We start from the raw sequence: 57,671 nt of genomic DNA on the forward strand, positions 1-57,671 counted from the left end.
TTAAACATATAAATTCGTGATTAAAATTTTGTCGCATTTGATATTGCAATTAGCATAAGTTTATTAAGAAAAAGAAGAATTACCTTTTATCTCTTGCTGAATCATTGCATATTCATTAAAATTCAGTATAAGCCATCATTACTTTCATATGAAATTTGAAAATTTCTGAAAATTTCAAATTTGTTTCACAAAAATGAACAGATAAAAAGGCAGTACAAGAAATATCAGTTCTCATACTGCCTTTACTTTGGTAAGATGCGCCCTAAAAGCGAGAAATCTCTATAGCGCCGCACCTTCCCTGCCATTCTCATTGAGCCTACATAAGAAGTTGTTTAAAAAGGAAGATTCCACCTACTTATGATCTTTCGGTCTTGGCTATACGAACACGTTCGACCGTCGGTTTGCCATCTTTATCTGTATGGACAGCATCCACAGTAAAACATTCCAGTTCCGGAGCGAATTCCGTAAACATCCGATCCGAAAGAACGGCACCCTTTTCCATCGCTCTAAAAAGCATGGTCGCAAATTCGTAACGCGTCATCGGACGCTCCCCTCGTATTTTCCATCTGGATAGCCTGCAATGACGCCATTGGCTTTCAGGATAGAGAGCTGTTCATAAGCCCAGTGATTCTGAGACACATCCGGGAAGAGTTGCAGCTTCGACGTATTCCACTTCCGGCCAGCATGTCCATCCAGAAGTGCAGACTTGAATGCCTCGACTTCCTTGCGAAGCTCCTTGATTTCCTTCGCCATAGCGACTTTGGAAGTAGAAACATGATTTCCCTGCCCAAGCTTCACACTCACGCCCGCATTCACCATATTCTCTCCATTTCCAAAGCTGCCTCCGACAGAGAACGTCGTGTCTTCATTTGGACGATAGTATGCACCAATGGCCGCCGCATTCACGCCATTGTAATTGCCATAACCTGCGGCAAAATCCCACTTATCATCCGGGTCGAAATCGAGCGGATGGAGTGCTGCAAGAGCAGCTGCCCCTGCACCGACCTTATTCACGCGATGAGCGAGCCTGCCAAGCGCATTTCCCAAGCTGGAAATATTATTTACATTATTGATGACCATCTGATTCGTGTTGTATAGCTGACCGCCGTTGACTGCATCCTTGGAGCCTTTTTCGACTTTGCCGTCAGCCACATGAGTTACCTTGTTGCCATTGGCATTCAGGCCATCCTTGGTCACATAGGTCTTATCACCGATGGAAAGACCATCATTCGTGATCTTGGTATCACCTGCGCTCAAGCCATCCTTAGTAAGAGTGACTTTGCCCCCGACCTTGATACCATTCGTATCCATCCTTGTATCACCTGTGACAACGCTAGTAAGATTCTGTTTTTTGTTCAGGCTTAGCGCATAATCCTTGCCACCCGCTGCATTGGTTCCCTCTTGGATCTGGATATTTGCATCTGTAGTAGAAACACTGCTGTGCTGACCTGCTACAGCAGCTACGCCAGACAGTTTCTGGTTTAGCTTGCCTATCGCCGTTGTCGAGCTGTCTCCGTCTTTGATATCACCCTTGGTGACAGCACTGTATTTCAGATCTCCGACCTTATTGTCCAGATTGTTTACTGCATCGACGACTGTCGTCTTACTCCCATCTGTATTCTGAAGGTCTTGGTGAATCTTGCCTATATTGCCCACATCAGAGGCTTTCGCTACATCGGTAATGGTGACCGCACCGATCGTCTTGCCAGTCTTATCGACGACATCCATCGCAACTTTGTTGTCTGTACCTACGCTGTATTCTACCACCTTTACTCGATGTCCCGGTCTTCGGTCATCGTCTTATGGTCATGGCAGCTCTTGCAAAGGGGCTGCCAGCTCTTCTCATCCCAGAACAAATCCGGGTCGCCGCGGTGTGGCTTGATATGATCCACAACGGTTGCCAGGACGAGCCGTCCCTTTTCCTTGCAGCGGACGCACCAGGGATGACGTTTCAGGAAGAACCTCCTGGCTTTCTGCCACACTCTCCCGTAGCCACGCAGCCCCGCGCTCTTCCGTTCCCCCTGGCACTGCCGTTCATGTTCATCACAATACTTCCGTCCATATGGCACCAGTCTCGGGCATCCCGGATACCTGCACGGTGTCTGTGGTCTTCTTGACATTCGTATCAGGCTTATAGGACAAAAAGTGTGTGTGGCTTTTTTAGTTAATCCCAATAAATTGGAAATTCCGTGGACATATGAAACTCATTCCAGACAATGGCATCCCCCCATTGCGGTAAGATATTATCCACACGGTTATTCCGCATTATCCTACGGTAAGTAGCAGCGATTGTTTTATCTGTAGACATACATTTTAATATTTCAGCAACAGGAAGCGGTCTAGGTGAGTGCTCGTAACACCACCAATAGACCGCTTTTAATCGTCTTTCTAAGGATAACCCTCTGTGATCTCGTAACATCCCCCTAAGTTGCGCATTAACGCCTCCTTCCAGTCGATTGTTCGTTGTAGGTACGGTAATATCTACAAACGTCAGGTAGGTAAATAGAGTGTCATCTCTAATTAATCGTAAAAGTCCTGCCTCAGCTTTTAAGAGGCGTTCATGAGTAGCCCTTTTATTCCCATTTTCGTCGACTGTCATTTCACGTAAGAAGTCATCAAACTCTTCTCTCCAAGCTAATAATCCATCAATCCAAGTATAGGCATCATCTATCGATTGAATCTTAAATAAACGCTTTGCCAGTTCATATAAGGCCTTGCCGGCTATTGTTTTTGGTGCAGAAGTTGTATACCTTCTTACTTGTGCAAAAACATGAAATAAGCAGCGTTGATGGTTACTTGTCGGCCACCTCTTTGCCAAGGCCTTAGCAAATCCGGATCCGCCATCTGAGATAACAACACGCGGAGGAGCAATACGGTCCATTAATGCTTGCCAAGCTCTAGAGTTCTCATATCTACATACATACCAGCCTAACACATGGTCCTTACTACAACAAATAAGAACACAGAGCTTACGCGTTAAGTATATGCCGTCAAAGTAAAGCACATCATATACTTCCTCAATCTTTGGTGGAAGGCACCATATGGACCAAAATTTAGCGGTTTTACGTCTAAATGTACGCCCGCCTCCAGGCATATCCTGCTGCATCTGTTTACTAAATAACCATTTCAAAAACAGCTTTAGATCATGACTATCGGTGTTAATTTTGTTAGTGAAAGCGACTTTACAGTGCTTACAAAACCATCGCTGAGAACCGGATTTCAATATACCGTGTTTTATACATTTTCGACCACAATCAGGGCAAACTACTTGTTTAATATTAATCATCCTCCTATTTATGTTTTTATTTAGGAAGATATAATACCATTTTAGTCAGTAGCTATGTGGGTTCCCGCATGTTTCTACACACACTTTTTGTCCACCCTTTATCTTTGTCAAAAAAGATAAAAGTGCTACAAACCCAGTATCTATCTAGGTTTGCAGCACTTTCTACACACACTTTTTGTCCTATAACTCAAAACATGCTAAATATTGGTTAGCAGCATGAAAAAACTGCCACCGGAAACCGGTGGCAGATACAAAACTAATTTTATTTTTTCGAGTGTCTACTTGACGGGTAGCAGTTCAAAGCCTGTAGGGGTTTTGAAAAAGCAAGTATTAACGTTTCGAGAACTGGGATGCTTTACGAGCTTTTTTGAGACCGTATTTTTTACGTTCTTTCATACGTGGGTCACGAGTCAAGAAACCGGCTTTTTTGAGGGACTGACGAAGTTCTTCGTCAACGCCGAGCAACGCACGGGAAATACCGTGACGGATTGCACCTGCTTGACCGGATGGACCGCCACCTTCAACGCTGGCGATTACATCATATTGTTCAACCGTACCGGTAAGGTTAAGCGGTTGTTTTACAATCAATTCCAAAGTCTTACGACCGAAGTATTCGTTTAATTCACGTTTGTTAATCGTGATTTTACCTGTGCCCGGTACCAGACGAACTCTGGCAACGGAAGATTTTCTACGGCCTGTACCGTAGTACTGAGCTACTGCCATGTGTATGTTCCTCCTCCCGGAAATTACCGAATATCAAATTCCAAAACTTCAGGTTTCTGAGCTGCATGTGGATGTTCAGGACCTGCATAAACGTTCAATTTGCGATAAATCTGAGCGCCTAATTTGTTCTTAGGAAGCATCCCGCGAACTGCCATTTCCACAACGCGTTCAGGGTGTTTTGCCAACATGTTACCAAGAGTAACGAATGTGGAACCGCCCGGATAACCGGAATGACGGAAATACATTTTCTGTTCTAATTTTTTACCTGTGAAACGAACTTTCTCAGCGTTGATTACGATAACGTGGTCACCGGTGTCAACATGTGGTGTGAAAGCTGGTTTATTTTTGCCCCGAAGAACTTTAGCTACTTCGGCAGCAAGGCGTCCTAAAGTTTTACCTTCAGCGTCAACAACATACCATTTCCGTTCGATAGTGTTCGGATTGGCCATATATGTGGTTTTCATGCTGCTAATTCCTCCTCATAACGACTAACTTTACCAAAAAGCATCCTGCTCTCTTTCCGGGGCTAATGGAATAAGATTCAAATGCTTACCGAAATATTATACATGGTTAACATCAGTGATGTCAACCACATTTTAATATTTCTAGATATAATAATTTTTGCCCTACTTAGAATACTCTCGATAGAGAGAGTACCCCGTTCGGGCAAAAGCTTATATAAATTTTTTACTCCTCTTCAATGATTCAAGAGGCGTTTCGCGTACAAAATCAAAATATTCTTACTTTTGAGCCTTTTCACCGATAATGCGCACTTCCGTCTCCAGATTAACGCCATGTGCTTCCGCAACCCGGGCCTGGACACTGTGAATTAAATTCAGCACATCCTCAGCCGATGCCTGTCCTTTATTAATAACAAAACCGGCGTGTTTTTGGGACACTTCCGCATCACCCACAGCGAGGCCCTTAAGACCGGTCTGCTCAATGAGCGTCCCTGCAAAATATCCCGGTGGCCGTTTAAACGTAGATCCCGCACTGGCATATTCAAGGGGTTGCTTACTCTCACGGCGTTGCGTAAAATCTTCCATGAGGGCCAAGATTTCATCCTTATCGCCATCTTTTAAGCGAATATCTACTTCGCCAATGATTTCATGACTTTCATGAAAACGACTGTGACGGTAAGCAAACGCCAATTCTTCCGCGCTGTATTCTCTTACCTGACCGGCCATATCAACGGCACGTACCTTGGTTACTACCTGACACATTTCACCACCATAGGCGCCGGCATTCATGAATACAGCACCACCGAGCGTGCCCGGAATGCCGATGGCAAATTCCAAGCCCGTAAGACCGGCCGCATAGGCAAACTCCGACGCGTCTTTTAACATATAACCGGCGCTGATGGTTAACACCCCATCAATCGCTGCCATAGTCTCACGCATATCACTTAACGATAAAACGACACCGCGAATGCCGCCATCCAGCACCAATACGTTGGAACCACTGCCCAACACGGTAAGCGGTACACCCGCTTTATGAATAGCTGCCAATACTTGGCTCAACTGTAACATGGTCTGCGGCGTCACGAAAATATCCGCAGGCCCGCCGATTTTAAACGTCGTATGAGCTGACAAAGGCTCATCGCAGCACAGTGAACCGGGTGCAACCAAATGCTGTAAATCAGTATAAAGATCTTGTAGATTACTGTTTATCTTTTTCAAGAATTTTCATTCCTTCTGTAATAGGTTCACTGATAATACGATAAATATCATTGGAAACTTGAGTCCAGCGTACATGAGCTTGTAAATACGCTTGAGCACCGGAGTTAGCTTGAATCATAGGCATTAATTCTTCCAATTTTTTACCGATTTCTTCCGCTTCAGGTGCTTCTGCCATTTTAGCGTATTCCCATTGCATCTGTTGCATCAAGAATTGTTCAATTAAACCTTTAGCAGTGCTGTCACCTTCAACAGCAGCTTGCGCATCCATCAACGCTTTATATTCTTCACTTTCACGCATTGCTTTTTGTAATTCGTAAGCCTTATCGTAATTCATTTTTTAAATTCCACCTTTCATTGTTAAATGACCAAAGTTTCTTAAATCCGGAAAATTCAACTGGCGCATCGCTTCATAGGCGATAATCGCCACCGAATTGGATAAATTCAAGGATCGGGCTTCCGCAATCATGGGGATGCGAATTGTGTGGTCATAATTCGCCGCCAACAAGTCTTCCGGTAACCCTTTAGTTTCTTTACCGAAAACCAACATGTCGCCGATTTGATACTCTACTTCGGCATAGGTATGTTTCGCTTTAGTCGTTGCATAGAAATAACGACGATCGGGATATTTATCATATACTTCTTGTAAGTTACCATGAACCTGTACATCCACCAGATCCCAATAATCGAGACCGGCTCGTTTTAAGTATTTATCTTCCAACTTAAAACCCAACGGTTTTACCAAATGTAAGGTCATGTGATTGGCCGCGCAAAGGCGGGCAATATTTCCTGTATTACCGGGAATTTCCGGTTCTACCAATACAATTTCCATAATACACTCTTTTCTGTCATTGAATCTATTTAGTCTAATATCTTATTTTACCTAATTATGGAGTATGGTTCAAGTCTTTATTGAGGATAGGGTACTTTATCTTTGAAAACACCACTTAGTATATTTCATTCTAAAATTTACTTAGCCGGTCGATTATTATTAACAAAATGACCGCTCTTGCCACCCGCTTTTTCCACTAAATAAACAGGCCCCATAACCATACTCTTGTCGATGGCTTTGCACATATCGAATACCGCAAGGAGCCCCACTTGTACAGCGGTTAACGCTTCCATTTCGACTCCGGTTTGACCTGATGTTTTAACCGTAGCTTCAATGCGCACGGCCCGGCGTTTTTCATCAAGCTCACAAATAACAGCCACCTTGCTGAGCATCAAAGGATGACACAAAGGGATTAAATCCGATGTTTTCTTGGCGCCCATAATCGCCGCCAGTTGAGCCACCGCCAAAACATCGCCTTTTTTCATAGTCCCCGCCTTAATGCGCTCATAAATTTCCGCATTAACCGAAATATAGCCTTCCGCCACCGCCGTTCGGGCCGTCACCGCCTTTTCACTCACATCTACCATGCGAGCATTACCGGCTTCATCAAAATGTGTCAATTCCATAATCTATCCTCTATTATTTCCAACAGCTTACAATATGTAAAATCCATATAGTATGAAATATGTAAAATTTATGTAATTCAATCTATTTCTATGGTATCATTAATTATAACAGTAGTCTAATATTTAAATCACAAGGAGGCGTCTTTTATGGAAGTCAAATTAACGTATTACGGTCATTCTACCTTTATGTTATCCAACGGCGAAATATCTATCGTATTTGATCCGTTCTTCAACGGCAATACTTGGGAAAAAGCCAAACCGGAAGATATTAAATGCCAATATATTTTTATCAGCCACGGCCACGGCGACCATTACGGCGATGCGGACCTTATTGGCAAAGCCAATGATGCCCTCGTAATATCTACCGCCGAAGTGGCGCACAAAGCCGAAGAGGCCGGTCTTAAAGCTCACGCCATGCATTTGGGCGGCAAACACGACTTTGAATTCGGTTCCATCCGCCTTACCCCTGCCTTCCACGGTGCCGGTATTCCGGGCGGTCATGCAGCAGGCGTTATCGTTACTTTCTACGATAAAACACTCTACTTTGCCGGCGATACGGCTTTCTTCAGCGATATGCAGTACTTAAATCGCTTTGGTCAATTGGATTACGCATTATTACCAATTGGCGATAACTTTACCATGGGACCGGAAGATGCGCTACTCGCAGCGTCCCTCATCAAAGCAGACGTAACCATTCCGATTCACTACAAAACTTGGCCGGTTATCGACGAAGAGCCGGATGCCTTTGTGGCAGAACTAAAAGCTAAGCACAATCAAAAAGGCCTCGTAGTTGAACCCGGTTCGACGATTACACTGTAAAAACAGCCCAGCATAAATCAGTCGCTAATTAAACATCATGGCAGTACCTATTATTTTATCGTAATAGGTACTGCCATTTTTATTTTACAATCACTTTTTTCAATATAATTTAACCACGTGCCAAAACGCCGATTTTTATATCAAACATATCCATAAATCAATAATATCAATCTACAGACCATGGCCTATAGTCTATCAAAAGCCAAAAAGGAGCTGATCTCAACGTAGAACATTGAGACCGAACTCCTTTTTAGTACTTCGTCTATTTTAATGCATACATACCATTACTCACAACTAAAAATCAATTCGATGTATTCATTACTGTATTATGAATAGGCTAAATATAGCTACAACTACTATAGTCATTCATATCAATTCGATTACCTTATGGGGCACCTTATTTCTCGACTTTATCGACTACCGGGTCGTATTTTTCAAAAAAAGCGGCCAACTGCTTGCGCAGTTGTTGACGCTGTGACGGCTTCAAGGCGTATCGTTTGCCATTAAAAGCTATTTCCTTGTTTTTAATAACAGCCCATAAGTCGTAAACCAGAGGTGCACTAGGCTTAACCTCAGCCAATTCATCTAAGGATACACCATAATATACGGCTAATTGCTTCAACGTTTCTAAATCGGGCTCGCGATAACCGGTTTCATAGTTGGAAAGGGCTGCATTGCTAATCCCTACACTATGTGCTACTTCCAACTGGCTTTTGCCGGTCCTCGTCCGAACTCGTTTAAGATTTTTGTATAACGCCATACTATCACGCCCCGCTTCATTAGCCTATCATATACTACTCAAAATAGATAAATTGTGTTATTATTATACACCTATTTTTCAATAGGCGTAAATAAGTTGATTTGAAACTTCACAAATTGATGAATTTTATCTCAAATGAGCAAATGCTTTTTGACCAATGTCTTTGCGATACTGACGCCCTTCAAAGCCTACTTTGGCTACTCTTTCGTACGCTACATCCAAAGCTACCTGCAAATCGGCACCAAGACCTACAATACCGAGCACACGACCACCGGCAGTCACAAAATGGCCATCTTTATAAGCGGTTCCCGAATGGAATATTAAGGTATTATCAGTAAAGCTCAAGTCGCCGTCAATTACATCATCTTTGTGGGATGTTTCCGGATAACCGGCAGAGGCCAAAATAACGCAAGCTGCGCTACCTTTTTTCCATGCCACCATATCTTCGGTTAAAGTCCCTTTAGCACAAGCCATCATAATCTCGCCTAAATCGCCATCCAATAAAGGCAAAACAACCTGTGTTTCCGGATCGCCGAAACGGGCATTAAATTCTACTACTTTAGGGCCTTGCGGGGTAATCATAAGGCCTGCATATAAGCAGCCTACATAGGGCATGCCTTCTTTTTTCATCGCTGCCACCATAGGTACCAACACCTTATCGTACGCTTCTTTAAGCAATGCGTCCGTCATTACCGGAGCCGGTGCATAGGTCCCCATGCCACCCGTATTCGGGCCTTTGTCACCGTCAAAAATACGTTTATGATCTTGCGAAGCAATCATCGGCACTACCGTGGTACCATCTACGAAAGCCAATAAAGACGCTTCTTCGCCGCTCATAAATTCTTCAATAACTACCGTATGACCGGCATCGCCGAAGCGATTAGCGGAAAGCATGTCCACTACGGCAGCTTTCGCTTCCTCTACGGTCATGGCTACAACAACGCCTTTACCGGCAGCGAGGCCGTCCGCTTTAATAACGATAGGCGCACCGGTTTCATCGATGAAAGCTTCTGCTTTTGCCACATCATCAAAAACACCGTAAGCTGCTGTAGGAATGTTGTATTTTTTCATCAAGTCTTTGGCAAATACCTTGGACCCTTCCAATTGAGCCGCTGCTTTTGAAGGACCGAATACGGCAATGCCCGCTTCACGCACCGCATCGGCGAGGCCTGCTACGAGCGGTGCTTCCGGTCCGATTGCCACCAAGTCGATATTTTCTTTTGTCAAAAAATCAGTTACGGCACCAAAGTCCTGCCAATCAATAGCTATGCACTCTGCCACATCTTCCATGGCTTTACTGCCCGGAATGGCATATACTTTTTCAACCGAATCACTTTGAGCCAATTTCCACGCTAAGGTGTGCTCACGACCGCCGCCACCAATTACACAAACTTTCATAAAGCCTCCTCATTAATGTTTAAAATGACGAACATGAGTGAATACCATGGCAATGCCCGCTTCATCGGCTTTAGCAATGGATTCTTCATCACGAATCGATCCACCCGGTTGGATAATGGCTGTAATGCCGTGTTCTGCTGCCGTCGCTACGGTATCGCCGAATGGGAAGAATGCATCCGATGCGAGGACTGCGCCCTTCACTTTATCGCCTGCTTCTTTGAGGGCAATTTTAGCGGCGCCCACACGGTTCATCTGACCGGCGCCAACGCCTAAGGTCTGCTTATCTTTAGCAATTAAAATAGCATTGGATTTTACATGTTTTACCATCTTCCAGGCAAAGCGAAGTTCTTCCCACTGCGCTTCGGTCGGTTGAACTTTCGTTACTACTGTGTAAGATGCTTCATCTTCTTTCAAATCATCTTCTGTCTGTACCAATAAACCGCCGGATACTTTTTTCACTACTACTTGGTCCGCTTTCGGCTGAGCCAATTCAACGAGGCGAATATTTTTCTTCGCCGTCAAAATGCTGAGGGCTTTCGCCGAGAATTTAGGCGCCATAATAACTTCCAAGAAAAGTTTGCTCATTTCCGTAGCCGTTGCTTCATCCACTTCGCGATTTAAGGCTACGATACCGCCGAAAGCCGATACGGAATCCGCTTCGTATGCTTTGACGTAAGCTTCGTGCAAATCCTTACCAATGGCAGCGCCGCAAGGATTAGTATGTTTAATGATACAAGCAGCCGGTTCTTCAAATTCCCAAACCATATTCCAAGCCGCTTCCATATCAACGATATTATTGTAGGATAACTCTTTGCCGTGAAGCTGTTTCATGGCCCCCATACCGGACACTTCGCCGATTTCTTTGTAAAAAGCCGCTTTTTGATGCGGGTTTTCACCGTAGCGAAGGTCGGTAACTTTTTCATAAGCCTGTAAGTATTCCGGTGGGAACGGTGTCTGACCGAGCTGTTCGCTGAAATAGTTGGCAATGGCCGTATCGTAAGCCGCTGTATGAGCAAACGCTTCTTTGGCCAAGGCAAAGCGGAAATCACGACCCAAGTCGCCGTCAGCTTTGAGGCGAGCAATGACTTCGTCATAACGTTCCGGATTTACTACGATGCCTACGAAGGCATTATTTTTAGCAGCGGAACGAACCATGGTAGGACCGCCGATATCAATATTTTCAATGGCTTCTTCAAGGGCCACATTCGGTTTGGCAATGGTTTCACGGAACGGGTACAAGTTAACAACCACCAAATCAATCGGTTGAATACCATGTTCTTCCATAGCTTTTACATGTTCTTCATTGTCGCGTACCGCCAAAATACCGCCATGCACCATAGGATGCAACGTTTTCACACGACCATCCATCATTTCAGGGAATTTAGTCAATTCATCCACTTGATGCACCGTAACGCCTGCATCAGCGATGGCACGGAAAGTACCGCCTGTGGAATAAATGGTGACACCTAATTCCGCCAAGGATTTGGCAAAATCTACAATGCCGGTTTTATCGGATACACTGATGAGTGCATTTTTAATCATACAAGACCTCCTACAACAGACCTAAGCCAACAAAATTGCACAAATGGCCACAAAAGGACCGCCCAAGGGCTAGTCCTCAATGTGTACAATATGATTCTTAATCGATAATTTGTCCTCACAGAAGAGGGCCAGTGCTTTTTTATACGTTTTATGTTCTTCCGGTAAAATGCGGGCCGCCAAAGTATCTTCCGTATCATCGGCATAGACAGGCACCACGGCTTGCATAATAATGGGACCGGAATCCATCCCCGTATCTACAAAATGAACGGTACAGCCGCTCACTTTCACCCCTGCCGCTACGGCCTGTCCCTGCGCATGAAGGCCCGGGAACGACGGCAATAAAGCCGGGTGAATGTTTAAAATTTTGTACTCGTACGGTTTAATGAACGTTGGTCCTAATAGACGCATGTAACCTGCCAACACGATGGCTTCCGGCTCATATGGTGCAATAGCGTCAAGCATGGCTTTTTCAAAAGACGCTTTGGAATCAAAGCCTTTGCGCTCTACTACGACGTTTGGTACCCCCCATTCTTTGGCACGAGCCAACACCGGCGCATCGGCGTGGTCGCTAAGTACGACCACAACCTCTGCGTTGATTTCACCTTGCTTAATCGCTTCATATAAAGCGGCAGCATTGGATCCGCGACCACTGGCAAATACGGCAATTCGCTTAGCCAATGAATTCACGACCTTCCATAATTACACGTTCCGCACCTGCTTCTTCAATGCGACCGATTTCATAAACAGCTTCGTTTTGTTTAGCAAGCTGCGCTTTTACAGCGGCTAAATTTTCAGGGTCAACGACTAAAATCATGCCAATACCCATGTTGAAGGTACGGTACATTTCTTTAATATCTACATTGCCCCATTCCTGCAATTTGGCAAATACAGGTAATTTAGGCCATGCATCGGCATTCACGCGGGCCGTTGTGCCTTCCGGCAAGATGCGCGGAATATTATCGTAGAAACCGCCACCCGTAACGTGAACCATGCCTTTTAAGAGACCTTTGCGAATGGATGGCAATACAGCTTTCGGATATAAACGAGTCGGCGTCAAAAGTTCTTCGCCCAAGGTTTTACCGAATTCAGGAATTTCATCCTGCAAGGACATATTTTTATGATCGAATACAATCTTACGAACTAAGGAGAAACCGTTGGAATGTACACCGCTGGAAGGTAAGCCTAAGAGTACGTCACCGGCTTTAATGTTTTCACCGGTCAAAAGACGCGGTTTATCCACGATGCCCATGGCAAAACCGGCCACATCATAGTCACCGTCGCCATAGAAACCGGCCATTTCAGCCGTTTCACCGCCGAGCAAAGCACAACCGGATTCTTCACAAGCTTCCGCAACGCCACGCACGATAGTTGCCACTTGTTCAGGAATTAATTTGCCCACCGCAATGTAATCCAAGAAAAAGAGCGGTGTAGCCCCTTGTACCAAAATATCATTGACACTCATGGCTACACAGTCCTGGCCGATGGTGTCATGTTTGTCCATCATAATGGCAAGGCGTAATTTAGTCCCTACACCGTCGGTGCCGGATACGAGCATAGGCTCTTTCATATCAAAACCGGCCAACGAGAATAAACCGCCAAAACCGCCGATATCACCGACAACGCCCGGTGTATACGTACGTCTTACCGCCGCTTTCATAAGTTCGACCGCTTTATTGCCGGCATCAATATCAACACCGGCATCGCGGTAGGTAATTCCGCCTTTATTCGAGCACATATTTGCCTCCCTCATCTTCGTCCATAGGAACACTTACTGCATAATCACCGTCGAAGCAGGCAAAGCACAGTTCCGCTTCCGGAACACCGCTGACTGCACGGCACAAGCCTTCACGGCTTAAATAGTGAAGTTTATCCGCTTTAATATAATCTCTGATTTCTTCAATCGTATGTGTCGCTGCAATCAACTCTTTACGGACCGACGTATCAATACCGTAATGGCAAGGATATTCAATAGCCGGCGAGCTGACGCACATGTATACTTCTTTGGCGCCCGCTTCTTTGAGCATGCGCACAATGATGCCGCTGGTAGTACCGCGTACAATGGAGTCGTCGATTAAGACGATACGTTTACCTTTAACCACATCGGCTACCGCATTGAGTTTCATGCGCACCGCCAATTCACGCTGTGCCTGGTCAGGTTTAATGAAGGTACGACCCATATAGCGGTTCTTAATAAGACCTTCGCCGAACGGAATCCCCGATTCACGAGCATAACCTAAAGCGGCCGTCGTACCGGAATCCGGAATGGACATGACAAGATCCGCATCATATTTGGTTTCACGAGCAAGTTCACGGCCCATGTTAAGGCGGGCCTGATACACACTCTGGCCGTCAATTTCACTGTCGGAACGAGCAAAATAAATATATTCAAACACACAAAGTGCTTTATTAATTTCTTTTCCCGATTCTACAAACAAGCGACTGCGCACACCGTTATCATCGATGATAACCATTTCACCCGGCTCGATGTGACGGATAAATTCCGCTTTAATCGCATCCAAGGCACAGGTTTCAGATGAAAGCACATAGCCGTGTTCGGTTTTGCCGAGACAAAGCGGACGGAACCCGTTGGCATCACGGACGCCGATTAATTTGTCGTTCGTGCTGATAACGAGGGAAAAAGCCCCTTCAATACGACGCACCGCTTCAATAATACGGTCTTCCGTATTGGCTGCTTTAGAGCGGGCAATCAAGTTTACGATAACTTCCGAATCCATCGTAGTCTGGAAAATAGATCCGTTATCTTCCAACTCACGGCGAAGAGCCAACGCATTGGTAAGGTTGCCGTTATGCGCTACGGCCATGTCACCGCCCTGATAATGAATCACCAAAGGCTGAATATTTTTAGGGTTATTGGAGCCCGTCGTAGAATAACGAACGTGACCGGAAGAAATGAAGCCGCCTTCTACATCCGGTAACGTTTTAATCGCTTCCGTCAACAAGCCCATGCCCTTAGTTACTTCAATATCTTTGCCATTACTGATGGCGATACCGGCACTTTCCTGGCCGCGATGTTGGAGCGCAAATAGGCCCCAGTAGGTAAAATTACCTATATTCAAATGACGGTCGTAAATACCGAATACTCCACACTCTTCATGCCACTTGTCAAATACAGAGTCGTAATGCATTGCTCTCTCCTATTAAGCGCGTTCGCCGGTAAGGCGGAATAACATTTCTTTGTAAGCATCTTCTACATTGCCGAGATCGCGACGGAAACGGTCTTTGTCGAGTTTTTCGTTAGTTTCGCTATCCCAGAAACGGCAAGTATCAGGGGAAATTTCGTCGCCTAACAATACTTCACCGTTATGAACGCCGAATTCCAATTTAAAGTCAACCAAGGTTACTTTTTTGTCAGCTAAGAATTTTTTAAGAACTTCGTTAACTTTCATAGCATATTTACGGATTAAAGCAATCTGTTCTTCCGTAGCCCAATCCAAAGCAAGGATTTGGTCTTCGTTAACAAATGGGTCGCCTAAATCATCGTTTTTGTAGCAGAATTCCAAGATAGGGCGTTTGCAAGGCGTACCTTCTTCGATGCCGAGACGTTTGGACAAGGAACCGGCTACGATGTTACGAACAATAACTTCCAATGGTAAAATCTGTAATTTCTTAACTAATTGGTCGCGATCGTTAAGACGTTTAGCGAAATGGTTAGGCACGCCTTCTTTAGTCAACAATTCAAAGAAGAAAGAGGAAATTTTGTTGTTCAAAACACCTTTGTCATGGATAGTGCCTTTTTTCTCACCATTAAAAGCGGTAGCATCATCTTTGTAATGTACTAAATATTCGTTAGCATTTTCAGTTTCAAATACTTGTTTAGCTTTACCTTCATATAACATTTTCATAATATAGCCTCCTGTGTTTTCTCAGACTTATTGTAAAAATCATACTAAAATTAAACTTTACTCTAAATTTTTAATCAAATTATATCTCAAGGTGTTAAAAATCGAATCTTTTTGTATTTAATTCCGCTTGTAGTTTTTCGTTTTTGGCAATAACAACTTTTGCCATGTCGTCACGATATGTCTTGTATTGTTCTTTCAATTTAGCGTTTTGTGCGGCACCGATTTGAACGGCAAATAAAGCCGCATTTTTAGCGCCGTCTACGGCCATAGTGGCTACCGGCATGCCCGATGGCATCTGAACGATGGCCAATAAAGCATCAATGCCTTTTAATGCAGTCGCATTAAGCGGTACGCCGATTACCGGCAATACGGTGAAACTGGCGATTACACCCGGTAAGTGAGCGGCAGCGCCGGCGCCTGCGATAAACGCGATAGCCCCTTCTGCTTCCAAACGTGTTACAAATTTCTTAACTTCTTCCGGCGTACGATGAGCGGATGCAATAACCATTTCATAGTCAATGCCGAATTCCTTTAATACGTCGGCGGCTTTTTTCATAATTCCCAAATCAGAGTCACTACCCATTACGATGCCAACTTTCATGTGTATACCTCCTAGCTGTAGAATAAAAACTACCCTGCGGTCAGAATTAGTCTTTCTATCTAAATTCTAACAAAAGCCCTCTTATTAGTCAACACAATATCCGAATATATAAAGATTATTCTTTTCTTAACGTTCGATACTATCCGAACATTAATATCGATATTTTTATAAAAAAAAGATGTTCCCTTATTTACATAAGAAAACACCTTGATTATTAATGTTCATGGGCATGTTGCGCAAAAGGATCCGGCAATTGTTCGATTCCCATGGCTTCTTTCAAAGCCGGCACAGCCTTAGGCATATATTGAACGATTTGATTCATTAACACATATAAGAGCTCAGGCTCAAACGCCGTATTGGAACTGATATAAATGCAGTCTAAATACACACTGTTGTCATCTTGTTCAACATAATATTTGAAGTTTTTGTAGATGCTGTTTTCACGATTAATAAAATCGGTAATAGCCTGATAATTCTCGGAAGTCACCACATTGGCACCTACCACAACGCGAATAACGCTGTAAATCGTCGCATCGAGCAACACAAAGATAGGCATATCGCCCATATCAGTTTGCATGTAGGAACGATATACAACCGTATCTTCTTCATCTTCAATGTTACGTTTGTCGAAGCAGGTAATATCTTCTGAAATCAAAAACTTTTCAAAAACTGCACTTTTCTCATTCTTAGCGTTTGCCACAATGCACCTCTTAGTTTACTTTTTCGGCAGGATCGGTTTCGGTCCCCAAAACTTTACCTAAAATAGTAGGATAGAATTCTTCCAAATGCGGTTCCAATACTTCAGCCAAAAGACGAACCAACAATTCAGGATTGAAGTTATTTTCAGCAGACGGAACACTGATATCCATATAAATCACATGGTCTTCGGCACCTAAATAATATTTGAAAATTTTGAACTGACCGTTTAATTCGTTTAAGTATCTGCCAACCGCCTGACGACGATCTTCAGGTACCGCACCGGTAGTCACGATTAAGCGCATCAAATTGAACACCGTATCATCGAGCACCACAAACAACGGCAATTGTTGTGCGGCTACATCGAAATGACCGCGATATACTACAGAATTGGCATCATCTTGATGTTCTTCTTTAACAAACCAACCGGTTATGTTATGTTATGTTTTGTTTTGTTCCGCCAAAAACTGATCAAATTTTTCCGCTTTACTGTTCATAACTTACACCCCTTAACTAATAAAATATTATTCTTCAATAAATACACAACGGTCGTTTTCAAACGCCTTAATGCGTACTAAAGACTGTACATCGTAGCCTGCCCGCTCTAAGCGTTCACGGCCCGGTTGGAAGGATTTCTCAATAACAATAGCAATACCTTCTACCGTATCCCCGGCGCTTTCCACTAACTTGCAAAGCCCCATAGCTGCTTCACCGCTGGCCAAAAAGTCGTCGATAATCAACACTTTTTCACCTTCCGGCAAGAAGCGTTTGGAGATAGTTACATCATAATTTTCCTCTTTAGTATAGGAATATACAACAGAATGATATACGTCATCTGTCATAAGAATCGATTTTTTCTTACGCGCAAATACCAATGGCACATCCATTTCAATCGCCACCGGCAAGGCTACGGCAATCCCGGAAGCTTCGATGGTCACAATACGTTGAATGCCCTTATCTTTGAAGCGCGCCGCAATTTCCTTACCCATAGCGACAAACAATTTTGGATCGATTTGATGATTCAAAAAGCTGTCAACTTTTAGGACGCGATTGTTCAGAACAATGCCTTCCTCCATAATGCGTTGTTTTAATAATTCCATGCGAAAGTCTCCTTAATTATTCTTCTTGATTATTCTACAATATCACTTCTTAAGCAGAAGGTCAATAAATTTGGCGGCTCCTTGGGATATCGGCAACAAACGAGAACGAACCAAAGCAATCTTGCGCGGCGGTACTACGATGTCCGTTTTAATTTCCACCACACGGCCTTCTTTGATTTTCTGTTTTACCAAAAAATCCGGTACGAGCGATATGCCCATGTTAATTTCTACTAAATCCATCAGCACGTCAAGGCTGCCGAGCTCGAAGGATGGTTTTTTGAATGCTTTATTAGTTAGTTTGTCAAAAAAAACACGGCTGGCGGCGCCCTGCGTCAACAGTAATAACGGCTCCTGTAAGAGACGATTCACATCAACTGTGCCCATGCCTTTATAAAACGGGCCGCCTACGAAGATGTCCTGCATCGTTTGCAGCTCAATAACTTCCAGTTGCGGATTAGATTCCAAGCCTTCATACGTGTTGACAATAGCGAGCTGTACTTCACGGTTTTCCACCATAGTCACGCAATCAGGGGATGGACGGTTCGTAATCTGAAGACCTGTCTCCTGTTCCTGTTCCTGCCATATCTTAAAATACGGCAACAAGAAGTGACGACACAATGTATCGGTAGCAGCGAGTTTAACGCTTTCCTGTTCATGAGTTAACCGATCCTGTAATTGAGTCACGCCATTATCAAGAATGGAAAATGCTTTCGCCACTGTGTCAAACAATTCCTTACCTTCCGGCGTAAACGAAACCGATTTGGTCGTACGTTCGAACAGCACCATATTGAGCTCTTTTTCCAATTGCTTAATACTTTGGCTGATGGCCGATTGCGATACACCTATCTCTTTCGCTGCTTTTGAAAAAGACAGGTGTAAGCCCACCCCTAAAAAAGTACGATATAAATCAGTAGAAATACTCATTGTAATCTTCTCTCCTTTACAGCAACAACTATCACTCAAACCCCAACTTATTGTTCAAACTGCTTAGTCTCTTACAATTAATACCTTATTAATAAGTCTTAACTATTATTATAATACCATAACCACGTAACGTGTAATAGTAATTTCAAAACTATATAACAGTATTTTTAACATACTTGTTAATCGCTCATCTATTAATAAGTCAATATAATTACAAGAAAGAAATTGCTAACTCCTCCTAATCAATTTTTTCTTTACTAATAAGTCTAAACCGTATATACTAGAATTGTCAATATAGGTATATTATATCTATAATTAAACAACTGCACAATAGCCAGTACACCAATGACAATGTTAAGAGGAGGCTTATTATGTCAATTCATCGCATTTTCGTCCGCAAACGCGAAGGCTTTGCTCACGAAGCTACTTCCATGTATCAAACTATTCGTACGGAACTGAATATTCCTGTCAAAGCTGTCACTATTTACGAACGCTATGACATTGAAGGCGTATCTGACGAAGATTTAGCCAAGGCCAAACAGCTTATTTTCTCCGAACCACCGGTAGATGAGCTTTTTGACACCCTCCCACAAACCGAAAATACACATATTATTGCCACCGAATACGTGCCGGGGCAATATGACCAACGAGCCGATTCGGCCGAACAGTGTCTTGCCATGTTAACTCTCAAATCGGGTGCCACCGTGCGAACGGCTCGCGTGTTTGCCTTGGAAGGCGATCTCAGCGCTGATGATTTGGCACGTATAAAACATTATTATATTAATCCCGTCGATTCCCGCGAAGCATCGCTCGAACTCCCAACATCTTTAGCCCTCGATGTGCAGCCGCCAAAGCCGGTTGAAAGTCTTGAAAACTTTATCACCGCCGATGAAACGGCTTTAAAAGCACTTCGTCAGGAATTGGGCCTGGCCATGAGCGATGCCGACTTGGCACTCATCCAAGATTACTTCGCCAATACGGAAAAACGTAATCCGACCATTACGGAAATTCGCGTGCTCGACACCTATTGGTCCGACCACTGCCGTCACACCACGTTTATGACGGAACTTACAAATATTACCATTGATGACACCCCGGCAACAGCACCGATTCGCGCCGCTTTGGACGAATACATGGCCGGTCGCGGGGTTCTCTACACGAGCCGAAAAAAAGCCCGCACCTTGATGGATATGGCCACCTTAGCCGTTAAAGAGTTGCGTGCGCAAGGCGGTCTCAAAGAAATCGACGAATCCGAAGAAATCAATGCCTGTACCATCGTTGTACCCGTTGATGTGAACGGTAAAACCGAAGAATGGCTCTTATTATTCAAAAACGAAACGCACAATCATCCGACGGAAATCGAACCTTACGGCGGTGCTGCCACTTGTCTCGGCGGTTGTATCCGCGACCCGTTGAGCGGTCGAGCCTATGTATATCAGGCTATGCGCGTTACCGGTTCCGGCAATCCGCTTACTCCGCTTGATGAAACCTTGGAAGGTAAATTACCGCAGGTACAGATTACGACCGGCGCCGCTCGCGGTTACAGCTCTTACGGTAACCAAATCGGTCTTGCCACCGGCGAAGTTCGTGAATACTATCATCCGAGCTATGTAGCTAAACGCATGGAAATCGGCGCCGTTATCGGGGCCGCCCCTCGCACTAACGTACGTCGTGAAGAACCGGTACCGGGTGACATCGTTGTCCTGCTCGGCGGTCAAACCGGTCGTGACGGCTGCGGCGGTGCTACCGGCTCCTCCAAAGAACACGATTTATCCTCCCTCGCTTCTTGCGGTGCGGAAATACAGAAAGGTAATCCCCTTACGGAACGTAAAATCCAGCGTTTATTCCGTCGTCCGGAAGTTACCACATTGATTAAACGTTGTAACGACTTCGGTGCCGGCGGTGTATCTGTAGCCATCGGTGAATTAACTGACGGTCTTTTAATCAACCTCGATACTGTGCCTAAGAAATACGAAGGCCTGGATGGCACGGAACTTGCCATTTCCGAATCACAGGAACGTATGGCTTGCGTCATTGCCAAAAAAGACTGGGACGCTTTCCAGAAATACTGCGACGAAGAAAACCTCGAAGCTACCATCGTAGCGGATGTAACCGACAGCAACCGCCTCACTATGACTTGGCAGGGCGTGAACATTGTCGACATCTCCCGCGATTTCTTATATACTAACGGTGCTGAACAGCATCAAAAAGCCCATGTGGCTTCTCCGGTTGCCGGCTATTACAACACACCGGCCGTAACGGATCTTAAAGCCCATTGGCTCGACACCATGAAAGACTTAGCCGTAACGTCCCAGCAAGGTCTGGGCGAACGTTTCGACAGCACCATCGGTGCCGGTACCGTTCTCATGCCGTTCAGCGGTCTCTATCAGAAAACCCCGGTACAAGGTATGGCCGCTAAATTGCCGGTACTTCATGCTGAAACAACGACAGCCAGCCTCATGACCCACGGTTTCGATCCGTTCTTATCCGAATGGAGTCCGTTCCACGGTGCGCAGCAGGCTATTCTGTTGGCCGTTGCCAAAATCGTAGCCCTCGGCGGTGACCGCAGTACGGCGTACTTAACCTTACAAGAGTATTTCGAACGTTTAAATCAGGATGAAACAGCTTGGGGTAAACCGGTAGCCGCTTTACTCGGTGCTTATAAAGCTCAAAAAGAATTGGGCATCGGCGCCATCGGCGGTAAAGACTCCATGTCCGGTACTTTTATGGACTTAACCGTACCGCCTACCCTCGTAGCCTTTGCCGTTACAACGGCTCATGTAGATAATATTTTGACACCGCACTTCAAAGAAGCCGGTCACAAAGTATTACATGTGGACTTCCCACGCAAAGAGGACGACACGCCTGACTTTGATGTATTCAAAGCTCAAGCCGACCGCATCACGAAAGAAGCGCGTGCCGGCAAAGTGGCAGCTGCTTATGTAGTAGAAGCAGGCGGTATTGCTGCCGCCATCACTAAAATGGCTCTTGGCGACCGCATCGGCGTAGAACTTAACGATGACGTAAAAGACTTGTTATTCGCTCCGCACAGCGGTTCTTGGATTATCGAAACCGACGAAGCTACAGCTGCTGCATGGGCTAAGGAAGAGTATGTAACAGTACTCGGTACCCTCACTAAAGAACCTGCCATTAAAGTGGCCGGCACGGAACTTGCCTTAGCCGACCTCGAAGCAGCCTATGAAAGCACGTTGGCACCGATCTTCCCATTGACGGCAAAATCCGGTCAAGGCGAAGCCGTTGCTTATATTCACGATCAAAAAGCGAAACCGCGTCAGGCGCCTGCTATTGCCAAACCGCGTGTCGTTATTCCGGTATTCCCGGGTACGAACTGTGAGTACGATTCGGCCCTAGCCTTTGAACGGGCCGGCGGTGAAGCGGACATCGTTATTATCCGCAACCGCACCGTAGCGGAATTGGAAGAATCCATTCAGGAAATGAAACGCAAATTGGACGAAGCTCAAATTGTCTTCTTCCCGGGTGGTTTCAGTGCCGGTGACGAACCGGACGGTTCCGGTAAGTTCATGGCTACCTTGTTCCGCAATCCGTACCTCAGCGAATCCTTACACAATTTATTGCACAACCGCGACGGTCTGGCTCTCGGCATTTGTAACGGTTTCCAAGCGTTGATTAAATTAGGCCTCTTGCCATATGGCGAAATCGCCCCTATGACGGCAGACAGCCCTACTTTGACGTACAACACTATTGGCCGTCACCTTTCCGGTATGGTTCGCACCAAAGTAATTTCCACGAAATCACCTTGGATGAGCCTCTGCAAAGCCGGAGAAATCTACACAATTCCGATTTCTCACGGCGAAGGTCGCTTCATTGCGTCCCCGGCCCAAGTCGTTGAATTCAACCGCAAAGGCCAAATTGCTACGCAGTATGTTGATTTAGACGGCATCGCCTCTTACGACGCCCGCTACAATCCAAACCAATCCGTTGCCGCCATCGAAGGTCTCTTCAGCCCTGACGGCCGCGTATTCGGTAAAATGGGCCACATTGAACGTACGGGCCACGGCATTTCCAAAAACGTACCGGGCAAACAGGGTATGCCTGTATTTGCTTCCGGCGTAGCATACTTCAAATAATACTCATATTTACGACTGATGTAACTGATTGATTTAGTTAGCCGGTTTAACTGACCGGTTTAACCGGCTAATTTATTAGTTTTGCAAATAAGCTGTTTCACACAACCTATTATTTCAAAAAATGCATACAAAAAGAAAAAAACGGCATGACAAATGTCGTTTTTTTCATCGGTATAAGTTGCATATCTACCTGATTTCTTGTATCATAAAAGATGGTGAATAAGTTTAGAGACATAACCAGCTCTTGTTATTCTTAAGTGAAAGGATGTAAGCACATGCAATGCGCACAGAAATTAACAGATAATATCTATTGGATAGGCAGCAACGACTGGGATACGGAACGCTTTGAAAATTTATTTCCCATTCCGTTGGGCGTAAGCTATAACTCATATTTTATCGATGATGAAAAAACTTGTATCGTAGACTCCGTTGATGACAGCATTCGTCAGGAATTTTTTGACAATGTGGAATTTTTATTACGTGGTCGCGAGCTCGATTATGTAGTCGTTAACCATATGGAACCGGATCACTGCTCTACCTTGGTTGAGCTCATTGAACGTTATCCGAATGTTAAACTCGTAGGTAACCGCACTACATTCCGCTTGTTCGAACAATTCTACGGCCGTCCACACCCTGAAAACTATTATGAAGTTAAAGAGGGCGACAGCATTTGCTTAGGTAAACACACCTTACATTCCTATACCATGCCGATGGTTCACTGGCCTGAAGTAACTTGTACGTTTGAATCCAGCAACGGCATCCTCTTCTCCGCCGATGCGTTCGGTACCTTCGGTACCATCAACGGCAACATCTTCGCCGATCAGCTCGATTTCGAACGCGTTTACGAAGACGAAGCTCGTCGTTACTACACCAATATCGTTGGTAAATACGGCGTTCAGGTACAAAATGCCATCAAAAAAGTCCTTCCGTTGGGCATTAAAATGATTGCACCGCTTCACGGTCCAATCTGGCGTACACCGGAAAGCATCCAGTACATGATTGAAAAATACATGCATTGGAGCACCTACTCCGCCGAAAAGAAAGGCGTAGTTATCGCTTTCGGGTCCATGTACGGCAACACTGCCGATATGGCACAGCAATTAGCTCGCTTGTTATCCTTCCGCGGCATTACGGATATTAAAATCTACGACGTATCGAAGACCAATCCGTCTTATATCATCGCGGATGCTTGGAAATATAGCCATCTTGTTTGTATGGCTCCTACTTATAACTTAGCCTTATATCTTACCATGGAAAACCTTTTATATGAATTGAAAGCGCTCAACTTCCATAACCATAAGGTGTCCATTGTAGGCAACCATTCTTGGGCTTCCGCCGCTATGAAACGCATGGTGGAATACTTCACCAATGAAATCAAGGACATGGAAATTGTTGGTACGCCACTCGATATTCGCGGCGCTTTACATCAAGATCAATTAAAATTATTTGCAAAATTAGCTGATGATATCGTAGCTTCCATTAACGAAACTGAAATCAAAACGTTCAGCTTATAATAAACATATAATTCCATAAGCCTTAGGGCTTATAGCAAAAGGACAGGTTCACGACGAACCTGTCCTTTTTAGTGCAATCAATATTCTCTTTAATCGGCGTCAATCGTCTTTACACACCGAAATCAATTTTGCTTCGAAATCACTTCCGCTTTTAAACCGAATTCGCTTACAGTTTTTTCACAAACTCCGACTTCAAAGCCATGGCGCCGAAGCCGTCGATTTTACAATCGATGTTGTGATCGCCGTCAACGAGGCGAATATTTTTAACACGGGTCCCCTGTTTTAATACGGAAGCCCCTTTTACTTTAAGGTCTTTAATAATAGTTACGGAATCGCCGTCCTGCAAGAGATTGCCGTTGGCATCACGCACAACTAAACCACCTTCGGCGGTTTCAGCATCGGCGGCCGACCATTCGTGAGCACACATAGGACATACATAAAGATGGCCATCCTCATAGGTATACGATTCGCCGCATTTTGGGCAATTAGGTAATTCACTCATTGATAGTCTCCTTTACATTACACAATATAACTATATACTCTTAATCTACAATTTCCGCCACGGATTTACGCGGTCTCGCAAATGGATGCTCAGCCGGCACGCCAATCGTTACAACCGCTGCAATTTCATGACTTAAATTAAGCCATGCTTTCGCTTCTTCCTGAATAAAGTAAATATCATTAATCCACAAAGAACCTAAACCGTATTCGGTCGCCATTAAGAGAATTGTATTGATAAACGCTCCCAAGGCCTGTAAGTCACTTTTTGCCCAGATTCGTTCATAATCGATATCATCGTCAAACGGATTATAAATGATAAGTACGGCACCCGCCGTTTTCATAGCATGCAAACTGATTTCCAAACTACCAAAACGTTGCCCCGCTTCTTTAAGCCGTTGTAAACAAGCATATCCCATTTCAACAAAGCCATCTTTTGAAGCCCCCTCCAATATGCGTACGCGCCAAGCTTGGCGATTTTTAGGTGACGGCGACATTTTAGCCATGTCAATCATATGCTCAATCTGAGCTCGTGGTATGGGAACTGATTCATAACGGCGAATACTGCGCCGTGCCCCGATTGCTGCTTCCAGAGTCATCAAATGAGGCTCTTTTACCGAATCAGCCGAATTCGCCTCACCAATTCGCACCTGTTCATTTTCACTCATAATGACGTCAGCCCTTCCTCTTTAAATTCATTACGTAGCATTTTCTATTATATTATATCAAAAATAGTGACATAAGCCTAATTTTATAGATTTACAGTTATTTTAAAAGAGTAAAAAACTTAATCGCCGCTTTACACAATTTTAGAAAAATAATCATCATTTTAAAATTAATTAAGCTACACTATATGGTTACATTTTGTCCCGCCATCAATCAACTGCTCCTATTTTTTGTGTTTTAGCAGTAGGCAAATACGATTATTTAGTATATACTAAATTAAGACTTTTACTATCTGTTAAATTAACGAAATTTAGTGTATACTAGAGGAATCGCTATTAAATACTAAGGAGGTTACAATGAATAACATTGTAGTTATCGGCAGTTGTAACATGGATATTACCGTCATGGCCGATAAACGTCCCGCAGCCGGTGAGACAATCATGGGCTTGGGACTTAATATTTCGCCGGGCGGCAAAGGGGCTAACCAAGCAGTAGCCTCCGCCAAGTTGGGGGCTCATGTTACCATGGTCGGATGCATCGGCGATGATGCTTATGGCCGCATGGTATTAGACAATCTCCACAAATATAACATAAACACCGACTACCTTACCGTTATAGAAGGTGAAAACAGCGGTACAGCGCACATTACCTTAGCGGAAGGCGATAACAGCATTATCGTTATTGCCGGCGCCAATGCTAAAGTCGATTCGAAAGTCGTCGATAATGCGTGGGACGCCATCAAAACAGCTGATTTAGTCCTCGTACAAAACGAAATTCCTTTATCGACAATTGGCTATATTACGGAAAAATGCGCCAAAAACGGCATCAAAGTGCTCTTAAACCCCGCTCCGGCTGCCGATTTAGACAGTGCTTGGCTCGAAGCAGCCACATATATTACACCTAATGAACACGAATTAGCTGCACTATATCCGGGACAGGCAACGGAAGACACCATGCTTGCCAATGAAGGAAAGATTATCGTAACTCTCGGGAAGCAAGGCGTGGCTTATGCCAAGGACGGGAAGGTTCACACCGTACCCGGTTTTACCGTAACACCGGTAGATACAACCGGTGCCGGCGATACTTTTAACGGAGCCTTCGCCACAGCCATCGCCAATAATAAATCCATGGATGAAGCCCTTCAATACGGTAATGCCGCAGCGGCTCTTTCCATTTTAAAACTAGGTGCTCAAGAAGGTATGCCTACGGCCGATGAAGTAGCCGCCTTCTTAGCCAAAAGGAGTTAATCATGCAAAAAGGTGGAATCTTAAACAGTCACATTGCTAAAGTATTAGCCGATTTAGGTCATACCGATACAATTTGCATCGGTGATTGCGGTTTACCCGTACCGGCCGGTGTGCAGAAAATTGACTTAGCCCTCACCTTCGGAACCCCAAGTTTTGAAGCGGTAGTGCGTGTCTTAAAAGCCAATATGCAGGCCGAATCAATTCATATTGCCTCCCCTATGGAAGAAATGAATCCCCATAACTATGCCGTTCTTCAGGAATTATATCCGCAAGATCGCTACGAATGGGTCAGAACCGACCACGAAGCCTTTAAAGAAGCAACGAAACAGTGTAAATGCATTATTCGCACCGGTGAAACCACACCGTATGCCAATGTAATATTACAGGCGGATTGCATTTTTAACGACGAAAAATAAACGATTAGGAGTTTTCAATGGAAATCAAAATGACAGGGATTGCCAAAGCCTTTGGAACCAACCAAGTTCTTAAGGACGTGGCCATCACCCTAAAAGCCGGCGAAGTTCACGCCCTCATGGGGGAAAACGGGGCGGGTAAATCTACCTTGATGAACATTCTTACAGGCTTACATAAAGCGGATGCCGGCGTTATTACAGTCGATGGCGTCGCCACGACCTTCGCCAATCCGCGCGAAGCAGAGAAAAACGGGATTGCCTTTATCCATCAGGAATTAAATATTTGGCCGAACCTCAGCCTGTTGGAAAACCTCTACCTCATGCAACCGAAACGAAACGGCATCGGCATGTTGGATAGAAAAGCTATGCTCGCCGAAGCACAGGCCAAATGCAAGGAATTAAATATCGAATTGCCCCTCACGAAAGAAGCGGGGCAATGCTCAGTCGGTCAACAACAGATGACCGAAATTTTGCGTGTACTCATGCTCGATGCCAAGGTCGTTATCATGGACGAACCGTCGGCCGCTCTCACCGAACGCGAAACGGAAACCTTGTTCCGCATGATGCGCCAATTAAAAGCCCAAGGCGTAGCCATCGTATACATCTCCCACCGGATGGAAGAAGTATTCAGTGAATGTGATGTTATTACCGTTATGCGCGATGGCCACACCATCAGCACCAAACCGGTTCAAGAAACAACGGTTGATGAAGTTGTGCGTCACATGGTAGGTCGTTCCATCGATGAATTTTATCCCGATAGAACCACGGCACCGGGCGACGTGGTACTCACCGTTAACGGCTTAAAACCGAGAGATTTCAACAGCACCATTTCCTTTGATTTACGTAAAGGCGAAATATTGGGCGTAGCCGGCCTCATGGGGGCAGGACGCACCGAAATCATGCGCGCCATCTTCGGCATCGACAAACACGATGGCGGCGAAATTACACTAAATGGTAAACATCTTCATTTCAAAAAACCGGAAGATGCGATTAAAGCCGGTATTGCCTTCATCACGGAAGACCGCAAAGGGGAAGGTCTGATTCTTGACTTTTCCATCGGCAAAAATATTACCTTGCCTAATCTCGGTCAAGTATGTCCAAACCATGTGCTCAACAGCAATAAACTGGTGGATTTTGCGGACAACTTATCCAAACGCTTAGGCGTCAAAACTCAATCGGTTCACTTACCGGCCTCCTCGTTATCCGGTGGTAATCAGCAAAAAGTAGTTATCGCCAAATGGATTGGTTTATCCCCATCCATTATCATCATGGACGAACCGACCCGCGGTATCGACATTGGTGCCAAACGCGATATTTACGATTTAATGAATGAATTAACGAGCCAAGGAGTTTCCATCATTATGGTCTCCTCGGAACTCCCTGAAGTTATCGGGATGAGTGATCGGGTCATGGTCATTCACGAAGGAGCCGTTGCAGGTATACTAAACCACAACGACGCTTCACCGGAAGCCATCATGAACCTAGCAACAGGAGGACAATAATGAACCAGAATATTACGGAAACACTCAAAAAATTAGGCCCTCTCATCGGCCTGATTGCCTTATTTATTATCATCGCCTTTATGAACGACAGCTTCTTGGAATTCTCCAACTTGCGCAACTTATTACGCCAAGTATCCATTAATGCTATCATCGCCTTCGGTATGACCTTCGTTATTTTGACGAGCGGTATCGACTTATCCGTAGGCTCCATCCTCGCTTTATCCAGTGCCATCATGGCCAACTTCATCGTTGGCGGCATGAATCCGGAAGTGGCCATTCTCGCCTCCGCCGGCGTGGGCATTATCCTCGGCGGTATCAACGGTATCGTCATTGCCTACGGTAAAGTGGCACCGTTTATCGCCACCTTGGCAACCATGACGATTTATCGCGGGGCCACCTTAGTTTTTACGGACGGCAACCCTATCAGCGGTTTGACCAGTGATCCTTTGTTCCACGGCTTCGGCCAGGGCGATATCGCAGGTCTGCCCGTACCGGCTATTACCATGTTTGTATCCTTCCTTATTTTATGGTTTGTTTTGCAAAAAACAACCCTTGGCCGTCAGACCTATGCTGTCGGCGGCAGTGAAAAGGTAAGTTATATTGCCGGTATCAAAATTAACCGCGTTAAAATCTTCGCTTACGCCTTAACCGGTATGCTCAGTGCCATTGCAGGCGCCATCATTACATCCCGCCTCAATTCGGCGCAGCCGACAGCCGGTATGGGCTATGAACTTGACGCCATCGCCGCTGTAGTATTGGGCGGTACCAGTCTTGCCGGCGGTCGCGGTCACATTGTAGGTACCTTAATCGGTGCCCTCATCATCGGTACCCTCAACAATGGTTTAAATATTCTCGACGTTTCCAGTTTCTATCAACAAATCGTCAAAGGTATTGTAATTCTACTTGCAGTCCTCGGGGACCGCAAAAAAGCGTAGGAGGTTAGGAATGAAAAAATTATTAACAGTCATCGCTGCCGTAATCTTAGTTATCGGTCTCGTAGCCGGTTGCGGCTCTTCCAACAATGGTGGTGGCGATAAAAAACAAGGTACTATCGGTTTCTCCGTATCTACCTTAAACAATCCGTTCTTCGTATCTTTAAAAGACGGTGTTGAAAAACAGGCTAAAGAATTAGGCCTTAAAGTTAAAATCGTTGACGCTCAAAACGACCCTGCTAAACAGGCTAATGACATTGCCGATTTATTAGAAAGCGGCGTATCCGTATTGATCGTTAACCCGGTTGACTCCGCTGCTATTGCTACTTCCGTTGAAGCAGCCAACGCTAAAAACATTCCGGTTATCACTGTTGACCGCTCTACCGACAAAGGTAAAGTAGTAGCTCACATCGCTTCCGATAACGTTAAAGGCGGCGAAATGGCAGCTCAATTAATCGTTGATAAACTCGGCAATGGCACTAAAGTTGCTGAAATCGAAGGTATCCCGGGCGCTTCCGCAACTCGCGAACGTGGTCAAGGCTTCCATAATGTTGCCGACAAATCCTTAGACGTAGTAGCTAAACAGAGTGCTGATTTTGACCGCACTAAAGGCTTAAACGTTTCCACTAACATTCTTCAAGCTAACCCTGATGTAAAAGCTATTTTTGCTCACAACGACGAAATGGCTCTTGGTGCCATCCAAGCTGCTAAATCGGCAGGCAAACAAGTTTTCATCGTAGGTTTTGACGGTACTGCCGATGCTGAAAAAGCTGTTCAAGACGGCACTTTAGCGGCTACTATCGCGCAACAACCTGAATTGATGGGTAAAATTGCTGTAGATACTGCTTCCAAAGTTATCAAAGGTGAAACAGTGGAAAGCAAGATCCCTGTAGAACTTAAAGTAGTAACTAAATAAAGCATATGCTTTGATACGTTGATAGAAACATTGATAGAAATTAAGCCTCCCCTGCCAGTTGCAAGGGAGGCTTTTTATTGATTATAACTCATTTATTTTATACTTAAAACGCATCTATGTTGAATTTTCTATTTAATTCAACACTAAAGAGTGGTACAATAAATTGTATACGAAATCGTCTGACAGCCATACTCTCGTCAGATAAAATCGCTAAATTCTCAGACAAAGACGCTATTATAAACAGAACATATACTTTTTGTCTGATACCTCGGATGCTTCGATTCCGACCTTGAAAGGAGATATTAATTATGAGTAATTTTACTGTAACTGCTACTGACAAAAAGCTGCTCGACCTTTTGGCGACAGACGCGAAATTAACCCATGACCAATTGGCGGCCATGTTAGGTGTAGCCGAAGCTGAGGTATCTGAACGTATCGCCGTGCTGGAAGCGGAAGGCATTATCAAAGGCTATCAAGCCGTAATTGACTGGGAAGCCATCGATGCCAATAAGGCAACCGCCCTCATTCAACTTAAAGTTACACCGGAACCTGATCAAGGCTTCGATAAACTCGCGCATCGCATCATGCAATTCGAAGAGGTGGAAGGTGTCTATCTCATGTCCGGCGGTTATGATTTGACCGTTATCATTCAGGGCCAAAGCATGCGCGATATCGCCCTCTTTGTTGCACGTCGTCTTTCCACTTTGGAAGGTGTCCAAGGCACGGGTACGCACTTTATCTTGAGCCGCTACAAAGACCGCAATGTAATCTACCATGACGAAGAACAAAAAGAAACAAGGAGTAATGTGTTCTATGATTAATTATGATAAATTTTTAAATCGTGAGCTGTCCAATGTAAAACCGTCCGGTATTCGCCGTTTCTTCGACATTGCCAGCGAAATTGATGATGTTATTTCCCTCAGCATCGGCGAACCGGATTTCACCACGCCATGGCATATTCGTGAAACCGGTATCGATACCTTAGAAAAAGGTAAGACCTGGTACTCACCAAATCGCGGTTTTGCGGACTTACGCGAAGAAATCAGCCGTTGGTTCACTCGTAAATACGATGTAACGTATGATCCCGCTACCGATATTCTGGTCACTGTTGGTGGTTCTGAAGCTATCGATTTAGCTCTTCGTGCCCTCATTAACGAAGGTGACGAAGTACTCATTCCGGTGCCTAGCTTTGTTTGCTACACGCCGCTTACGGAAGTAGCCAAAGGTGTGTCCGTACCGGTGGAAACCAAAGCGGAAAATAACTTCCGTCTTACGGCCGAAGATATTCGCTCCCACATTACACCTAAAACCAAATTGCTCGTTTTGCCATTTCCTAATAATCCAACCGGTGCGATTATGCGCCGCGAGCACTTAGAGGAAATCGCCAAAGTCATCGAAGAACATGACTTGCTCGTTATTTCCGATGAACTCTACAGCGAATTGACCTACGGTTCCGAACAACATGTAACCATCGCATCAGTTCCGGGCATGAAAGAACGAACCATCGTCATTAACGGCTTCTCCAAAGCCTTCGCTATGACGGGATGGCGTCTCGGCATGGCCCTCGGTCCAAAAGAAATTATCACGCAAATGACGAAACTTCATCAATATGGCATTATGAGTGCCCCATCGGTTGCTCAATATGCTGCCATTGAAGCGTTGAAACACGGGGATAAAGATATTGAATACATGCGCGATCAATACGATATTCGTCGTCGCCTTTTGGTTAAAACCTTTAACCAGTTGGGCCTCACTTGCTTCGAACCGGAAGGCGCCTTCTACGTATTCCCGGACATCCGCTCCACCGGTCTCGATTCGGAAACATTCTGTGAAAAATTGCTTTACGCCAAACACGTAGCCGTCGTACCGGGCAACGCCTTCGGTGATTGCGGCGAAGGCTTCGTGCGTGTAGCCTATGCCAATTCCTTAGCGAATATTAAGGAAGCGTTAAAACGCATTGCTGAATTTTTGGAAGAATTGAAAACTCAATAAAATAACTCAAAAAACGCCTTTGCATACCGTGAAGGCGTTTTGCTTGCCCGCAGCTTTCCCTCTTAGAGTCAGCCTAAACCAGGCATGCAAAAAGCCCTCTCACCGGTCGTGAGAGGGCTTTCATTATGCAGTTATTCAGGTGTCATTTAAAGCTATAAGCTTCCCTAAAGCCCTAAATAAACTACGCCTTATTAGATATATTTTTTAGCCAACGCTTCGAAATCGGCTTCATGGTCCTGAATCCAAATATCGTAGGCCACGCCGGCATCATTTAAAGTCTGTGCCAATTCAGCAAAGAAAGCCGGTAAATCAGCTGTTGTAATGGCGCCCAAAGGTTCGCCGAACGTTACAACGCCCAATTCATCGCTGCCGCCTTTAAATAAGTTGAAGGCCGGTTGTGGTTTGCCGTCAACTTGTTTTACGAAACCGTGTAAACCTAATGTGCCGATTTGATGAGTACCGCAAGAAGATGGGCAACCGGAAATGTGGATTTTTGGCAATAAGCTGTCATCAATACCTTCCGCTTTTAAGTGAGCCAAAATGTCTTTGTAAGCAGCCTGAGAGTTCTGGAAACCTATCTGACATTTAGAAGCGCCTACGCAGCATACGCTGGCGGAAAAGTTGGAAGTAGAGCTGTCGTCTTTGATTAAATCATATACTTTACGAGCTTCGTCAGCGGTCAAGTTAATGAAGTAAGTACCTTCTTCACCGGTCATACGAGCTTCGGTACCTTCCAAGGAACCGACGTATTGGAATACGTCGCGAGCCACTACCGGCTGCGCATGGCCTCCTACCGGATGATAGTATACATAGTATAAACCGTCTTGAACCTGTTCACCGATTAAACCGTTAGCTTTCGCCAATTCTTCTTGAGTCAATTTACCATTGCCGGTTTTAGTAATCGTAGTATCAGGTAAAGTGTAATCCAAATCTTCTACGCGTTTGGTGAACAACAAGAATTTGTTGAATGTTTCACGGAATTTATCTTCGCCCATTTCAGCAACCATGTAACGAGTACGGTTTTTGCTGCGAGTCTTATAATCCGCATTTTCAATAAACGTACGAACCATGGCTTTGATATAGTATAACATTTCGGACGGATCTACTTTTTCAGCCAATAAAATGCCTTTACGCGGATTGCCGCCGAGACCGCCCGCTGCATATACGGTAAAGGTACCGTCAGCTTGTGCCCAGAAACCTAAGTCTTTAAAAGTTACATGTGTTGCATTTTCAAGACCGTTAGTGAACGCAATTTTAAGTTTACGCGGCATTTTAAAGTCAGGAATTAACGTCAAAATATATTCGCTGGCCACTTGTACATATGGTGTAATGTCAAATGGTTCGCCCGGTGTTACGCCACGCAACGGACTGGCCGCAATATTACGCGGATGGTCACCACCGCCACCACGGGAATAAATACCCTGTGCATGGCATTCTTTGAACATTTCAATAATTTGTGGACCCTGAAGGCTGTGAATCTGAATAGATTGACCGGTTGTGAAATGCAAATGCGGCAAATCATTGCGTGTGAATAAATCAGCTAAGAAGGCAAGTTGCTTTTGCGTAATACGTCCCCCGGGTAAACGCAAACGGAACATGCCCGTATTAGCGCCGCGTTCTGCATAGGTACCGAACGGGCCGGACAAGCCTTTGTAATCGTTAACTGAAATTTCTTTGTTGAAGAATTGTTCGCTTACTTTAGCAAACTTCGGTAAATCTTTGATGAGGCGTGCTTTCACCTCTTCTGTTAAAAATGTCATCTGTATCCCTCTCATTTCTTTATAATGACATACTTATATCAACTTCAAATACAACTATTTCAATCGTAACACGTCCCCCGAACCGCGTCAATATTGAACACGACTCGAGGGCCGAAATATGTCTCTATTTAATTTGATAACGTTAATCAATACGCATACAAATCAAACCAATAATCAGTATAAATCTATTGTAACAAGGGTGTTGTGACAATTGTCACATTTGTAAAATTGTCACATCTGTAACAATCGGCCGCATGGCAATTGTCAGCTTTTATTACCTATGATAGCCTCCCTGTTTAGCTCTAGGCGGTTGTAAAATCATAGACCACATAATCCCCGCTTTTAAGCCCCCCGGCGGCAGGCGATGATTGCCACCGTGAAAAACATGGCGCCCCGTCATAGACGCAGTCGGTTGCCATACATTCGGTGCCGGCACCGTTTTAGCCGGTTGTGCCGATGGTATGGTCGTCCGATTCGGTGAAATCGTAGCCGTCTTTGGCACCTGACGAGTCGATGTTTGACGTGTAGCTACCGTTGTCGTCGTTTGTTGACGCGTCGAATCTCGTCGCGCCGGTTCTACAGTTGGCTCTACGCGCTGTCTGGCCACTACGATAACCGGTTCTTCCCGTCTTACATCGTTCGGCACAGGCACAGATTCCGGTCTCGAAGCTTCTTGCGGCAGTGATGCTTCACGTGGCAACGCCGCTTCTTGAGGACGCGGTGCTTCGTTAGAGATGGTGGTCGGCCGTGGCGTTGGTGGCGCCTTACGTTCCATTTTAATGCCGTAATGGCGTTCCATCTCTTCCCAGGTCATAGCCTCTTCACTACGACCGCGCGTATTGGCATTACCGGTTTGCGTATTGCCGGCAGGCCCCATGCCTCCCGTTGTACGATTACGCTGCCCTTCACTTGGCGGCATAGGATTCGTCGGTTGCTGTGACCGCGGTCCCGGACGGTTCTGCTCACCCGGATTCGACCAATCGTAATCAGTCCTATTTTCTACATTCGTATTGTCTTCATTAGGATTACCATCTTGAGGATTACGCTTCTTTTTACGGGTACTCAAAATAACATTCCCCAATATAATCAATACGACTAATAAACCCAAATCCATAGCTTACCTCCGCTATTTATTGCGCGGATTTGGCTGAGTTGTCAGTTCGGTGGTTTCCCCTTCAGCGATAGTCTCACGCATTTTGGTATCTGCCATAATATTGTTCATATTGTAATAATCCATAACACCCATATGACCATCACGCAATGCTTGCGATAAAGCCTGCGGTACTTCGGCTTGCGCTTCCACAACTTTCGCCTGCATTTCCTGCGTGTAGGCTCTCATTTCCTGTTCTTTCGCAACAGCCATGGCACGACGTTCTTCCGCTTTCGCCTGAGCGATATTCTTATCCGCTTCCGCCTGATCCGTCATGAGCTGAGCCCCGATATTACGTCCTACATCAACGTCGGCAATATCGATGGACAAGATTTCAAACGCAGAACCCGCATCAAGCCCCTTATTCAATACGGTACGGGAAATATGATCCGGATTTTCAAGCACATCCGTATGTTCTTCCGAAGAACCTACAGTCGTTACGATACCTTCGCCGACACGGGCAATAATCGTCGCTTCACCGGCACCGCCGACCAAGCGATCAATATTGGCACGCACCGTTACACGGGCGCGAACTTTAAGTTCGATACCGTTTTTAGCAACGGCGGAAATCGTCGGTGTTTCAATAACTTTAGGGTTAACACTCATTTGAACTGCCTCAAGCACATCACGACCGGCCAAGTCAATGGCGGCAGCACGTTCAAAGGTCAACGGAATAGACGCCCGTTCAGCCGCGATTAAAGCATCAACAACGCGGTCTACATCACCGCCGGCTAAATAATGCGCTTCCAGTTGGTTAACATTAACCGAAAGACCCGCTTTATTGGCTTTTACCAATGGCAAAACAATCTTCGACGGCGATACACGACGTAAGCGCATCCCGATCAAAGTAAAAATACCTACATTTACCCCGGCCGCCAAGGCGGAAATCCACAGTCCTAACGGTACAAAGTGGAAAAACAGGGCTGCGACTATGACGACGGAAACAACAATAAACATAAAACTAAAATTAACTAACGCTTCCATAGAGCCTCCTCTTCACTTATGAAAAAATATATGACAAGTCCGCCATTTACGGACACCAAGAACTTAATGGATTATATTTTGTAACGCTTATTCAGACTCTACTTTTCTAACTACAACACGGCCACCGGTAACGGCAACAACCACTACTTTAGTGCCCGGTTCATAGAATTCTCCGTCCGTTACTACATCAACCGGTGTATCGTCAAAAATAACGCGCCCGGCCGGCCGTAAAACAGACTGGGCAATCCCTTCGCGGCCCAATAAATCGGTTCGCTCATCATTACCGCTATAACCGCGGTCCTTCGTAGACTCCAGCGTTAACGTCAAACGTCTACCTATCCAAGTATGCGGTGCTTTTTTGACTAACCAAATACCGACAATGAGCGCAATAACCGATACAATCGCAACTACAATCGACGCCATAGCACCGGCGCCCAAGTAAAAATAAAGAGCGGCCAACAAGAGAACCATACCGCTCACGCCGAATATACAAGTACCCGGCACAACAGCCTCGATTCCCAGCAATACAATGCCGCCGATGAATAGATACGTTATCATCACGTGCCTCCTTTCTCGAAATTTATCTCTTAATTAATAATATTCAATACGTAAAGTATGAACTCCTCTTTTTAAAGATAATTTGTTTGAAAAAACGACTGCAGTAAAACATGAATTTAAAAGCATATTTTATCTGCAGCCGCCACAGCTCTCAATACTTTTATTAATTTTTTCGCATGTACACAAAAGAAAGCCCCCTATCGCCCTGTTCAATTGTCTTTTTTTTGATTATACACCATCAGCGATTATATGCCCCCTTTTTAACTGTCCGTCATAATGCACAAAACCTCTACGCACGATAATAACCGTTCACGTAGAGGTTTTATTTTCACTAATAGCTTTTATTAGCCGGCTCTCGATTATTCAAACATAGCCGGCAAATTAGGATTTTCATAGGCTTCAAAGCACATCAAAACCTGTTCCTTAGAGCACTTTTCAACAGCCATATTATCCGGAATTTCGTCTTTACTGAAAAATCCCGTTGCCGTTGTTTCAATGTTCTCTTCAAAATGACCGCCTTCGAATTCACACATAACGAACACTTTGAAAACACCATAAATTAAATTCGTTACATTGTGCTTGCGCCAATCCTGAATTGCAATGAGGCGTTTAGCTTTTACGTCATAGCCGGATTCTTCTTTCACTTCTTTTTCCGTATTGGAGGCAATCGTTTGATCTACATCACACCAACCGCCCGGGAGTGACCACTTACCGGTGTTTTCACGAACGAGGAGAATCTTGCCATCAACGAACACAGCCGCTCTGGTATCAATCTTCGGCGTCTGGTACCCTTCTTCATTGCAAAAGATATCATATACCTTGCCCACAGGAATATCCGTTTTGACTGCCACCATTTCAGCTGCAATTTGACGAAGCTCTTGGTAGCGCTCCAAATCGTATTTGTCTTTACCGTATTCCAGCCCCGCCTGCGCTATACTTTGGATTCGAATTGCAAAATCAAGCCACTTATCGTTCATGTATATGCCTCCCGATATCTCACTTAAAGAATAAATATGCTTTTGCTATTATTATTCTATACGAAGTATTCTAAAACCTTTTTACAACAAAAAAACTCTGCTCATGGCACATATCCATTCTGCAGAGTTTAATTATTTATATCAATCATTATGTTATCAAAACTAATGGCGGAGAAGGAGGGATTTGAACCCTCGCACCGTTGCCGGTCTGCCGCATTTCGAGTGCGGTCCCTTCAGCCTCTTGGGTACTTCTCCTTGTTTTTACGACGCTCTTTAAAAAAGTCCTTCATTATCTGACTGCATTCGTCAGCCATAACCCCGCTTAAAATCTCAGGCTCGTGATTCAAGCCCGGATGGGTCAGTACATTAAATAAAGACTCTACAGCGCCTCCTTTGTAATCGCTACTGCCATATACAACACGGTCAATCCGGCTGTTAATAATGGCTCCGGCGCACATCGGACACGGTTCTATAGTAACATAAAGCGTGCAACCGGTCAACCGCCAACGGTCAAGTATTTCACAAGCTTCGCGAATGACTAAAATCTCCGCATGAGCCGTTGCATCGTGATCTAATTCACGGCGATTATGATGACGCGAAATAATCTCGCCATCCTGGACAATAACGGCACCGATGGGAATCTCGCCAAGGTCATAGGCTTTTTTTGCTTCTTGTAAAGCTTCCTGCATATATTCTGCATCCGTCATAACCTACCTCCTTAAGCTTAACTCACGACTTATTACCGCGCATAACCATTATTGTAATTTTATCCGATTATGGGGTTCCAACAGGTCACCAAATTTGAACCGTATCTATTGTATCATGGTTTTTAGGTTTATTAAATAAAAACTTCCTACTGTTATACGGAAAAATTTTTCCTTATATATATAAATAACATCTTATATTCTTATTCATTTCCTATACATCCAAATTTCACTGTAATTTCACGAATTTTACATACAAATTTCATAATTCCCCTGTATGCTATACCCATAGCAGAAAACTAAAACTCCAATCCGAGTTTTCAAAATTAGATGAAGACGAAATTGGTAACGTTACTAAAAAGATTTCGTTATTCCATGATTGAGTTACAAAAAGTTCTGCTACACTATCTCTCGTTAATATAGCAAAGGAGTCTTAGTATGAAAAAATCGACTCAGAATTTATTGAGAAAGGTTGCTTTGCTAGGTGTTCTAGGCGGCACCCTTTGGGGTACCTCAATAGCTGCTGAGCCGGCTGCAACACAACAAGCAACCACAACTCACGTAACAACCGCTAGTGCCGGTATAGAGGGCCCTCAAACGGCAACCGTACAAGATGACGGTTCCAATAGCCCTACCATTTATGACAGAATGTTACGCGCCCGTTCCATGGCTCGTAACCAGGTAGAAGCTAATACCGCTATCTTCTTGATGCCGGAAGCTAACTACGGCGCTAATCGCACCAATGCCGGTCAAATGCCAAATGCCTACGACCGCCAATCCCATCGTGGTCAGGAACGCCAGTATCAGCCAAATGGCGACAACAGAATGCAACCGCAAGCTAATGAACAGGGTTCCGAGCAAGGTCAACGCATGGAACGCCACAGCCAACCTCCTATGATGAATGACCAAAATGGTCGTCAAGGTCAGCCGCCTATGGGTCAACCTCCTATGATGCATGACCGGGATGGTCATCAAGGTCAACCTCCTATGGGCCAACCTCCTATGATGAATGACCAAAATGGTCGTCAAGGTCAGCCTCCTATGGGACAACCTCCTATGATGCATGACCGGGATGGTCGTCAAGATCAGCCTCCTATGGGACAACCTCCTATGATGCATGACCGGGATGGTCGTCAAGGTCAGCCTCCTATGGGGCAACCTCCTATGATGGGTGGCCAAGGTGGTCCGCAGGGTATGCCTCCTATGGGACAGCCTCCTATGATGGGCGGTCAAGGTGGTCCGCAGGATATGCCTCCTATGGGACAGCCTCCTATGATGGATGGTCAAAAACATCATGAAGGCCCGCATCATAATGACAAAAAGCATATGAAAAAGTACGACAACAACCGTCAGTACGAACATGCAACCCCGACTTCCTACACGGATGTCAATTTCTAAGAAATATCTCCTTTTTAAGCTTTCTCAAACACACACGTAAAAACCAACACAACTAAATAAATTCTCAACACACAACACACAAACACACAACACACAACAAAAAAGCCTGTGGATTCTAGGATTTGCAGGCTTTTTTGCTTTATTCCCTTATCGCCGTATTCTTCAACGCAACATACGCTATTCCTCCCAAATATGTTATACTTAAGAAACCCCATATAAGTTTTCAGGGTATTACAAGCATATTTTCAAATGATATAGAAAGAGTATTCTTATGAGATCAAAATCAAACTCCATTTGGCAACGCGCCGCCATGATGACTATCATCGGCACCACGCTATACGGCACCGCTTTTGCGAGCGAAGCTGTTTTGCCAAAAGAAGCCATCCCGCGCCTGCAATTGCCGACACAGGAAACGCTCTTAGAGAGTAAAAATGAACACCAAAAAACTTCCAAAGCCGTCGCCAAGCAGACTCAAGCGGCGATAAATCCCAATCAGTTATATGCCGATAAACGTTTGATTAACCCTTATACGGCGTATATGTGGCGCGAAGATAACGAAAATACGGCTACTTTACCTCCGGCTTTTCGCACGTCTCGCGACCGTTTTAAAACAGATCCCAATTTACCTACCCGCAAGGGCTTGGATACCTTAAATATCTCCGGCAGTTCTCAGCCATCGGCGGAGCAATTGGCACAAATCGCCAATACCTTGCGCACCAAGACCGACGGTCCGATTTATGTAGTGGACTTACGCCAAGAAACTCACCTTTTTGTAAACGGAATTCCTGTGAGTCACTATGGCAAACGCAACTGGGGCAATGTGGGCAAATCCTATCAAACTATCATCAATGAAGAGCGGGACTACGCCAATAAATTGGTAAATACGGCCCTTCCTATCGCTTCTTTAGATGCGGATAAAAACGCCATTAACGAACAGACGCTTACAGTTACATCAGCCAAAACCGAGGAAACAATAGCCAAAGAATTGGGCTTACGCTATGTGCGCTTTACCGCTACCGATCACACCTGGCCGGATGAAGCCTCCATCGATCGTTTTATTGCTTTTTACAAAACACTACCAAAGAACGCATGGCTCCACTTCCACTGCGAGGCCGGCAAAGGCCGTACCACTGCCTTTATGGCTATGTATGACATTATGAAAAACCCGGATATACCGTTAGCCGATATTTTAGCGCGCCAGCAGTTGATTGGTGGCAATAATGTGGCGGCTACATCCGATAAAGATACTTGGAAGGCTCCCTATTACGAGGAAAAAGCGGTTATGATTAACAAGTTCTATCGCTATGTACAGCAAAATTATCAGACAGGCTTTGAACTCAGTTGGAGCGAATGGTTAAATCCAAAGCCTCAGCCGTAGCAAGGTTATTTTGCCAAAAACTCCGCGCAAAACTTAATACGCGCAGTGCTAACTAACATGGACATAAAAAAACTCCGATACACGCATCACCGCATGTACCGGAGTTTTTTGTTAAGGGTTAAAGTAGATTATTCAGCCACAGCAATTACTTCAACTTCTACGGAGAAGTTAGCCGGTAGTTCTTTAACGGCAACGCAGCTGCGAGCTGGTTTGCTAGTGAAATATTCAGCATAAATAGCGTTAAATTTAGCAAAATCGTTAATATCAGCCAAGAAGCATGTCGTTTTAACGACTTTGGAGAAATCAGTGCCTGCTTCTTTCAAAATAGCTTCGATATTTTTCATAGCTTGTAAAGTTTCAGCTTCAACGCCGCCTTCAACCAATTTACCGGTTTCAGGATTGATACCACCTTGACCGGAAATGAATACGAGACCGTTGGCTTTAATAGCTTGAGAGTAAGGGCCCAAAGCTTTAGGGGCGTTTTCAGTAAATACAGGTTTCATAAAAAACTCCTTTCATGGACAATTACACGCGTAAACTTGTATAATTTGCTTATAGACTCATTATAAATTAAGTTTACGACGATGTACAATATCAAATGGACAAAATAACCTGAAATGTTTACCTCAAAATGTCATAGACTCATTTTGTAAATATTTAAGCACCTAAGGAGGCATCTGACTATGACCACAAAATGCTCCCCTGAATCTAAGGTAACACCGAACACAACAACGAACACAACGCCGGACACAATCTATAGTTACACAACAACCTTCCCCGACATAGGCGTCATTACCCTGTACAGTGATGGTGATAACCTAATTGGCCTCAGTATGCCGAGCCAGCAGTACCGATTGGAGCCAACTGAAAAGGAAATCACCGATAAAGAATTACCGATTTTTAAAACTACGGAAAAATGGCTCACCAAGTACTTCGCCGGCAAAGAGCCTAAAAAATTCCCACCGATTCGCTTCATCGGCACTCCGTTCCGCCAAAAAGTTTGGCAAGCCTTATTAGAAATCCCACACGGCGAGCTCGTCACCTATGGAGACTTAGCTAAAAAGCTCTATCCTAACGATGCCAATACGGGCATCCGCGCTCGCGCCATAGGCGGTGCTGTCGGTCACAATCCGATTCCTATTATCGTACCTTGTCATCGTGTTGTAGGTGCCAACAATAACCTCACCGGCTATACCGGCGGTTTAGACGTCAAAATCAAACTCCACACCTTAGAAGGTGTGGACATGGAGCCCCTAAAGTGGCCGAAACGAACAACGAAAAATACATTTTAATGCTTGGCCCCTTAATGCTTAACCCCTACATATCCAGTTTCCTACACAGCTAATTTCCTACACAGCCGGTCCGGAAACTAACGGCCCAATATGACAAGCTAATAGTATTATATGCAAAGAACCTGATCAATAAATAATCAGGTTCTTTGTACTTTTATATAGTTTTCTCCGAATTCATAAAGGTTTACAACAGTTTACAATCGTCTATAACTCTTGAATGAACTGCACGAAGCGTGGTGCAAATTCATCTCGTTCCAGATCGGACGTAAGCATTACATACGCTACCGGATTCGGCTGCGTCAATACAACGACGCCCTGTAAATAATACGGCAATTCAAAGCCGTTCGCATTCACAAATACACGAGCCGATGCCATGTAGGCCGGATGCGTATAATGTGGTAATAACGCCCAAGGTGTCTGGTCTTTAATCGTTACCGACGTATAGGCATAATCGGATATACCGCTGAAAATAGTAGCGCCCAAGACGTTGTTCTCTAAGCGACCGTCACCTTGCATCCAATAAGAGTTAAGGACCGGCAACTGCAAATCGATAAGGTCTTTTTGAAGCATCGTCGAGTAACCCTTCGTCGTTTGCGGCGTCAAGACTAAGCCAAATACAGTGGCCGTCTTGCGACCTTCACTATCCTTCATTTGCCATTGGTACACATCAGTCTTTTCACCGAGGCGATAATCTTCAAAATACTGCAAGCGTTCTTTTTGCATTTCATAACGCTTAATACTATCTAAGCGTTCATCGCCAACCAACAATTTATCAGTCACCCAATCGCGAAGTTCCGGACCTCTGGCAATCGATTCTTTCGTATCTTTTTCAAGGAATTTCCATAAGGTCGGTACAATCACCGTATCAGATAGCTTTTTAACCGTTAGGTCACGCGGTACCACGATATTTCCGTCATGACCTAAAGCTCTCATGTGTGTTGTCGAGGTTTTAGCCGGAATAGCGGCATTTTTCGTATCAGCATCAAACGCTCTGACTTGAGGTTCAAGCCCATACATGCGTTGCCACTGCTTTTGCCAATAATTAAAGTCCCCGTCATTCGTGGTTAATACTGTTATAACCGGACCCTCTTTGTCAAAACGAACTAAATTCAAACCACCGAGCGGAATTTCATAGCTGTCAAAGGTAAAAACTTCACGAGCCTGAGAGTATAGGACCGGCCCAAAGATGGAGTTCAACTGTTCCATTTGGTCTAAATAATCCGCTTTAATGTCCGACGTAGCAAAGATTTTTTTCAAACCGTCGCGAAGGCTGCGATTAAGCTCCAATTTTTCTTTGGCACGCTCATTCGTCTCAGCTTGTGTTTTCAATTCACCGGCCGCCTTATCTAGATCAGCCACTAAGGCTTTCACCAAATTGTTCTTATGTTTGTCAACAAACTGATTGAATGACGCTGCATCCCGCATCACAGGTACAGCCTCGGTGCCTTTAACCATAGCCGCGTAGAACGCGTTCGCATCATATTCAGCCGGATACGGCGCAAGCATAGCTTCTTGCTGCTTCGTCAGTTCATCGCCCAAATCACGAACCACCTGCCACGTATGACCTAATTGATCTTTCGAATCACCCGTATTAGATACTTGCGACATATAGGCCGCTGCAATGGCCGCCGTTTTGGCAAACTTCATAGAATCACGCTCTTGTACACCGTCTCTGCTGTTTATAACGGATTTTTTAGCATTGGCTACTGATTTATCCGCCGCATCCCACAAAGCGTTACTGATTTCAAGATTAGCTCGTTCGCCTTTGATATAATCAGGTCCCAGCGCCAAATCCACTACATATGCCGTATGAACTCCTTCCGCATCTTCCCCGCGCAATTGATATAAGTTCCAGTCGCGATAAATCGTGCCGTTAAAATCCTTCAACTCTTTTATGTTGAGTTCTTTCTTGCTAGCCATGTCACGAATATCTTTAACATATTCCGCATTCAATTCTTTGGCGGAAATAAATTTTGTACCGTCAACCATCCCCATTGGCGTCATCATCCGTTTTAAGTCAAACACGGTAACGCCCGCCGGTAAGTTCACCGTTTTATTGTCTACGGTAGTCATCACCGTGCTTACGAGCTGGGGCTTAATGGCTATAGTATCAGGTGATACTTTTGTTTCAATCGCGTCACTGCTTGCTACGATACCATAACCCAAGCTAATCGGCGCCAACGTACTACTTGTTGCTTCCGCTGCCGAAACGCCCGAAATCGCCGGTGTGGCCAGCCCCAATAACGCAGCCAATACCAATCCTTTCAGATACTTGTGTTTCATCTGATTCACTCCTTTATATCTACTTACTATTCCCTTAGACTTTACGATTCCCTTAGTCTTTTCCTGAGAATATGACCGCTTCTTTATACCTAGCAAACATAGCGTGCTACTGTATACAGTCTTATTCTTCCGTAAATTCCGTATTGTTGTGCTTTACTTTTTCAAGCAACAATTGTTGTTTCAATTCGTGTAATTTTTGACTGATATTCACCTTAACAATTGGCGGGCGATTCAAGCGGAAATATTCAGGCCAGAGCAATTTAATTTGCTCATTTGCATAACTTACGATTTCAGGCAAGCTTGGTACATTATAGACTAATTCGCCGTTTTCAAAAATCGGCACCAACAGTTCCACTACGTCGAAGCTGTCAGCCGCTAAATGGGTCCGTTTCCATGGATACATGGCATTTTGGAAGGTATATGGTTTGGTCGTATCGATTGTTTCATCGAGGAGGCAAACCAGATCGCCGATTAACTTGCGATTGCGACGGTTAATGAGGCGCAATACTTTTTTACGGCCCGGATTCGTTACTTTTTCTACATTATCCGAAAACTTCATGGTTGGTACAAAGGAGCCATCGGTTTTCCATTGACCGGCCAATTTATACACGCCGCCCAACGCGGATGTGCCGTCGGCGGTAATTAGTTTGGTACCTACGCCCCAAGCGGAAATGGCACTGCCTTGGCTTTTCAAGTCGGCGATGGTGTATTCATCCAAATCATTGGATGCAAAAATCGTAGCATCCGGGAAACCTGCTTCCGCCATCATTTGATGAGCTTCCTGTGATAAGTACGCCAAGTCGCCGCTGTCGAGACGAATACCGTACCCCTTAGGCATGGTGCCACCGCGGCGTTCTTTCACTTCTTTGAAAACTTGAATGGCATTTGGCACACCTTGTTTCAATGTGTCATAGGTATCTACGAGGAGTACCAACATATCTTCGTATTGTTCCGCATAAGAACGAAAGGCCGTGAGTTCATCAGGGAAACTCATGATCCAGCTGTGCGCCATGGTGCCTACCGGTTTAATACCGTATTGTGATGCGGAGTACACATTACTGGTGCCGTTAAACCCACCGATAATGGAAGCTCTGGCACCATAAACGGCGGCATTGGTCCCCTGGGCCCGACGCATACCGAATTCGGCGAGGCTGTCGTTACCGGCCACACTACGGATACGACGCGCTTTGGTAGCTATCAGTGATTCATGATTGAGATACATGGATAAAGACGTTTCAATGAGCATCGCTTCGTCTTTAGGTGCTTCAATACGAAGCAACAATTCCCCCGGGAAGGCAACAGTCCCTTCCGGTGCCGCATACACACTGCCGGTGAAGCGGAAATCTTTTAAATAGTCGAGAAAATCTTCTTCAAATAAACCGGTTTCACGTAAATAGGCAATATCATCTTCGTTGAAGGACAGATTTTTTAAATAATCGATAACGTGCTCTAAGCCGGCCACTACCGTATACGCACCATCAAAAGGGTTTTTACGATAAAAACGGTCGAAAACGCAAGGAGTACGATGCAGACCTTCCTTAAATAACCCTTGCATCATGGTAAATTGATACAAATCCGTTAATAAAGCTTTACTAATCACAGTACATTCCTCATCTCTTCTAATAAATATATTAATTGTGTTGACATAAACTATTAACCCGATATACTAGAGGTAACAAGACTATCGCCATAAAACCGCTTCAACACTGCATTCTCAATTATTTAGTTGTGCAGTAGTTGAGTAACAGAGCAAGAACGTCAACCTTATAACATGAAATAAAATACTATGATGTCATTATAATATTTATACTTTTATAACGCAATATTTATAAAAATAAGAGCCGCACAATATGCAATCAGCGTATTATGTGGCTCTTATATTTATGTAATTATACCGTATTTTTTTATACTGGCTTAAAGTATTTTATCTCGGCTGTTTTGCGAGCTTTTATAGCGTCCTCTTTATTGACGTACCACCCTATTGTTTTGTGTGGTAGTGATATGAAAACATATCACTCCACAGGCTCACCATATAAGCGAATCATCCCCGATTTAGTAACTAACCAAGTTCCGCCACTCTTTCGGCACTCATCTTCAGTAAATCGTGGTGGTAGCCCTTTTTGTCCCAAACAATTTTGTTGAATAACAGCCTGTACTTTTCCCCATTTTTGTGCTGCTTCTTTCGTTGTCATTACCTCTTCTATCACTTTCATTATATCACCTTACTTATCACAATTAACAATGCAACAATACTAATTATCAATGCTATCCAGTTAATCATCATTTTCATATTTTTTACCAATGTGTTATACTTATATTAAGGTAAAGGTCAGTGGCCATCTTGCGATGACCACCTTTTGCTAACCTTTTAGAGCTTGTATCAGTAATAATATCGCAGTCACCAACTGTATTATTGCCGTTATAAGCTCTATTTTATTTTTCATTGGTTTACCTCCTTTCTATGATTTTATTGTACTACGAATTCGCAGTATTGTCAAGTAATATAAACAAAAAAAGTGCCCAAAAAGCTAGATTTTATCTAACCTTTTGGGCTTTCTTCTTTTTCACATACTTAACGCAATATGCTACGAGATAAACGTATCACCGTACCTTTCACCATTGGACCACAGTGTACATCACTGTAGCCCCATTTATTTTTGAACCATCAAAATGCATGAGCCCTTCTACTCGCCCGGCTTGGTAGCCGATAGATGGATATATCTTATCATTGATTACCGTTGCGCCGGCTTTAATTTTATGTTCCTTGTTAAGATTGATTTTGTAAACATCAACCTTATGTTTTTCAGTATTCGGTACAACAACAGTTCTATCAGTATTAGCAGTGGCTTCTTTTGGTATATCCGGTGATTTATTTTTAATTGCCTCAGCAGTTTTAACAGCAGCCTTTTCTACTACAGGTGCTACTACTGTATACGTTATAACCGGCTTAGATTGAGGTATCACTTCTACAATTTGAGACGCTTGCTTAGGTGTAACCTTAATTTCTTTAGCAAGCTCTACTAGATTTGACATAGTAGTTTGAGGTATAACTTTGGGCTGTTCAACTTTTTCCCGGCTGTTAATATAAAATGCCGTACAAATAATAATCAATACTACTGCAATGGCAGCATAAAGCACATAGCATATTCTTTTATTATCCATATCCCTATCCCCTAATTAATTATTTTAAGCCGTCCAATAGTCAGTAATGCCACGAGCAATTGCCCGGACCATTTTGTCTAAATCATTCTCTAAAATTGCTAGATCTTCCATGTTGTCGATAAATGCCATCTCGACTAATACGGCTACTGTATCAGTGTTGTTTAGGACATATAAATTATCCGTTTTACAACCACGATCTATTGTAGGCACGCTGCGGATAATCTGGGACTGGATAAAGTTGGCTAACCTCTGTCCATTAAATGACTTATAATACGTCTCTGTACCACGGGCCTGAGTATTAAATGCATTGCAATGCAGACTTACAAATAAGTCAGCGCCCCACTCATTACTCTCTGCACAAACCAACGCTAAACTATCATCTTGCAGTGTCCTAACTTCAAGACCTGCAGTCTGTAAATAGCCAGCTAACAGTTTACCTGCTTTAGCAACAATGTCACATTCACGGACTCCTGTTACCGGGTTGATAGCTCCACTATCATATACTCGGTCGTGGCCGGGGTTTATAAATACTTTCATAGTTTTACCTCCTATTAGGGTATAAAAAAAGCACTCTAAAGAGTGCTCTATTCTAAAATATATTTTATTATATTCTTTGCATCTTTCAAACTTCGAAAGCCTAATAAATGGGCCCTTTCTTCTGAGTCTCTACACAAACTAAATATTCCAGACTTTATATTTTTCCACCTATAATTAGGATTAATCGTATTAACCATATGAATTACTATACATAATACTATAGATAATCTATCAGTTGGATATGTTTGTTTTCCATCTCTCGATGTTCTTAGATATAAATATGACATCCATTTTTTGCGATATTTTGGCTTAGTTTTCAATTTTACATCAATTAAATTTCCGTTATGAGCACATATGTTTCTAATGAAACTCAAACATTTCATCCACGATAAAAATTCTTCCGATGTTGTATTATATTTAGCAGCTATATCTGATAATAAGCTAGAATTCAATAAATCTAATATTATAACTAGTTCCCCGAAAGTTAATAAATCAATTCCCAACCAAATAGTTGGAAACCCATCTTTATTTAAATTTTCTTTTCTAGAAAATTCTGGAGAATTTTGTCTTTTCATTGATTTAAGCAAACTAACTTTAAACTTATATTGCTTTTCTTCTACTTCGAATGATGAATACTTTTCTCTATGAACCCATTGATAAAATAATAAATAACCAAAAGGTCCATATTTTAATCCAAGTTTATGTGACAACTCAGTTTTTACTGAAACTTCTATCTTTTCTATTGCATGTAATAAATGAAGTCTTAAATTCTTATCCTGATAATATCGCATAAGAACTTCACTAAACTTTATTCCCTCATATGATACAAAAACTTTATTCTGTATCTTTTGCGTTTTAGCAAAAGGATGCGCAAATTCTTTTAGTTTATAGTAATTTATATGTTTCAGCTTTTCAATATCTTTATCTAAAACTTCCATGCCTCGCTGTTTAAACAAGTCTGCCAACGCTTCAAATGTCAACGGTTTCGGATATTCCATCATTTTCTCCTATAAAAAAACCCCTACGCTCAGAATAAATCTGCTCACTAGGAGAGGTAGGGGGATTGTCTTTATACATATATTATCATACTACAAATTAAAAGTAAAGTTTATTTAAATATAGGCGCACTTTATTTAAATATAGTTTTACCTCCTTATCTAATAATTAAGCCATTCTAGAAATTAGAGTGGCTTATTATCATTATCTTCTAACTTATCTGGTATTCCGTTGTGGTTTTTATCTATCCAAAGCGCTAAAAACCCTACGATAACAGTAAGCACTGTTGGTATAAATATGTGATCTACAATCTTAATTCCGGTGTCAATAATACGGCCACTATCATCAGTCACTTTGCCGGCAGTAAATGCCATTACATAGGCCATAATAACCACAATTATAGGGATTAATAACACACCTATCAACGCCCTAGTGGCTAGAACGCCGGTAGGCTTAATATTAGCAATGCGTATATTGCTATATATGGCTTTTATTCTATTGACTAGCTTATTCATATACCACCCCTCACTCCAGATGCATTTTGCCGCAATGCTCTTGCATATCATCGAGACGTTTATGAACCGATTTTACAGACTCTTCCAGTTTAGTAATACGATTATCCGCACTATGACTATCCTGACGCAACTGCTTAAATTCGACCTTAATATCATTTGTACTAGATTCAATATTATTCAACTTAACAGTAATTGAGGATAAAGCGGCTCTTTCAATCAGACCTAATATAATGGCTGCAATGCTGACTATTGCTAATAAATCTTGCCAATTCACTCTGCCACCTCTTTCTGTAGTTTAAGTAACTCCTCAACTGTCGCTTTATATTCTCTTTGCAATGTTTCTTTATCTGTGCCCATCAATTCTGCTCCGGCATATCCGCTTTTAATTACTTCTAGACGATACATAAGTTCCGTTTCGCGCCGTTTTCGTTCATCTTCCGATTTTTCTACTACTGGGACTACCTCATAGTAGTCTTCACGTTCGACTATAGTAGCGTTGTTGGCGTTACACCACTGGGCTACCTCGGTGTAGTTGTTTAGTTTATCTTTATAAATCTTAGTTCCTATCATGCTTTATCCCCCTCCGCTTTCCAGTAGAAACCTTGTCGATTATTCCTTACTAATATGACGCTAAAGTTTGTTGTGGTAGGAGTTTTATACACATCAGCTCCACCTGTTGTGTCTTGTTTTGTCACATCAGTAAGTGTCATGATAGGTGGATTTTTAAACGGTTTATGATAAGATACTGTGACAATGGAAGGTGTACCACTAATAGGGCAGTATCCTCCTTCTTCTAACCAGCCGTCACTCCATTCACGCCAGTAGGCACCGTTCGCTGGGTTGTGCCAACTGTCTACAACATGACGTACTAAAGTACCCCGTATTTTAATTCCACCAGCGTCAAAGGTAATATAAGGGGTCTTATTACCAGTAAACCAGTCAAAATTAAGTGTTCCTGTGCTTGTCCATAATCCCCAATAGTTGTTTTTAATAAGGTGTGCATTTGATGTATTATTTTGCCTAAATGGTGCATTCCCTAGTCCACCTTCAGGAATTTGGTCAGTAGTTGCCAGTGTTCCATTTCTTGCTGGTAGGCTTAATACATACTTCAGGGCATCATTCTTATCACGTTTGATAATACTTGCAATAATACCAGTATTGTGTTCAGGTGCACATTCAAGTCTAGCGTAACCGCCTGCTGTATTGTATAGCTTAATACCACTATAATCATCCGCCTTTACTGCTATACTTTAAGTAAACTCAGTATTACTAATATCACGCTTAGATGACAAGTCAGCACTATCCGCCTTCTTGTCAACACTATCAGCTATTGTCTTAATATCCTTGCCAATAGCCTTTAGCACGCTTACCAATGAGTCAATTAGCATCTATTACGCCCCCTTTGCGGTGTTGTAGATGGCGACTAAATCAATAGACGGGTCGCCAATGCCGATATTAGTGCAAGCCTGTAACTTTTGAGCCGCGGTCAAAGTTTGTGCGTTAGCATAATCGACTTTCTTGCCTACGGTTTCAGCCAATGCACTTGCTACGGTTTGGTCATTTCTGATGAGGTCTTGTACTTCCTTAAAGGTGTCCATGGTAGCATCGGCACCGTTCACTAGTTTATCAACGGCGGTCTTGATTTTATCGTCAACGCTTGCAATTGTTGCCAATGCACTTAAATCAACACTTGCGCTGATTGTATTGCCCGTTAAAGTAATACCACTGCCGGGCGTGAGTTTGTCTTGTTTGGCAGACAGCTTTACATCCACTGCTTCCTCCGTAATCGCCTTGCCTTGCACATCTACAATAGATTCTTTGAGTTCATTCATCGCCGTTACGATGTCACCCTTATTAGTCGTCTCAAGACCTGCCAGAGTGCCGATTTTGTTATCAGTTGCGCTAATCGAACTCTTCAGGGCTTTATAATCGTTGCCAAGTGCTGCCGCAAAACTTTTCAAATTTTCATTTAAAGTCGCCATATTAGTTTTCTCCTTTGCTTAATATATAGAGCGCTTTCAAGTCGGTTGTGTCATCATATGGTAATTTCTCAAGCACATTACCGTGTGTGATGCCTAACTTACCATCGGCTACATATAGTTCTTGTATAACTTCCTTACCTTCGCTAACGTCAAGAGACAGTATCTCCGGCTCGCTTACATTCACGCGAATGGCCTCGAATTCTGCAATGTCCATCTTGCCTACCTCCTACTTTGTATCTATAGCAACCTTATAAGCATTACCGGCGTAAATATTAACCACACCTTGCAATATACGCCGTTCGTACCCGTCCTTAATCATTTGCACATCGTAATAGGCTTTTTTCGGCATTTTGTAGTCTGTATTGGCTTGTAACTTGCCGGTTACCTCGTTAGGGATATGCAAACGGATTGTATGACTATCCAACACCTCAACTTGTCCGGTAAAATCAAGCTTTTTATTTGATAAATTGTACCTACCGCCGAATCTAAACGTGCAATCGGTAATATCAAAAGGTTTATCGCCCATCGAGAATTGTATGGTTCGATAAAAGTCATCACCTTGATTAATTTCGAGGTCGTACTCCGGTACTCCGTTCTTCATAGCTTACCTCCTTCCTTTAAATAAAAAACCGCCCGAAGGCGGTTGTTATTCGTCGTGTTCGTCAAGCCATTCTAAAACGTACGGCACATAAGCGTCTGGCACAGGTTTTTTACCTTCTTCGCCTGTAATCGTTCTGATTCCTGCTAATACTAATTTACCGTACACACCTATCATGATTCGATTAATTTTGATTTCCATAGCTATTCTCCTTTTAATAGTTCAATTTCCTCAAATAAATCTGCCAATAATTCAAGCAATGCCACGTTATCAACCTCTATCGGTTCGGGCTCATCATCAATCGTGATTGTTTGTTCAATCGGCTTGATTTCACCGTCAACAAGTGCGATTTGAGTACCGTATTCGGTATCGCTTTTCACTTTTATGAGTTCATCAAATTCGAGTTCGGTGGTCGATTGTGTGGCGTAACTGCCGTTTTTGTAAAAGTAGTAATAGTTCATAGTATCACCCAAAAATAAACATCGTTACTCTAACCCTCAAGCGTGTCCACGCTTTTAGACTATCAGGTTGCTGTTCAGGCGGTTTATAAGGTTGGTACTTTATATTATTATAATAATGCCGTTTATAAGCGTACACAATTCCATTGCTATTAATACGACAATATACACTTTCATTAGCATTCTTATCAGGATTTTCTACCGTGTAGAAATCACCGCTATTATTTAAATTACGCCATGTTGAATCGAATTGACCGCCTATTGTGCCTACCCATTCTACTCGAATAGGTAACATCGAATTGCGACTATAACCGTTTGGGATAGGGATTTGAGTATCACTGTCAACGTCTACAATATGCTTAATAACTCGTTTTAATTCATAGCCAGCTTGTCGAATGATATTGGCATTGATTGAGCCTGATGTAATATTTACACCTCTGATGTTACCATTAGCATCAACGCTAAAGGTATTATTATCGTTGCGTATTGTAGTACCGATAATCGTACCGCCTCTAACTGTGCCGATATTGGCACTGATTGCCCCTAAACTATCAACACTAATCTTGTCGGCTGTAACCGCTTTAGCTTGAATCATTTTGCGAGTGATGACGTTATCATCAAATACGGTCTTGCCTGTGATGTGCAAAAGGTCGCCGTTAATTTGTACGCCTTCTTTGGAGAGGTTGATGCTTGAGATAATATTGTCTTTGCTGACTTTTAACTGCAAGCCGTTATACAGTTGAGTTATGGCGCTATATCCGCTGTCTTTGGGGTTGCCTTTGAGTGCTGTAACAATCGAGGTAATGCGGTTATTAGCCTCGTCAATCTTGAGGCTTGCCCCTTGGGCGTCTTGTAATACCTCATCAAGTGATGAATCAAGCATATCGCGAGTTATGCCGATTGCCTTGATGGTTTCGGCGTCTATTACCGCCTTAACTGATACAACTTCTTCGCCTGTCTGTTCGCCCTCCCCGAAGATGTCAACATAAGCACATTTTACAGTGTATACATCAGCCTCTAACGGTATAAATACTGCATTATTGGGATAAAAAACGGCGTTGCCATTGATATACACATTGACGCCCTTACAACTGCTAGGGATTGCCGGCACGCTGACCGATAAACCGCCAATAACGCTTTTAGCTTGTATGTATTCGGGCTTTTTAGGTGTCGGCACAGAATAATCAACCATAGCCGGCGCACTGTAGCCCTTGATAGGATTATGAGCGTATAAGTAAATTGTGCCTTGCCTGTTGGTGAGTAAATCAGTGCTATAGGTTGTGTTATTACTGCGTCCTATTAAGCCGTCATCGGCTCCAACGTTCAAATCAGACCTTAACTCATAATAATCAACATCGGCATTTCTGACCTCTAGCCAATTAAAATAGGCACGGTCGCTAAAACTTACCCTAAACCCTTGAGGGGTGTTCGGCTTTTCTGATTTCATGACTACTTGAATCGACTTAATGACGCCCTGTGAGTAGTTGCCGTGTACGTCTTTGACCTGTACTCTAACATCATAGGTTTTACCGAGTTCGCAACCGCTGATAATAACTTGACCGTTACCGTTCCCGCCGTACTGCCATTGCCCACTTTCTCGATACCACGCTTCGGCGGTGTCAAAACTCGTGATATTGGGCGGTTTGTAGGTTGCTACAACGTCATAACTCTTTACCCCTTGCCCTAAATCATAGTATTTAGTGTATAGCGTGAGATTACTAACTTCGGGGATATAATAGGGCTTAATCGTGTATTCAAACGCCTCTACATCGGCTAAATCTTGTTCTTGACCGCCAAAAATATTCATTGAGGTACATTTGATGTAAATCGGCTTGCCGATGTCCTCGGTTCGATAAGGGGCACGGAATAACGCCTCATCAAGGCGTACGATTTCTTCGCCCGCGTTGTGAGATACGGCGGTAGTGCCATATTGCCCTCTTACTAATCCGGATAATACATAATTGCCGTTAGCCTGTAGTGTGGCGGTTTCGTACGATAAACACTCACCGTTAAGCCAACATACGGTATTCCCTCGTTCGGCGTCGATATGAGTACCACTTTTGAGTTCACCGTATGACATCTTCACCGTGCAAGTAGTGCCTGTATCAGTCAAACCACTAACCAATGAGCCAATGCGTGCCCTGTGATTTAACGTGCCTATTTGCTTGTAGGCGGTGCCTGAATCGGATACCCATATATTACAACCGCCCCAACCGTTAGGAGCCGTTACAGCTAATAATAACTCATCGCCGGCAATATCGCCCGGTGGTTGGATAACTGACAACTTGCTTATGCTTGGCGCCGGTTGATTGTAATCAACAAATGGCCGTTCATTCTCATGCACGTCGTATTTAGCCGGTGAATAGGTGCCCGGCGGTTTACCAACGGCGGTTATTTCGAGTTGCCCGTCGTTGGCTTCGTTCACCGCGGTAATAACAACAACTTGCTTGTTGAGTTGACATATCTCATCAGTTAACGTTACAAGGTCGCCCGGTTCTAATCGACAAAACGCCCAATCAAGCCTAAAAGTGTACTGATTCTTGGCATATAACTGCTTCATTGCGAGTTGTTCCGCTAAATACATCGCTCTCTTTTTGGTATACAAATAATGAGCCGTCTTAACGCTTGCCGGTCGTAGTCCGTTACGTTGTACATCGGCTACAACTTCAAACGATACGACTTCTTTCTCGTACGAGTTCGAGCGGTTAATAAACTCAACACTTGCTTGATTGTAGCACTCGCTACTGTCTTTACGAGAATATAACACGAGTTGCCCGTCGGAGCCCGGTATTAAATCGTCAATACCGAGGTCGTATTTAATTTCTTTATCGGGAGACCATGAACCGACTGCCTCATCGGCAAGTGGTACGATTTTGAGTTTATTGTTGCTCCAAAATAGATAGGCGTTTGTCATCTCCGCTATATCGTTGATGATTTGTTGAGCTTTTTGGGCTGACATGCTCGGCGGGGATGAGATGAGTAAATCAGCAGCTGCACAATATCGGCGGTAGTTGTCTAGTCCGTCAATTTGTACGTCGCCCATGCCGGCTGACTTAAGCACCTGAAGGATATAATCAGCAGGATTGACATCCACGCCGTCGCCGGTGCTTAAAAGTTTACCTCTAACCTCGAAATTATAATTCGGTAAACTGCCACGGTCGCCTAAATCAACCACACCGGCCATATAGGCAAGCCCTGAATAAGGGAGCGCCTTTTCGGGGTGCTTGCCTACAACATACGGCCATGGAGATTGCCCAAGTGATCCGTTAAATAGTGTTAGTTGGATGTTAGGATTCGGGTAATCAAAGACTTCCTTGTCAACCCACACCTTGCCTACACTCTGAATAGGGCCCTCGCATAAGGCAATAGCAGCCGCCACCGTATAAGTGTAAGTAATGTTGGTGTGCTTTGAACCGCCACCCTTGCCGGCTCGTTGCGTTTGCTTGTGCTCGTGAGCCGTGAAGTCATCCCAATAAATGACGTTGCCACTAACGCGGGTAGTTCCTAAGATGTCGGGCACTACTTCGCCATACGAGGCACTATTGATTTGAAAGTCGCCCAATTTATCGGCTCTTGTGGTGGTTCCTTTGCCACCGAATAAAAAGCCCATTAGGTTTCCCCCTTTCCGTTAAATCTGTAAATATGCCGTAACCGGTGCCGGCCTTTGGCATCGTAAAATAGCACATCATCGAGTTTCGACAGAATCACGCCTTGGTCGACAAATGCATGAGCAACGACGCCCGGAGCGACTAATATAGCTCCATGACTGACGCATCGCCCGTATTGATATAATAGAAAATCGCCTATCTGTGGGCTATCCACTTCATAAGCGATTTTTCGTATGTGCTTTATAAACTTTTCCTCTGAACGGTGCAAGTGCCACTCATTCGAGTATTGCTCTATCCTTAAATCTCCATCGTGCAATAAGCCCGATTCTAAGAGTACCCCTAGAATTAAATGAGCACAGTCAACGCCACGGCCTTTTACCATAGCATAATTCATGTATGGCGTGCCTACCCATGTGAGGGCGGTTGTTGCTATTAGTTCGCCCTGTTTCATCGTATCGATTCCTTTAGTGGCACATACGGCGTCGCCCTGTTGCGATTGAAATTGTTAAATTTATCCTTGCAAGTTTTCGGCGTCTTATCACAGCCGGGATATATATAGGCCTCGTTGCCGATTTGTGGCATGGCGTCAGAGGCGGTCATATACATAATGCGATTGTTGGCACTACGCATGATTTGAGTAACTTGCCCGACTAATGCCCCGTCAAGCCATTCGATGCCGCCGGCGTCATAATACCC

The 57,671-nt window shown here is 43.9% G+C and carries 62 protein-coding genes and 1 tRNA gene (1 of these 63 running past the window's edge); 13 read left to right on the forward strand and 50 right to left on the reverse strand.

From position 1 onward, the window contains the following. Positions 1 to 355: 355 nt before the first annotated feature. The 10 genes from MXE28_RS04380 to moaC form a co-directional block, all read right to left on the reverse strand. The gene (locus MXE28_RS04380; protein ID WP_021840115.1) at positions 356 to 541 is read right to left on the reverse strand and encodes a hypothetical protein; all 186 of its coding nucleotides are present in this window, start codon (positions 539 to 541) and stop codon (positions 356 to 358) included. Continuing rightward, entirely contained in the window at positions 538 to 1,767 is a 1,230-nt protein-coding gene (locus MXE28_RS11625) for a YadA-like family protein (RefSeq protein WP_247239839.1), read from the reverse strand. Before MXE28_RS11625 ends, MXE28_RS04380 begins: the two co-directional genes overlap by 4 nt. 2 nt (positions 1,768 to 1,769) lie before the next feature. Further along, positions 1,770 to 2,120, reverse strand: a complete 351-nt coding sequence (locus tag MXE28_RS11630) for an HNH endonuclease signature motif containing protein (RefSeq protein WP_348644758.1) — start codon at positions 2,118 to 2,120, stop codon at positions 1,770 to 1,772. 44 nt (positions 2,121 to 2,164) lie between these two features. Beyond that, a complete protein-coding gene (locus MXE28_RS04390) occupies positions 2,165 to 3,277 on the reverse strand; it encodes an IS1249 family transposase (RefSeq protein WP_247239874.1) in 1,113 nt (370 codons plus the stop codon). Positions 3,278 to 3,616: 339 nt separating this feature from the next. Beyond that, entirely contained in the window at positions 3,617 to 4,009 is a 393-nt protein-coding gene (rpsI, locus tag MXE28_RS04395; RefSeq protein WP_006555777.1) for a 30S ribosomal protein S9, read from the reverse strand. 23 nt (positions 4,010 to 4,032) lie between these two features. After that, positions 4,033 to 4,473, reverse strand: a complete 441-nt coding sequence (rplM, locus tag MXE28_RS04400; RefSeq protein WP_021841889.1) for a 50S ribosomal protein L13 — start codon at positions 4,471 to 4,473, stop codon at positions 4,033 to 4,035. 276 nt (positions 4,474 to 4,749) lie between these two features. Beyond that, complete coding sequence (gene murB / locus MXE28_RS04405; protein WP_247239875.1) at positions 4,750 to 5,637, reverse strand: UDP-N-acetylmuramate dehydrogenase; 888 nt, start codon at positions 5,635 to 5,637, stop codon at positions 4,750 to 4,752. 31 nt (positions 5,638 to 5,668) lie between these two features. Then, on the reverse strand, positions 5,669 to 6,022 hold the full coding sequence (locus MXE28_RS04410; RefSeq protein ID WP_021841891.1) for a YlbF family regulator: 354 nt from the start codon (positions 6,020 to 6,022) through the stop codon (positions 5,669 to 5,671). Between the two features lie 3 nt (positions 6,023 to 6,025). Then, positions 6,026 to 6,517, reverse strand: a complete 492-nt coding sequence (gene trmL / locus MXE28_RS04415; protein WP_247239840.1) for a tRNA (uridine(34)/cytosine(34)/5-carboxymethylaminomethyluridine(34)-2'-O)-methyltransferase TrmL — start codon at positions 6,515 to 6,517, stop codon at positions 6,026 to 6,028. A 137-nt stretch (positions 6,518 to 6,654) separates the two neighbouring features. Beyond that, entirely contained in the window at positions 6,655 to 7,143 is a 489-nt protein-coding gene (moaC, locus tag MXE28_RS04420) for a cyclic pyranopterin monophosphate synthase MoaC (protein ID WP_264294453.1), read from the reverse strand. A gap of 147 nt (positions 7,144 to 7,290) precedes the next feature. On the opposite strand from moaC, the gene MXE28_RS04425 reads away from it, so the two are divergent. Next, complete coding sequence (locus MXE28_RS04425) at positions 7,291 to 7,962, forward strand: metal-dependent hydrolase (RefSeq protein ID WP_021841894.1); 672 nt, start codon at positions 7,291 to 7,293, stop codon at positions 7,960 to 7,962. Positions 7,963 to 8,359: 397 nt separating this feature from the next. Here MXE28_RS04425 and MXE28_RS04430 read toward each other — a convergent pair whose 3' ends face one another. From MXE28_RS04430 to MXE28_RS04485, 12 genes are all read right to left on the reverse strand, one after another. Beyond that, the gene (locus MXE28_RS04430) at positions 8,360 to 8,722 is read right to left on the reverse strand and encodes a helix-turn-helix transcriptional regulator (RefSeq protein ID WP_021841895.1); all 363 of its coding nucleotides are present in this window, start codon (positions 8,720 to 8,722) and stop codon (positions 8,360 to 8,362) included. A gap of 126 nt (positions 8,723 to 8,848) precedes the next feature. Continuing rightward, complete coding sequence (purD, locus tag MXE28_RS04435) at positions 8,849 to 10,120, reverse strand: phosphoribosylamine--glycine ligase (RefSeq protein ID WP_247239841.1); 1,272 nt, start codon at positions 10,118 to 10,120, stop codon at positions 8,849 to 8,851. A gap of 12 nt (positions 10,121 to 10,132) precedes the next feature. Continuing rightward, positions 10,133 to 11,662: a bifunctional phosphoribosylaminoimidazolecarboxamide formyltransferase/IMP cyclohydrolase gene (gene purH / locus MXE28_RS04440; RefSeq protein WP_021841897.1), complete on the reverse strand. Its 1,530-nt coding sequence runs from the start codon at positions 11,660 to 11,662 to the stop codon at positions 10,133 to 10,135. A gap of 69 nt (positions 11,663 to 11,731) precedes the next feature. Then, complete coding sequence (gene purN / locus MXE28_RS04445) at positions 11,732 to 12,349, reverse strand: phosphoribosylglycinamide formyltransferase (RefSeq protein ID WP_226974144.1); 618 nt, start codon at positions 12,347 to 12,349, stop codon at positions 11,732 to 11,734. Further along, a complete protein-coding gene (gene purM / locus MXE28_RS04450; RefSeq protein WP_021841899.1) occupies positions 12,333 to 13,397 on the reverse strand; it encodes a phosphoribosylformylglycinamidine cyclo-ligase in 1,065 nt (354 codons plus the stop codon). The genes purN and purM overlap by 17 nt, the downstream gene beginning before the upstream one ends. Further along, the gene (purF, locus tag MXE28_RS04455) at positions 13,384 to 14,808 is read right to left on the reverse strand and encodes an amidophosphoribosyltransferase (RefSeq protein ID WP_021841900.1); all 1,425 of its coding nucleotides are present in this window, start codon (positions 14,806 to 14,808) and stop codon (positions 13,384 to 13,386) included. The genes purM and purF overlap by 14 nt, the downstream gene beginning before the upstream one ends. 12 nt (positions 14,809 to 14,820) lie before the next feature. Then, the gene (gene purC / locus MXE28_RS04460; protein WP_021841901.1) at positions 14,821 to 15,525 is read right to left on the reverse strand and encodes a phosphoribosylaminoimidazolesuccinocarboxamide synthase; all 705 of its coding nucleotides are present in this window, start codon (positions 15,523 to 15,525) and stop codon (positions 14,821 to 14,823) included. A 94-nt stretch (positions 15,526 to 15,619) separates the two neighbouring features. After that, positions 15,620 to 16,126 carry a 5-(carboxyamino)imidazole ribonucleotide mutase gene (purE, locus tag MXE28_RS04465; RefSeq protein ID WP_021841902.1) on the reverse strand — a complete coding sequence of 169 codons (507 nt, stop codon included), beginning with the start codon at positions 16,124 to 16,126 and terminating at the stop codon, positions 15,620 to 15,622. 214 nt (positions 16,127 to 16,340) lie between these two features. Continuing rightward, positions 16,341 to 16,826, reverse strand: coding sequence for a hypothetical protein (locus MXE28_RS04470; protein ID WP_021841903.1), 486 nt, complete (start codon positions 16,824 to 16,826; stop codon positions 16,341 to 16,343). Between the two features lie 10 nt (positions 16,827 to 16,836). Next, positions 16,837 to 17,256, reverse strand: a complete 420-nt coding sequence (locus tag MXE28_RS04475) for a YbjN domain-containing protein (RefSeq protein ID WP_156704524.1) — start codon at positions 17,254 to 17,256, stop codon at positions 16,837 to 16,839. 90 nt (positions 17,257 to 17,346) lie between these two features. Next, positions 17,347 to 17,922, reverse strand: a complete 576-nt coding sequence (locus MXE28_RS04480) for a xanthine phosphoribosyltransferase (protein ID WP_021841905.1) — start codon at positions 17,920 to 17,922, stop codon at positions 17,347 to 17,349. Between the two features lie 42 nt (positions 17,923 to 17,964). Further along, positions 17,965 to 18,846 carry a LysR family transcriptional regulator gene (locus tag MXE28_RS04485; RefSeq protein WP_226974145.1) on the reverse strand — a complete coding sequence of 294 codons (882 nt, stop codon included), beginning with the start codon at positions 18,844 to 18,846 and terminating at the stop codon, positions 17,965 to 17,967. 371 nt (positions 18,847 to 19,217) lie between these two features. Between MXE28_RS04485 and MXE28_RS04490 the strand changes: the two genes are divergently transcribed. Continuing rightward, positions 19,218 to 22,955, forward strand: coding sequence for a phosphoribosylformylglycinamidine synthase (locus MXE28_RS04490; protein WP_226974146.1), 3,738 nt, complete (start codon positions 19,218 to 19,220; stop codon positions 22,953 to 22,955). A gap of 275 nt (positions 22,956 to 23,230) precedes the next feature. Continuing rightward, positions 23,231 to 24,469 carry an FprA family A-type flavoprotein gene (locus MXE28_RS04495; protein WP_021841908.1) on the forward strand — a complete coding sequence of 413 codons (1,239 nt, stop codon included), beginning with the start codon at positions 23,231 to 23,233 and terminating at the stop codon, positions 24,467 to 24,469. A gap of 166 nt (positions 24,470 to 24,635) precedes the next feature. On the opposite strand, the gene MXE28_RS04500 is transcribed toward MXE28_RS04495, so the two are convergent. Further along, entirely contained in the window at positions 24,636 to 24,971 is a 336-nt protein-coding gene (locus MXE28_RS04500) for a zinc ribbon domain-containing protein YjdM (RefSeq protein ID WP_021841909.1), read from the reverse strand. A gap of 40 nt (positions 24,972 to 25,011) precedes the next feature. After that, positions 25,012 to 25,635: a nitroreductase family protein gene (locus MXE28_RS04505; protein ID WP_021841910.1), complete on the reverse strand. Its 624-nt coding sequence runs from the start codon at positions 25,633 to 25,635 to the stop codon at positions 25,012 to 25,014. Positions 25,636 to 25,989: 354 nt separating this feature from the next. Here MXE28_RS04505 and rbsK point away from each other — a divergent pair, with 354 nt between their 5' ends. From rbsK to MXE28_RS04540, 7 genes are all read left to right on the forward strand, one after another. Then, a complete protein-coding gene (rbsK, locus tag MXE28_RS04510; protein ID WP_021841911.1) occupies positions 25,990 to 26,880 on the forward strand; it encodes a ribokinase in 891 nt (296 codons plus the stop codon). Between the two features lie 2 nt (positions 26,881 to 26,882). Then, complete coding sequence (gene rbsD / locus MXE28_RS04515; protein WP_021841912.1) at positions 26,883 to 27,296, forward strand: D-ribose pyranase; 414 nt, start codon at positions 26,883 to 26,885, stop codon at positions 27,294 to 27,296. A 17-nt stretch (positions 27,297 to 27,313) separates the two neighbouring features. Next, a complete protein-coding gene (locus MXE28_RS04520) occupies positions 27,314 to 28,795 on the forward strand; it encodes a sugar ABC transporter ATP-binding protein (protein ID WP_156704532.1) in 1,482 nt (493 codons plus the stop codon). Continuing rightward, a complete protein-coding gene (gene rbsC / locus MXE28_RS04525) occupies positions 28,795 to 29,730 on the forward strand; it encodes a ribose ABC transporter permease (RefSeq protein WP_247239843.1) in 936 nt (311 codons plus the stop codon). Before MXE28_RS04520 ends, rbsC begins: the two co-directional genes overlap by 1 nt. Before the next feature lie 10 nt (positions 29,731 to 29,740). Then, positions 29,741 to 30,643 carry a ribose ABC transporter substrate-binding protein RbsB gene (gene rbsB, locus MXE28_RS04530; RefSeq protein WP_021841915.1) on the forward strand — a complete coding sequence of 301 codons (903 nt, stop codon included), beginning with the start codon at positions 29,741 to 29,743 and terminating at the stop codon, positions 30,641 to 30,643. A gap of 308 nt (positions 30,644 to 30,951) precedes the next feature. After that, entirely contained in the window at positions 30,952 to 31,464 is a 513-nt protein-coding gene (locus MXE28_RS04535; RefSeq protein ID WP_021841916.1) for an Lrp/AsnC family transcriptional regulator, read from the forward strand. Then, positions 31,457 to 32,635: an aminotransferase class I/II-fold pyridoxal phosphate-dependent enzyme gene (locus MXE28_RS04540; RefSeq protein WP_156704537.1), complete on the forward strand. Its 1,179-nt coding sequence runs from the start codon at positions 31,457 to 31,459 to the stop codon at positions 32,633 to 32,635. The genes MXE28_RS04535 and MXE28_RS04540 overlap by 8 nt, the downstream gene beginning before the upstream one ends. 191 nt (positions 32,636 to 32,826) lie before the next feature. On the opposite strand, the gene MXE28_RS04545 is transcribed toward MXE28_RS04540, so the two are convergent. The 7 genes from MXE28_RS04545 to tadA form a co-directional block, all read right to left on the reverse strand. Further along, on the reverse strand, positions 32,827 to 34,395 hold the full coding sequence (locus MXE28_RS04545) for a nitrite/sulfite reductase (protein WP_226974148.1): 1,569 nt from the start codon (positions 34,393 to 34,395) through the stop codon (positions 32,827 to 32,829). A gap of 274 nt (positions 34,396 to 34,669) precedes the next feature. Continuing rightward, positions 34,670 to 35,509 carry a hypothetical protein gene (locus tag MXE28_RS04550; protein WP_021841919.1) on the reverse strand — a complete coding sequence of 280 codons (840 nt, stop codon included), beginning with the start codon at positions 35,507 to 35,509 and terminating at the stop codon, positions 34,670 to 34,672. Positions 35,510 to 35,521: 12 nt separating this feature from the next. Beyond that, positions 35,522 to 36,502, reverse strand: coding sequence for a flotillin-like protein FloA (floA, locus tag MXE28_RS04555; protein WP_206512531.1), 981 nt, complete (start codon positions 36,500 to 36,502; stop codon positions 35,522 to 35,524). A gap of 114 nt (positions 36,503 to 36,616) precedes the next feature. Further along, the gene (locus MXE28_RS04560; RefSeq protein WP_021841921.1) at positions 36,617 to 37,087 is read right to left on the reverse strand and encodes an NfeD family protein; all 471 of its coding nucleotides are present in this window, start codon (positions 37,085 to 37,087) and stop codon (positions 36,617 to 36,619) included. Between the two features lie 359 nt (positions 37,088 to 37,446). Beyond that, the gene (locus tag MXE28_RS04565) at positions 37,447 to 38,064 is read right to left on the reverse strand and encodes an NUDIX hydrolase (protein ID WP_021841922.1); all 618 of its coding nucleotides are present in this window, start codon (positions 38,062 to 38,064) and stop codon (positions 37,447 to 37,449) included. A gap of 166 nt (positions 38,065 to 38,230) precedes the next feature. Further along, positions 38,231 to 38,319, reverse strand: a tRNA-Ser gene (locus MXE28_RS04570). Then, positions 38,298 to 38,771 (reverse strand): tRNA adenosine(34) deaminase TadA, encoded by a 474-nt coding sequence (gene tadA / locus MXE28_RS04575; protein ID WP_226974150.1) that lies wholly within the window; start codon positions 38,769 to 38,771, stop codon positions 38,298 to 38,300. The genes MXE28_RS04570 and tadA overlap by 22 nt, the downstream gene beginning before the upstream one ends. 435 nt (positions 38,772 to 39,206) lie before the next feature. Here tadA and MXE28_RS04580 point away from each other — a divergent pair, with 435 nt between their 5' ends. Further along, positions 39,207 to 40,166: a hypothetical protein gene (locus MXE28_RS04580; RefSeq protein WP_156704546.1), complete on the forward strand. Its 960-nt coding sequence runs from the start codon at positions 39,207 to 39,209 to the stop codon at positions 40,164 to 40,166. A gap of 271 nt (positions 40,167 to 40,437) precedes the next feature. Next, a complete protein-coding gene (locus tag MXE28_RS04585; RefSeq protein WP_247239844.1) occupies positions 40,438 to 41,544 on the forward strand; it encodes a protein tyrosine phosphatase in 1,107 nt (368 codons plus the stop codon). Positions 41,545 to 41,672: 128 nt separating this feature from the next. On the opposite strand, the gene MXE28_RS04590 is transcribed toward MXE28_RS04585, so the two are convergent. Next, positions 41,673 to 42,047 (reverse strand): RidA family protein, encoded by a 375-nt coding sequence (locus tag MXE28_RS04590; protein ID WP_021840176.1) that lies wholly within the window; start codon positions 42,045 to 42,047, stop codon positions 41,673 to 41,675. A gap of 180 nt (positions 42,048 to 42,227) precedes the next feature. On the opposite strand from MXE28_RS04590, the gene MXE28_RS04595 reads away from it, so the two are divergent. Beyond that, on the forward strand, positions 42,228 to 42,836 hold the full coding sequence (locus tag MXE28_RS04595) for a methylated-DNA--[protein]-cysteine S-methyltransferase (protein WP_247239846.1): 609 nt from the start codon (positions 42,228 to 42,230) through the stop codon (positions 42,834 to 42,836). A 204-nt stretch (positions 42,837 to 43,040) separates the two neighbouring features. On the opposite strand, the gene MXE28_RS04600 is transcribed toward MXE28_RS04595, so the two are convergent. The 18 genes from MXE28_RS04600 to MXE28_RS04685 all read right to left on the reverse strand — a co-directional run. Next, positions 43,041 to 45,119, reverse strand: a complete 2,079-nt coding sequence (locus tag MXE28_RS04600; protein WP_247239847.1) for a hypothetical protein — start codon at positions 45,117 to 45,119, stop codon at positions 43,041 to 43,043. Between the two features lie 121 nt (positions 45,120 to 45,240). Then, positions 45,241 to 46,719: a nicotinate phosphoribosyltransferase gene (locus MXE28_RS04605; protein WP_021842200.1), complete on the reverse strand. Its 1,479-nt coding sequence runs from the start codon at positions 46,717 to 46,719 to the stop codon at positions 45,241 to 45,243. A gap of 412 nt (positions 46,720 to 47,131) precedes the next feature. Continuing rightward, positions 47,132 to 47,332 carry a helix-turn-helix domain-containing protein gene (locus tag MXE28_RS04610; protein ID WP_247239849.1) on the reverse strand — a complete coding sequence of 67 codons (201 nt, stop codon included), beginning with the start codon at positions 47,330 to 47,332 and terminating at the stop codon, positions 47,132 to 47,134. A 400-nt stretch (positions 47,333 to 47,732) separates the two neighbouring features. Then, positions 47,733 to 48,281 carry a hypothetical protein gene (locus MXE28_RS04615; protein WP_247239850.1) on the reverse strand — a complete coding sequence of 183 codons (549 nt, stop codon included), beginning with the start codon at positions 48,279 to 48,281 and terminating at the stop codon, positions 47,733 to 47,735. A 24-nt stretch (positions 48,282 to 48,305) separates the two neighbouring features. Beyond that, complete coding sequence (locus MXE28_RS04620) at positions 48,306 to 48,818, reverse strand: N-acetylmuramoyl-L-alanine amidase (protein WP_247239852.1); 513 nt, start codon at positions 48,816 to 48,818, stop codon at positions 48,306 to 48,308. Positions 48,819 to 48,865: 47 nt separating this feature from the next. Further along, positions 48,866 to 49,816: an Abi family protein gene (locus tag MXE28_RS04625; RefSeq protein WP_226974158.1), complete on the reverse strand. Its 951-nt coding sequence runs from the start codon at positions 49,814 to 49,816 to the stop codon at positions 48,866 to 48,868. Between the two features lie 183 nt (positions 49,817 to 49,999). Continuing rightward, positions 50,000 to 50,329: a hypothetical protein gene (locus tag MXE28_RS04630; RefSeq protein ID WP_247239853.1), complete on the reverse strand. Its 330-nt coding sequence runs from the start codon at positions 50,327 to 50,329 to the stop codon at positions 50,000 to 50,002. A 10-nt stretch (positions 50,330 to 50,339) separates the two neighbouring features. Further along, on the reverse strand, positions 50,340 to 50,603 hold the full coding sequence (locus tag MXE28_RS04635) for a hypothetical protein (protein WP_021842206.1): 264 nt from the start codon (positions 50,601 to 50,603) through the stop codon (positions 50,340 to 50,342). Further along, the gene (locus MXE28_RS04640) at positions 50,600 to 50,899 is read right to left on the reverse strand and encodes a hypothetical protein (protein WP_021842207.1); all 300 of its coding nucleotides are present in this window, start codon (positions 50,897 to 50,899) and stop codon (positions 50,600 to 50,602) included. Before MXE28_RS04640 ends, MXE28_RS04635 begins: the two co-directional genes overlap by 4 nt. Positions 50,900 to 51,579: 680 nt before the next feature. Then, positions 51,580 to 51,717, reverse strand: coding sequence for a hypothetical protein (locus MXE28_RS04645; RefSeq protein WP_247239854.1), 138 nt, complete (start codon positions 51,715 to 51,717; stop codon positions 51,580 to 51,582). A gap of 3 nt (positions 51,718 to 51,720) precedes the next feature. Further along, positions 51,721 to 52,311: a hypothetical protein gene (locus MXE28_RS04650; protein ID WP_247239855.1), complete on the reverse strand. Its 591-nt coding sequence runs from the start codon at positions 52,309 to 52,311 to the stop codon at positions 51,721 to 51,723. A 1-nt stretch (position 52,312) separates the two neighbouring features. Beyond that, positions 52,313 to 52,525 carry a hypothetical protein gene (locus tag MXE28_RS04655; protein ID WP_226974161.1) on the reverse strand — a complete coding sequence of 71 codons (213 nt, stop codon included), beginning with the start codon at positions 52,523 to 52,525 and terminating at the stop codon, positions 52,313 to 52,315. Between the two features lie 12 nt (positions 52,526 to 52,537). Further along, on the reverse strand, positions 52,538 to 52,912 hold the full coding sequence (locus tag MXE28_RS04660) for a hypothetical protein (RefSeq protein ID WP_021842211.1): 375 nt from the start codon (positions 52,910 to 52,912) through the stop codon (positions 52,538 to 52,540). Positions 52,913 to 52,957: 45 nt separating this feature from the next. Next, complete coding sequence (locus MXE28_RS04665) at positions 52,958 to 53,110, reverse strand: CD1375 family protein (RefSeq protein ID WP_226974162.1); 153 nt, start codon at positions 53,108 to 53,110, stop codon at positions 52,958 to 52,960. A gap of 2 nt (positions 53,111 to 53,112) precedes the next feature. Further along, positions 53,113 to 53,382, reverse strand: a complete 270-nt coding sequence (locus MXE28_RS04670; RefSeq protein ID WP_226983237.1) for a hypothetical protein — start codon at positions 53,380 to 53,382, stop codon at positions 53,113 to 53,115. Then, the gene (locus MXE28_RS04675; RefSeq protein WP_247239856.1) at positions 53,375 to 56,977 is read right to left on the reverse strand and encodes a phage tail protein; all 3,603 of its coding nucleotides are present in this window, start codon (positions 56,975 to 56,977) and stop codon (positions 53,375 to 53,377) included. Before MXE28_RS04675 ends, MXE28_RS04670 begins: the two co-directional genes overlap by 8 nt. After that, positions 56,977 to 57,426, reverse strand: a complete 450-nt coding sequence (locus MXE28_RS04680; RefSeq protein WP_021842216.1) for a C40 family peptidase — start codon at positions 57,424 to 57,426, stop codon at positions 56,977 to 56,979. Before MXE28_RS04680 ends, MXE28_RS04675 begins: the two co-directional genes overlap by 1 nt. Then, positions 57,423 to 57,671: the end of a DUF2163 domain-containing protein gene (locus MXE28_RS04685; RefSeq protein ID WP_247239857.1), read on the reverse strand. Its footprint extends 600 nt past the window's final position; 249 of the gene's 849 nt are visible here — the last part of the coding sequence; its start codon lies beyond the right edge, outside the window — the gene reads right to left on this strand; it ends in the stop codon at positions 57,423 to 57,425. The genes MXE28_RS04680 and MXE28_RS04685 overlap by 4 nt, the downstream gene beginning before the upstream one ends.

The organism is Veillonella sp. KGMB01456 (assembly GCF_023051165.1).
GTDB lineage: Bacteria > Bacillota > Negativicutes > Veillonellales > Veillonellaceae > Veillonella_A.

Bases quoted from the DNA above. Each gene is read 5' to 3' on its own strand.
- rbsB (WP_021841915.1), top strand. From the start codon at position 29,741: ATGAAAAAATTATTAACAGTCATCGCTGCCGTAATCTTAGTTATCGGT.
- MXE28_RS04505 (WP_021841910.1), bottom strand. From the start codon at position 25,635: ATGAGTGAAAATGAACAGGTGCGAATTGGTGAGGCGAATTCGGCTGAT.
- rbsC (WP_247239843.1), top strand. From the start codon at position 28,795: ATGAACCAGAATATTACGGAAACACTCAAAAAATTAGGCCCTCTCATC.
- rpsI (WP_006555777.1), bottom strand. From the start codon at position 4,009: ATGGCAGTAGCTCAGTACTACGGTACAGGCCGTAGAAAATCTTCCGTT.
- MXE28_RS04610 (WP_247239849.1), bottom strand. From the start codon at position 47,332: ATGAAAGTGATAGAAGAGGTAATGACAACGAAAGAAGCAGCACAAAAA.
- MXE28_RS04655 (WP_226974161.1), bottom strand. From the start codon at position 52,525: ATGGACATTGCAGAATTCGAGGCCATTCGCGTGAATGTAAGCGAGCCG.
- MXE28_RS04490 (WP_226974146.1), top strand. From the start codon at position 19,218: ATGTCAATTCATCGCATTTTCGTCCGCAAACGCGAAGGCTTTGCTCAC.
- MXE28_RS04500 (WP_021841909.1), bottom strand. From the start codon at position 24,971: ATGAGTGAATTACCTAATTGCCCAAAATGCGGCGAATCGTATACCTAT.
- MXE28_RS04650 (WP_247239855.1), bottom strand. From the start codon at position 52,311: ATGGCGACTTTAAATGAAAATTTGAAAAGTTTTGCGGCAGCACTTGGC.
- tadA (WP_226974150.1), bottom strand. From the start codon at position 38,771: ATGACGGATGCAGAATATATGCAGGAAGCTTTACAAGAAGCAAAAAAA.
- MXE28_RS04485 (WP_226974145.1), bottom strand. From the start codon at position 18,846: ATGAGTATTTCTACTGATTTATATCGTACTTTTTTAGGGGTGGGCTTA.
- MXE28_RS04425 (WP_021841894.1), top strand. From the start codon at position 7,291: ATGGAAGTCAAATTAACGTATTACGGTCATTCTACCTTTATGTTATCC.
- MXE28_RS11630 (WP_348644758.1), bottom strand. From the start codon at position 2,120: ATGTCAAGAAGACCACAGACACCGTGCAGGTATCCGGGATGCCCGAGA.
- purF (WP_021841900.1), bottom strand. From the start codon at position 14,808: ATGCATTACGACTCTGTATTTGACAAGTGGCATGAAGAGTGTGGAGTA.
- MXE28_RS04550 (WP_021841919.1), bottom strand. From the start codon at position 35,509: ATGGATTTGGGTTTATTAGTCGTATTGATTATATTGGGGAATGTTATT.
- floA (WP_206512531.1), bottom strand. From the start codon at position 36,502: ATGTTTATTGTTGTTTCCGTCGTCATAGTCGCAGCCCTGTTTTTCCAC.
- MXE28_RS04675 (WP_247239856.1), bottom strand. From the start codon at position 56,977: ATGGGCTTTTTATTCGGTGGCAAAGGAACCACCACAAGAGCCGATAAA.
- MXE28_RS04665 (WP_226974162.1), bottom strand. From the start codon at position 53,110: ATGGAAATCAAAATTAATCGAATCATGATAGGTGTGTACGGTAAATTA.
- MXE28_RS04380 (WP_021840115.1), bottom strand. From the start codon at position 541: ATGACGCGTTACGAATTTGCGACCATGCTTTTTAGAGCGATGGAAAAG.
- MXE28_RS04590 (WP_021840176.1), bottom strand. From the start codon at position 42,047: ATGAAACCTGTATTTACTGAAAACGCCCCTAAAGCTTTGGGCCCTTAC.
- MXE28_RS04545 (WP_226974148.1), bottom strand. From the start codon at position 34,395: ATGACATTTTTAACAGAAGAGGTGAAAGCACGCCTCATCAAAGATTTA.
- MXE28_RS04535 (WP_021841916.1), top strand. From the start codon at position 30,952: ATGAGTAATTTTACTGTAACTGCTACTGACAAAAAGCTGCTCGACCTT.
- purM (WP_021841899.1), bottom strand. From the start codon at position 13,397: ATGTGCTCGAATAAAGGCGGAATTACCTACCGCGATGCCGGTGTTGAT.
- MXE28_RS04480 (WP_021841905.1), bottom strand. From the start codon at position 17,922: ATGGAATTATTAAAACAACGCATTATGGAGGAAGGCATTGTTCTGAAC.
- MXE28_RS04495 (WP_021841908.1), top strand. From the start codon at position 23,231: ATGCAATGCGCACAGAAATTAACAGATAATATCTATTGGATAGGCAGC.
- trmL (WP_247239840.1), bottom strand. From the start codon at position 6,517: ATGGAAATTGTATTGGTAGAACCGGAAATTCCCGGTAATACAGGAAAT.
- rplM (WP_021841889.1), bottom strand. From the start codon at position 4,473: ATGAAAACCACATATATGGCCAATCCGAACACTATCGAACGGAAATGG.
- MXE28_RS04410 (WP_021841891.1), bottom strand. From the start codon at position 6,022: ATGAATTACGATAAGGCTTACGAATTACAAAAAGCAATGCGTGAAAGT.
- moaC (WP_264294453.1), bottom strand. From the start codon at position 7,143: ATGGAATTGACACATTTTGATGAAGCCGGTAATGCTCGCATGGTAGAT.
- MXE28_RS04540 (WP_156704537.1), top strand. From the start codon at position 31,457: ATGATTAATTATGATAAATTTTTAAATCGTGAGCTGTCCAATGTAAAA.
- MXE28_RS04660 (WP_021842211.1), bottom strand. From the start codon at position 52,912: ATGAAGAACGGAGTACCGGAGTACGACCTCGAAATTAATCAAGGTGAT.
- MXE28_RS04565 (WP_021841922.1), bottom strand. From the start codon at position 38,064: ATGAACGATAAGTGGCTTGATTTTGCAATTCGAATCCAAAGTATAGCG.
- rbsK (WP_021841911.1), top strand. From the start codon at position 25,990: ATGAATAACATTGTAGTTATCGGCAGTTGTAACATGGATATTACCGTC.
- MXE28_RS04580 (WP_156704546.1), top strand. From the start codon at position 39,207: ATGAAAAAATCGACTCAGAATTTATTGAGAAAGGTTGCTTTGCTAGGT.
- purC (WP_021841901.1), bottom strand. From the start codon at position 15,525: ATGAAAATGTTATATGAAGGTAAAGCTAAACAAGTATTTGAAACTGAA.
- purE (WP_021841902.1), bottom strand. From the start codon at position 16,126: ATGAAAGTTGGCATCGTAATGGGTAGTGACTCTGATTTGGGAATTATG.
- MXE28_RS04520 (WP_156704532.1), top strand. From the start codon at position 27,314: ATGGAAATCAAAATGACAGGGATTGCCAAAGCCTTTGGAACCAACCAA.
- MXE28_RS04560 (WP_021841921.1), bottom strand. From the start codon at position 37,087: ATGATAACGTATCTATTCATCGGCGGCATTGTATTGCTGGGAATCGAG.
- MXE28_RS04615 (WP_247239850.1), bottom strand. From the start codon at position 48,281: ATGGATAATAAAAGAATATGCTATGTGCTTTATGCTGCCATTGCAGTA.
- MXE28_RS04625 (WP_226974158.1), bottom strand. From the start codon at position 49,816: ATGGAATATCCGAAACCGTTGACATTTGAAGCGTTGGCAGACTTGTTT.
- purH (WP_021841897.1), bottom strand. From the start codon at position 11,662: ATGATTAAAAATGCACTCATCAGTGTATCCGATAAAACCGGCATTGTA.
- MXE28_RS04640 (WP_021842207.1), bottom strand. From the start codon at position 50,899: ATGATAGGAACTAAGATTTATAAAGATAAACTAAACAACTACACCGAG.
- MXE28_RS04645 (WP_247239854.1), bottom strand. From the start codon at position 51,717: ATGCTAATTGACTCATTGGTAAGCGTGCTAAAGGCTATTGGCAAGGAT.
- MXE28_RS04600 (WP_247239847.1), bottom strand. From the start codon at position 45,119: ATGAAACACAAGTATCTGAAAGGATTGGTATTGGCTGCGTTATTGGGG.
- rbsD (WP_021841912.1), top strand. From the start codon at position 26,883: ATGCAAAAAGGTGGAATCTTAAACAGTCACATTGCTAAAGTATTAGCC.
- MXE28_RS04595 (WP_247239846.1), top strand. From the start codon at position 42,228: ATGACCACAAAATGCTCCCCTGAATCTAAGGTAACACCGAACACAACA.
- MXE28_RS04585 (WP_247239844.1), top strand. From the start codon at position 40,438: ATGAGATCAAAATCAAACTCCATTTGGCAACGCGCCGCCATGATGACT.
- MXE28_RS04630 (WP_247239853.1), bottom strand. From the start codon at position 50,329: ATGAATAAGCTAGTCAATAGAATAAAAGCCATATATAGCAATATACGC.
- MXE28_RS04680 (WP_021842216.1), bottom strand. From the start codon at position 57,426: ATGAAACAGGGCGAACTAATAGCAACAACCGCCCTCACATGGGTAGGC.
- purD (WP_247239841.1), bottom strand. From the start codon at position 10,120: ATGAAAGTTTGTGTAATTGGTGGCGGCGGTCGTGAGCACACCTTAGCG.
- MXE28_RS04620 (WP_247239852.1), bottom strand. From the start codon at position 48,818: ATGAAAGTATTTATAAACCCCGGCCACGACCGAGTATATGATAGTGGA.
- MXE28_RS04430 (WP_021841895.1), bottom strand. From the start codon at position 8,722: ATGGCGTTATACAAAAATCTTAAACGAGTTCGGACGAGGACCGGCAAA.